The sequence below is a fragment of the Halomonas sp. MMSF_3323 genome, from assembly GCF_030733595.1.
In the GTDB taxonomy this organism is placed as follows: Bacteria; Pseudomonadota; Gammaproteobacteria; order Pseudomonadales; family Halomonadaceae; genus Halomonas; species Halomonas litopenaei.
Genome location: NZ_JASHIT010000006.1, coordinates 57,672 through 115,342, shown reverse-complemented (window position 1 = coordinate 115,342; position 57,671 = coordinate 57,672). Strand labels below are relative to the sequence as shown.

General features: G+C 63.3%; 31 protein-coding genes (2 of these 31 cut by a window edge). 17 read left to right on the top strand and 14 right to left on the bottom strand.

The genetic code is table 11. The features are described from left to right. From guaD to RBB39_RS04460, 3 genes are all read left to right on the top strand, one after another. Positions 1 to 734, top strand: partial view of a guanine deaminase gene (guaD, locus tag RBB39_RS04470; protein WP_253029032.1) — the 3' portion only. 562 nt of this gene lie to the left of the window's left edge; only the last 734 of its 1,296 coding nucleotides appear in the window; the start codon falls outside the window, past its left edge; its stop codon occupies positions 732 to 734. Between the two features lie 152 nt (positions 735 to 886). Continuing rightward, positions 887 to 1,933, top strand: coding sequence for a rhodanese-related sulfurtransferase (locus tag RBB39_RS04465; protein WP_083970574.1), 1,047 nt, complete (start codon positions 887 to 889; stop codon positions 1,931 to 1,933). 636 nt (positions 1,934 to 2,569) lie between these two features. Next, positions 2,570 to 3,532, top strand: a complete 963-nt coding sequence (locus tag RBB39_RS04460) for a cytochrome-c peroxidase (protein WP_045994340.1) — start codon at positions 2,570 to 2,572, stop codon at positions 3,530 to 3,532. 90 nt (positions 3,533 to 3,622) lie between these two features. Here the strand turns inward: RBB39_RS04460 and RBB39_RS04455 are convergent, their stop codons facing one another. The 6 genes from RBB39_RS04455 to RBB39_RS04430 all read right to left on the bottom strand — a co-directional run bounded on the left by RBB39_RS04455 (position 3,623) and on the right by RBB39_RS04430 (position 11,940). Then, positions 3,623 to 4,618: an adenosine deaminase gene (locus RBB39_RS04455; RefSeq protein WP_045994321.1), complete on the bottom strand. Its 996-nt coding sequence runs from the start codon at positions 4,616 to 4,618 to the stop codon at positions 3,623 to 3,625. 47 nt (positions 4,619 to 4,665) lie between these two features. Next, on the bottom strand, positions 4,666 to 6,468 hold the full coding sequence (gene cydC / locus RBB39_RS04450; RefSeq protein ID WP_045994322.1) for a thiol reductant ABC exporter subunit CydC: 1,803 nt from the start codon (positions 6,466 to 6,468) through the stop codon (positions 4,666 to 4,668). Beyond that, complete coding sequence (gene cydD / locus RBB39_RS04445) at positions 6,452 to 8,116, bottom strand: thiol reductant ABC exporter subunit CydD (protein ID WP_306168855.1); 1,665 nt, start codon at positions 8,114 to 8,116, stop codon at positions 6,452 to 6,454. The genes cydC and cydD overlap by 17 nt, the downstream gene beginning before the upstream one ends. A gap of 115 nt (positions 8,117 to 8,231) precedes the next feature. Beyond that, positions 8,232 to 9,230, bottom strand: a complete 999-nt coding sequence (gene cydB / locus RBB39_RS04440; protein ID WP_045994324.1) for a cytochrome d ubiquinol oxidase subunit II — start codon at positions 9,228 to 9,230, stop codon at positions 8,232 to 8,234. Between the two features lie 4 nt (positions 9,231 to 9,234). After that, positions 9,235 to 10,644 (bottom strand): cytochrome ubiquinol oxidase subunit I, encoded by a 1,410-nt coding sequence (locus RBB39_RS04435; RefSeq protein WP_108133772.1) that lies wholly within the window; start codon positions 10,642 to 10,644, stop codon positions 9,235 to 9,237. Between the two features lie 306 nt (positions 10,645 to 10,950). Further along, a complete protein-coding gene (locus tag RBB39_RS04430; RefSeq protein ID WP_045994326.1) occupies positions 10,951 to 11,940 on the bottom strand; it encodes a calcium/sodium antiporter in 990 nt (329 codons plus the stop codon). 170 nt (positions 11,941 to 12,110) lie between these two features. On the opposite strand from RBB39_RS04430, the gene RBB39_RS04425 reads away from it, so the two are divergent. The 9 genes from RBB39_RS04425 to RBB39_RS04385 all read left to right on the top strand — a co-directional run bounded on the left by RBB39_RS04425 (position 12,111) and on the right by RBB39_RS04385 (position 22,613). Then, positions 12,111 to 13,550, top strand: a complete 1,440-nt coding sequence (locus RBB39_RS04425; protein WP_071211148.1) for a paraquat-inducible protein A — start codon at positions 12,111 to 12,113, stop codon at positions 13,548 to 13,550. Beyond that, on the top strand, positions 13,547 to 15,235 hold the full coding sequence (gene pqiB / locus RBB39_RS04420; RefSeq protein WP_083970576.1) for an intermembrane transport protein PqiB: 1,689 nt from the start codon (positions 13,547 to 13,549) through the stop codon (positions 15,233 to 15,235). Before RBB39_RS04425 ends, pqiB begins: the two co-directional genes overlap by 4 nt. Before the next feature lie 82 nt (positions 15,236 to 15,317). After that, complete coding sequence (locus tag RBB39_RS04415) at positions 15,318 to 15,899, top strand: membrane integrity-associated transporter subunit PqiC (RefSeq protein WP_045994327.1); 582 nt, start codon at positions 15,318 to 15,320, stop codon at positions 15,897 to 15,899. 218 nt (positions 15,900 to 16,117) lie between these two features. Continuing rightward, positions 16,118 to 17,464 carry a DEAD/DEAH box helicase gene (locus tag RBB39_RS04410; RefSeq protein ID WP_045994328.1) on the top strand — a complete coding sequence of 449 codons (1,347 nt, stop codon included), beginning with the start codon at positions 16,118 to 16,120 and terminating at the stop codon, positions 17,462 to 17,464. A gap of 95 nt (positions 17,465 to 17,559) precedes the next feature. After that, positions 17,560 to 18,060 (top strand): hypothetical protein, encoded by a 501-nt coding sequence (locus tag RBB39_RS04405; protein ID WP_045994329.1) that lies wholly within the window; start codon positions 17,560 to 17,562, stop codon positions 18,058 to 18,060. 82 nt (positions 18,061 to 18,142) lie between these two features. Beyond that, positions 18,143 to 19,372, top strand: a complete 1,230-nt coding sequence (locus RBB39_RS04400; RefSeq protein ID WP_045994330.1) for an MFS transporter — start codon at positions 18,143 to 18,145, stop codon at positions 19,370 to 19,372. Between the two features lie 43 nt (positions 19,373 to 19,415). Next, on the top strand, positions 19,416 to 20,462 hold the full coding sequence (locus tag RBB39_RS04395) for an asparaginase (protein WP_045994331.1): 1,047 nt from the start codon (positions 19,416 to 19,418) through the stop codon (positions 20,460 to 20,462). Between the two features lie 98 nt (positions 20,463 to 20,560). After that, a complete protein-coding gene (locus RBB39_RS04390; protein ID WP_045994332.1) occupies positions 20,561 to 20,797 on the top strand; it encodes a DUF2789 domain-containing protein in 237 nt (78 codons plus the stop codon). Between the two features lie 310 nt (positions 20,798 to 21,107). Further along, the gene (locus RBB39_RS04385; protein WP_045990889.1) at positions 21,108 to 22,613 is read left to right on the top strand and encodes a diguanylate cyclase; all 1,506 of its coding nucleotides are present in this window, start codon (positions 21,108 to 21,110) and stop codon (positions 22,611 to 22,613) included. 63 nt (positions 22,614 to 22,676) lie between these two features. Here RBB39_RS04385 and RBB39_RS04380 read toward each other — a convergent pair whose 3' ends face one another. Further along, positions 22,677 to 23,087, bottom strand: a complete 411-nt coding sequence (locus RBB39_RS04380; RefSeq protein ID WP_045990888.1) for an SRPBCC family protein — start codon at positions 23,085 to 23,087, stop codon at positions 22,677 to 22,679. A 98-nt stretch (positions 23,088 to 23,185) separates the two neighbouring features. Further along, on the bottom strand, positions 23,186 to 24,502 hold the full coding sequence (gene yegQ / locus RBB39_RS04375; protein WP_045990887.1) for a tRNA 5-hydroxyuridine modification protein YegQ: 1,317 nt from the start codon (positions 24,500 to 24,502) through the stop codon (positions 23,186 to 23,188). A gap of 235 nt (positions 24,503 to 24,737) precedes the next feature. On the opposite strand from yegQ, the gene queC reads away from it, so the two are divergent. From queC to RBB39_RS04355, 4 genes are all read left to right on the top strand, one after another. After that, positions 24,738 to 25,469: a 7-cyano-7-deazaguanine synthase QueC gene (queC, locus tag RBB39_RS04370; protein WP_045990886.1), complete on the top strand. Its 732-nt coding sequence runs from the start codon at positions 24,738 to 24,740 to the stop codon at positions 25,467 to 25,469. Next, positions 25,462 to 26,115, top strand: a complete 654-nt coding sequence (gene queE, locus RBB39_RS04365) for a 7-carboxy-7-deazaguanine synthase (protein ID WP_045990885.1) — start codon at positions 25,462 to 25,464, stop codon at positions 26,113 to 26,115. The genes queC and queE overlap by 8 nt, the downstream gene beginning before the upstream one ends. After that, a complete protein-coding gene (locus RBB39_RS04360; protein ID WP_045990884.1) occupies positions 26,115 to 26,960 on the top strand; it encodes a 6-carboxytetrahydropterin synthase in 846 nt (281 codons plus the stop codon). Before queE ends, RBB39_RS04360 begins: the two co-directional genes overlap by 1 nt. 89 nt (positions 26,961 to 27,049) lie before the next feature. After that, the gene (locus tag RBB39_RS04355) at positions 27,050 to 27,355 is read left to right on the top strand and encodes a YkgJ family cysteine cluster protein (protein WP_083970154.1); all 306 of its coding nucleotides are present in this window, start codon (positions 27,050 to 27,052) and stop codon (positions 27,353 to 27,355) included. 237 nt (positions 27,356 to 27,592) lie between these two features. Here the strand turns inward: RBB39_RS04355 and RBB39_RS04350 are convergent, their stop codons facing one another. The 5 genes from RBB39_RS04350 to RBB39_RS04330 form a co-directional block, all read right to left on the bottom strand. After that, complete coding sequence (locus RBB39_RS04350; RefSeq protein ID WP_157032926.1) at positions 27,593 to 33,937, bottom strand: retention module-containing protein; 6,345 nt, start codon at positions 33,935 to 33,937, stop codon at positions 27,593 to 27,595. Positions 33,938 to 34,435: 498 nt separating this feature from the next. Continuing rightward, the gene (locus tag RBB39_RS04345; RefSeq protein ID WP_306168853.1) at positions 34,436 to 46,669 is read right to left on the bottom strand and encodes a retention module-containing protein; all 12,234 of its coding nucleotides are present in this window, start codon (positions 46,667 to 46,669) and stop codon (positions 34,436 to 34,438) included. A gap of 402 nt (positions 46,670 to 47,071) precedes the next feature. Beyond that, positions 47,072 to 50,983, bottom strand: a complete 3,912-nt coding sequence (locus RBB39_RS04340) for an AAA family ATPase (protein WP_045994932.1) — start codon at positions 50,981 to 50,983, stop codon at positions 47,072 to 47,074. A 32-nt stretch (positions 50,984 to 51,015) separates the two neighbouring features. Then, positions 51,016 to 51,648: a tRNA-(ms[2]io[6]A)-hydroxylase gene (locus RBB39_RS04335; protein WP_045994931.1), complete on the bottom strand. Its 633-nt coding sequence runs from the start codon at positions 51,646 to 51,648 to the stop codon at positions 51,016 to 51,018. Beyond that, positions 51,645 to 52,118 carry a DUF1289 domain-containing protein gene (locus RBB39_RS04330; RefSeq protein WP_045994930.1) on the bottom strand — a complete coding sequence of 158 codons (474 nt, stop codon included), beginning with the start codon at positions 52,116 to 52,118 and terminating at the stop codon, positions 51,645 to 51,647. Before RBB39_RS04330 ends, RBB39_RS04335 begins: the two co-directional genes overlap by 4 nt. Before the next feature lie 251 nt (positions 52,119 to 52,369). On the opposite strand from RBB39_RS04330, the gene acnB reads away from it, so the two are divergent. Beyond that, entirely contained in the window at positions 52,370 to 54,973 is a 2,604-nt protein-coding gene (gene acnB / locus RBB39_RS04325; RefSeq protein WP_045994929.1) for a bifunctional aconitate hydratase 2/2-methylisocitrate dehydratase, read from the top strand. Between the two features lie 193 nt (positions 54,974 to 55,166). Here acnB and RBB39_RS04320 read toward each other — a convergent pair whose 3' ends face one another. Next, positions 55,167 to 57,671, bottom strand: the 3' portion of a protein-coding gene (locus RBB39_RS04320; protein WP_306168852.1) for an Ig-like domain-containing protein. 2,451 nt of this gene lie beyond the right edge of the window; the window shows 2,505 of its 4,956 coding nt (coding positions 2,452-4,956); its start codon lies off the right edge, out of view; it ends in the stop codon at positions 55,167 to 55,169.

Genomic DNA, 57,671 nt, shown 5'->3' with positions numbered 1-57,671 from the left:
ACGGCACCGCGCGTCTCGGCTACAGCGTCACCCCGCGCTTCGCGCCTACCTCCACCCGCGCCCAGCTCGACGCCGCCGGAGGCCTTCTGCGCAATGATCCGAGCCTGTGGCTGCAGACCCACCTGTCGGAGAACCTGGGCGAGCTCGACTGGGTGGCCGAGCTGTTTCCGGGCAGCCGCGACTACCTGGCGGTCTACGAGGAATCCGGGCTGGTGGGGCCGCGCAGCACCTTTGCCCACGGCATCCACCTGGACGACGAGATGCGTACCCGACTGGCCGAGCGCGGCGCCAACATCGCCTTCTGTCCCAGCTCCAACCTGTTTCTCGGCAGCGGCCTGTTCGACCGGGCCGGCGCCCGGGCCCAGGGGCTGAATCTGACGCTTGCCAGCGACATCGGCGCCGGTACCGACCTGTCGGGACTTGCCACCCTCAAGGCGGCCTATCAGGTCGGCCAGCTCAGGGGCACGCCACTGACCGCCTGGGCAGGCTTTCATGACCTGACCCGAGGCAACGCCGTATCGCTGTCACTGGACGATCGGATCGGCAGCCTGACCCCCGGTCGCGACGCCGACTTCGTGGTCATCGACCTGTTCGCCTCGCCGCTGCTGGCTCGACGCATGGGGCGCACCCAGTCGCTGGCAGAGGAGCTGTTCACCCTGATGATGCTGGGGGACGACCGCGCCATCTACGAGACCTGGGCGGGGGGGCGCCTGCAGCACCGCCGCCAGACCTGAAGAACCCGACGACAGGCGCCGGCGACCGGCGCTTGCACTGGGTGATGGCTGGCCGGGAAATTCCTCGGCGAGTGCGCTAGAATGCGCGCCTTGAATACCACACGCTGCCAACGCTGCTCCGGATTTACGCTCCGGCTCGCACGAGGACAACCATGAGTCACGATACCTCACCCCCTGACACAGCCACCGAAACCGCCACTTCAGGTCCAGACACCCTGGTGGTGTGCGCGCTTTACAAGTTCGTCACCCTCGACGACTACGAGGCGCTGCGCGAGCCGCTGCTCGACACCCTGCTCGAGCATCAGGTGCGCGGCACCCTGCTGCTGGCCCGTGAAGGCATCAATGGCACCGTCGCCGGCACCCGCCAGGGTATCGACGCGGTGCTCGCCTGGCTGCGCGCCGACCCACGCCTGGCCGAGCTCGACACCAAGGAGTCACTGACCCGTCGTGCGCCCTTCATGCGCACCAAGGTCAAGCTCAAGCGCGAGATCGTGACCATGGGCGTCGAGGGCATCGACCCGCGCCATACCGTCGGCACCTACGTGGACCCCAAGGACTGGAACGCGCTGATCCAGGACCCCGAGGTGCTGCTGATCGACACCCGCAACGACTACGAAGTCGAGGTCGGCACCTTCGAGGGCGCGGTCAATCCGGCCACCAGCGCCTTTCGCGACTTCCCCGAGTACGTGAAGAAGACCCTGGACCCGAGTCGCCACAAGAAGGTGGCGATGTTCTGTACCGGCGGCATCCGTTGCGAGAAGTCCACCGCCTACCTCAAGGAGCAGGGATTCGAGGACGTCTACCACCTCAAGGGCGGCATCCTGAAGTACCTGGAGGACGTACCGAAGGACAAGACCCTGTGGCGTGGCGAGTGCTTCGTGTTCGACGACAGGGTGACCGTCGACCACGACCTCAAGCCCGGGCGCTATGACCAGTGCCACGCCTGCCGCATGCCGATCACCGAGCAGGACAAGCAGAGCGAGTACTACCAGAAAGGCGTCTGTTGCCCGCGCTGCTACGACCGTCTGAGCGACGAACAGAAGGCCCGCTTCGCCGAGCGTGAGCGCCAGATGCGCCTCGCCCAGGAGCGCGGCGAGGCCCACCTGGGCGCCGACGCGGTGGCGCGCATGGAAGAGCGTCGCGAGGCCAAGCGACGCGCCAGGGAAGCGGCGCGCGAGGCCAATCGCCAACAGGGCTGATGCACGGCTTCTGGTGTTGCACGACCGTTGATGCATGCCGGCTCATGCACGCCGGCCTTCCATCCACAACACCCGCCACAACACCTGCCAGACCAAACAAGAGGCGCCCTGGGATTTATACCAGAGACGGGCGCCTCTTTTGCGTGTCACCGAGGACTTCGCCGGTAGCGAAGGGCGCGCCGAAGCGCGCCAAACTGTGTTGAAAGAAACGGCGTCGGCCTGTTCAACCTCTTCCTCGCCTCGGTCGGCGATCACGCCGAAAACACCTTAGATTCCGACGTTTTCGCTTCGACATCATGCCTCAGCAACCTTCCACCCCGCCCGTTGCCTGAAAAGCGGCCGCCGCCCACACAGGATCACCTATTACTAACACCAGCGCGGGCAAGCCTCAGTGCCATCTGGTGACATGAAGCACGCCTTGAGCATCAGGGTTCGCCATCAACCTGTGCCGCTACTGATTCCCGCTGTCGGTCGCCGGACAGCGGCAGGCTCAGATCGCCCGCCTGGACGGCAAACCGTGACGTGACGCAACGAAGGGAATACATGATGCGACCTTGGCCCAACTACCTTCCCCCTGTTCTGGCCGGCACTTTCTTGGCCAGCACTTTTTTGACTGGCACCTTTCTCGCCTGCAGCATGGCCGTCGCCTCCCAGGCATCGGCGGCAACCACATCAGACACCGAATCCGCAGACCAACAAGACTATCGACAGTATTTCACCCCTCTGCCCTCGCTTCCCCCCATCCCCGCCGACAACAGCCTCACCGCTGAGAAGGTAGCGCTTGGCAAGATGCTGTTCTTCGAACCCCGGCTGTCGAAGAGCAGCAACATCAGCTGCGCTTCCTGTCACAACCCGGCCCTGGCCTGGACGGACCGGCTGCCGACGGCGGTCGGCCACGATGGCCAGGTGGGAGAACGCAACTCCCCCACCGTGCTCAACTCGGGTTTTCTTGGCTCACAGTTCTGGGATGGTCGCGAACCCGACCTGGAAGGCCAGGCACTAGGCCCCATCCAGAACAGCATCGAGATGGCCCACGACCTGGACGGCGCCCTTGCCCGCCTTTCCGCCGTCGACGGCTATTCCGATCACTTCCAGACGGCATTTCCCGATGACGAGGCTCCGCTGTCCTCCGGCAACCTGGCCGACGCCATCGCCAGCTTCGAGCGCACGCTGAATACGCCGAACGCTCCGCTCGATCGCTACCTGCTCGGTGACGAGGCTGCCCTGACCGATCAGCAGAAGGCAGGCATGAAAGACTTCGTGGACGTCGGGTGCATCAGCTGTCACCGCGGCGCCAACTTCAGCGACAGCCTGTTCCATCCGATTCAGGTGCCGGGATCGGATGACCCCGGGCGCTTCGCGGTCACCAACGAGGAAAGCGATCGCCAGGCCTTCAGGACGGCGTCACTGCGCAACGTCGCCCTGACCTACCCCTACTTTCACGACGGCTCGGCCAAGACGCTTGAAGACGTCGTGCCCATCATGGCCAAGCAGATGCTCAAGCGGGAGCTTGATGAAGCGACCGTCGAACGGTTGGTCAGCTTCCTGCATGCCCTGACAGGAGAGCAGCCGGTCGTGACAGTACCCGCTCTGCCCTAAGCCAACCCAGCCACCAATACCACCCCGCAACATGCCAGCGCCGCCTCCCCCGACAAGGGGCAAGGCGGCGCTTGACGTTCCGAACAAGTCCTAGACGGCGACCAGCCGCTGTCTCAGCGCCTGCCTCCTGTCCTCATCCATGAAGGCCGCCTCGATGGCGTTGCCGGCCAGCCACTTGAGGGTCTCGTTGGACCAGCCGAAGGCCCGCTGACAGGCGGCGAAGTTATCGCGCATGCCACCGCCGAAGTAAGCCGGGTCATCGGAGTTGATGGTTACCACCAGTCCAGCGTCGATCAGCGTCGGCAGACCATGATCCTCGAGCCGTTCCACCACTTTCAGGCGCACATTGGACAGCGGACACACCGTCAGCACGGTGCCTTCGTCGGCCAGCCGCTCCATCAGCTCGACGTCCTCGATCGCCCTTACGCCATGGTCGATGCGACACACCTGAAGCTCATCCAGCGCCTCGCGGATATAGCTCGGCGGCCCCTCCTCGCCTGCGTGGGCCACGCGCTCGAGGCCCAGCTCCCGCGCCCGGGCAAAGACCTCCTGAAACTTGCTCGGCGGATTGCCTCGCTCAGCGCTGTCCAGCCCCACGGCACTGAAGTGGTCATGCCAGGGCGTGCTGTCCTCGAGCAGCTGCATGGCATCGGCGGCGGGCTGATCACGCAGAAAGGCGAGGATCATGGCGGTGGAAATATCCAGCTCGGAGCGGGCCTTGGCGCAGGCGGCCGTCAGGCCTTCCATCACCTCGGACAGCGCCACGCCACGGGACAGGTGGGCCTGGGGGTCCACGTGCATCTCGATATGCACCACCCCCTCGGCGGCGGCGCGCCGGAAGTAGTCCATCGCCAGGTCCTCGAAGTCCCGGGCACGGACCAGCACGCTCATGCCCTGATAGTAGAGATCGAGAAAGGACTGCAGGTCGCTGAAGTCGTAAGCCTGCCGGGCCGCCTCGATATCGGCGTAAGGCAGGCTGACCCCGTTACGCTCGGCCAGCGCAAACATCAGCTCCGGCTCCAGCGTACCCTCGATGTGCAGATGCAGTTCCGCCTTGGGCAGGCGGGTCAGAAAGTCGTCGGTCATGGTGTCTGGCCCTGTGGCATCGAACCGTAGAAATCAGGTGTCATCTTTCACATGGTGACGCATTCGCCCCGGGCTTGCCATGGCGCACCGACCGCCATGTCGATGACCCTGGGGATGTGCTCCATGCCGGGTGACGGCGAGTCGGGATCATGATGGTGCACCAGCATGAGCACCGTGCGTCCGGCCAGCCAGGGGCCGATGCCATCGGCCACCCGCCGCGCGGTGGCCGCATCCAGCGAGGCAAAAGGCTCATCGAGCACCACCAGGGCGGGATCGGTCAGCCACAGACGCGCCAGACCCAGACGTCGCGCCTGGCCGCCGGAAAGCTGTCGCCCCCCTTCCCCCACGCGTGTCTCGAGCCCGCCGGGCAGACCCTGCGCCCAGTCGGCCAGGTCTACCGCAACAAGCGCCTGCCACAGCCGCTCCGGGCTCGCCTCGGGGGCGCCCAGCCGCAGATTCTCGGCAAGGCTTGCGTCGAACAGCTCCACCCGCTGGCTCAGACAGCCCACTTGGCTGCTCAACCACTGCGGGTCCAGGGCTTCCACCGCCTGGCCGTCCAGGGTCAAGCGACCCTGGTGGCCACGCAGCTCCCCGGCAAGCAGCGCCAACAGCGTCGACTTGCCACTGCCGGAGGGGCCACAAATCGCGGCCCTTTCCCCCGGCGCCAGCCGGAAGCTCAGGGGCGACAGCGCCTGATCGAGTGCCCGCGGATAACGAAAACTCAGCGACGTAGCACAGACCTCCAGCCCTCCAGACTCGGCGGTCCCGCTTCGAGGCGCAGCGTGCACTGCAACAGCTCGGGTGGTGTCTGAGACGTTTGCAGGCGCTGCACGCTGCTGGTCGATAGCATTGAGCCGCTCGGCGGCGGCGAGGCTCGCGCCGGCCTGGGTGAAGGCGGCGGGCAAGCTTGCCAACCCCTCGGCCAGGGCCAGCGAGGCCAACGGCAGCATCACCAGCACGGCGGCGCCCAACTGGCCGCTGCCGAAGGCGGCGAGGCCACCGATCAACACAAGCCACCAGGCGCCCCCCATCACCAACGTCGTCAGAACATTGCCAAACCCGGTGATCAGTGACAGTCGCCACTGGGCCGCCAGCAGCTCGTCCTCGAGGGCTTCAAGCTCGCCACGGCTGCGCGCCAACGCGCCGTAGGCCTCGAGTTCACTCAGACCGCCAAGGGTTTCGATCATTGCCGAGCGCAGTCGCTCCAGCCCGGCGACGCGGCGACGACAGGCCGCCAGACCCAGGCGGGCCTGTCCGAGGGTCAGCCAGCTCCAGCCGAACAGCAGCAAGACGCCCAGCACCAGCGCGGCCTGGGGCAACCACACCGCCACCAACGCTACCAGCGCCGCCCCCAGCACCAGCGCCATCGCCGCCGGCGCCAGCAGTCGCAGGTAAAGCGCGTCCAGGGTATCGATATCGGCGGTCAGACGGTTGAGCCAGTCGCCGGATCGCCTTGCCCCGAGGCTGGCGCCGTCCATCGCCACCAGGCCCGAGAAGCAGCGCGCCCTCAGGCGTGCCAGCAGTCGCAGGATGGTGTCGTGGTTGTAGAGGCGTTCGACGTAGCGTGACACGGTACGGGACACCGCAAACAGACGAATGCCCGCCCCGGGAGTGTAGACGTCCAGGGTCGCCGCCATACCCGCCGCCAAGGCCGCGCCGGTCAGGGCGCTGGCGGTGATGAACCAGCCCGACACCGCCAGCAGCCCCAGCGCCGACAGCGCGGTCAGCACCATCAGCACCACGCCAAGCACCAGGCGCCGACGAAACGACGCATGCACCTCGATCCACGGACGCAGACTGGCAATCGCCGCAGTGAATCCCGTATCCGTGCGCTCAGTCGACGACGCCATCGGCCACCTCTTGCTGTTCTCTTCCACTCGCGGTGACTCGCCCATCGAGCAGCTCCACACGCCGGTCCCCCATCGCCAGGATGGCCGGGTGATGGCTGGCGATGACCAGCGCCCGGCCCTGGCCGGCCAGACGCCGAAAGCCGCGAATCAGTACCGCTTCGGTCTCTCGATCCAGACTCGCCGTCGGCTCGTCCAGTAGCACCAGCGCGGCATCACTCAGGAACACCCGCGCCAGCGCCAGGCGCTGGGCCTGCCCGCCGGACAGGCCCAGGCCATTTTCGCCGATCCGGGTATCGAGTCCCTCGGGCAGAGCCGCGACCAGCGGCTCAAGGCCCGCCTGCTCGAGCGCAGTGCGCAGGTCGTCATCGCCAGCGTTCGGCGCCGTCAGGCGAAGATTGTCGGCGAGGCTGCCCTGGATCAGCAGCGGGCGCTGGTCCATCCAGGCGAAGGCGATGCCCGGTGCCGATTGGCGCGCCCCCTCGCCAGGCCCGACAAACCCCGCGAGCATCGCCAACAGGCTCGACTTGCCGGCACCCGATGGGCCGCTGATCACCACCACTTCACCGGCGTCCACCCGAAAGTCCAGCGGACCCAGCACGCGGCCACGCCCAGGGTGATCCAGGCAGGCGCCTTCGAGCCGCACAAGCTGGCCACCGGACAACACTGAAGAAGCGGGACTTTCCGTCGCGCCAGGCGCCGAGACGGGCGACACTCGCGACGGATCGATGGGTTCATCGAGCAGTTCCGTCAGGGCCTGGGCGGCGGCCAGCGCCGAGGCACGATCGTGGTAGTGCTGGGACAGTGTGCGCAGCGGCTGAAAGAACTCCGGGGCCAGCAGCAGGATGGTCAGGCCACTGGCCAGCGTCAGCGAATCGGCCACCTCCAGCGGCAGGTCCCCGAGCAGGCCAAAGCCGATGTAGATAGCCAGCGCCGCAATCGCCACCGAGGAGAAGAATTCGAGCACCGCCGATGACAGAAAGGCCAGTCGCAAGGGCTTCAGGGTGCGCCGGCGATAGTCGTCGGCGACCTGGGCAACCTCGTCGGTGACCCTGTCGCCGGCACCGAACAGTCGAATGGTGGCGATGCCCCGCACCCGATCGACGAAGTGCCCGGACAGTCGCGTCACCGCCGCGAACTGGTCGCGATTGAGCGATTCGGCGCCCATGCCCACCAGCGCCATGAACAAGGGAATCAGCGGCGCGGTGATCGCCAGCAGCAGCGCCGCCAGCCAGTTGTGCCAGGCGATGATGGCGAAGATGACCAGCGGCACCACCATCACCACCCGAAGTTGCACCCAGAAACGTGAGGTGTAGCCGTCCAGTGCCTCGACCTGCTCGACAAGGCGATGGGCCAGCCCGGCACTGTGATGGCGACCGGCACGCACCGGTCCCAGCGCAAACAGATGCTCGAGCAACTCGTGGCGTACCGCGCGGCGAAGGCGCTGGCTGGCTCGCTGGGCCAGACACTCCTGAGCAAAGCCAGCCCCGGCACGCAGCGCCAGAAACCCCAGTAGAGAGACAAGCCAGGGCCATAGCTGGCTCAGGGAACGCTCACCCTCGATCGCCAGTACCAGCACCTTGGCCAGCAGTACCCATTGGACCACACCCGCGAGTCCTGCCAGCACCGCGAAGGCCGCGGCCAGGGTCAGCGGACGACGCTGAGCCCCGGTGTGCTGGTCGAGCCACAGCCGCGCCCTGGTGGCCTCGCCGCGAGACGACTCAGAACGAGACGACTCAGGACGAGACGACTCAGCACCAGACGACTTAGTGATAGCCGCCCCCTCTTACCTTGCCGCGGAACACCCAGTAGGACCAGGCGGTGTAGCCCAGTACCACCGGGATCACGAACAGCACCCCGAGCAGCAGAAACAGCTGGCTCTCCGGAGCCGAGGCGGCATCCCACAGGGTGATGTCCGGCGGGATCAGGTAGGGCCACTTGCTGGCCACCAGCCCCAGGTAGGTGAAGAAGAACAGTCCCAGGGTAGCCACGAACGGCTGGCCCTCACGGCGACGGGCCACCGAACGCCACACCATGGCGGCGCACAGCAACGCCAGTGCCGGGAACACCCAGAACAGTGTCAGGTGGCCGAACCAGCGCTCACGCACGAAGTCGTCGACGAACGGCGTCCAGATACTGATCACGGCAAAGCCCGCCAGCACCAGTCCCAGCAGCCTGGGCGTGATGCGGTAGGCCCATTCCTGCACCTGCCCCTCGGACTTCAAAATCGTCCAGGTCGCCCCCAGCAGCGCATAGCCCGCCATCAGTGCAAGGCCAGTGATCACGGTGAAAGGCGTCAGCCAGTCGAAAGGACCGCCCACGTAGACATTGTGGGCGACCTCGAAGCCCTCGATGTAGGCGCCGACCACGACCCCCTGACAGAAGGTGGCGACCATCGAGCCCCAGCAGAAGGCGCGGTTCCACCAGTGACGATTACGAACCGACTTGAAGCGGAACTCGAAGGCGATGCCACGGAAGATCAGGCCGGCCAACATCAGGAAGACCCCAAGATAGAGCGCCGGCAGCAGGATGGTGTAGACCAGCGGAAAGGCCGCCAGAAGTCCCGCCCCGCCGAGCACCAGCCAGGTCTCGTTACCGTCCCATATCGGCGCTACCGAGTTCATCATCACATCCCGGGCGTGCTCGTCCGGGGCGAAGGGGTAGAGGATACCCACCCCGAGATCGAAGCCATCCATCAGGATGTACATCATCACGCCGAACCCGATGATCAGGGCCCAGATGGCAGAAAGGTTGATCAATTCCATGTCATCAACTCCCGAACTGGCGGCCGGCGTCGGCCTCGAGGGTGGCGTGGGCGGCGGACAGCGGTCGCTTGGCCGTCTCGACCTCGTCGTCGTGGGGCTCCTCGGCCAGCATGCCCTGGCGCACCACCCGGGTGAGGTAGTAGCCCCCGGTCAGGAACACCACCGCGTAGACCAGCACGTAGCCGATCAGGGTGGCGAGCACCATCCAGCCACTGAGCGACGGCGTCACCCCCTCGGCCTGGGTCATCATGCCGTACACCAGCCAGGGCGCGCGGCCCGCTTCGGTGACGAACCAGCCGCCCAGCACCGCGATAAAGGGCGCCACGCTCATCAGCCTCAGCGTCTGCAGGAAGGGGCGACTCTTGTACAGACGACCGCCACGGCGCAACCACAGGCCGGTGAAGGCCACCGCGATCATCAGCATGCCCATGCCGACCATGGCGCGGAATGACCAGAACACGAACCACACCGGTGGTTGCTCCTCTACCGGGACCTCCTTGAGCCCGGGTACCTCGCCGTCCAGGTCATGGGTCAGGATCAGGCTGGCCAGGCGCGGAATGCCGATCTCGAAGTGATTTTCCTGGGCCTCCTTGTCCGGCCAGGCGAACAGCAGCAGCGGCACCCCGGACTGGGTCTCCCAGTTTGCCTCCATCGCCGCCACCTTGGTCGGCTGATGCTCAAGCGTATTGAGACCGTGGGCGTCGCCAACCACCGCCTGTACCGGCGCCAGCACCAGCAACAGCCACATGCACATGGACAGGGCCTTGCGGTTGGCCTCGACGTCGCGACCGATCAGCAGATACCAGGCGCTGACGCCGGCCACCACGAAGCCGCCGGTCAGGAAGGAAGCCAGCGCCATGTGGGCAAAGCGATAAGGGAAGGAGGCATTGAACATGGCCTCGCCCCAACTGGTGACGCTGAAGTGGCCGTCGATCATTTCCACCCCGGCGGGGGTCTGCATCCAGCTATTGGTGGACAGGATCCAGAAGGCCGAGATGAAGGTGCCCACCGCGACCATGATGGCGGCGAACAGGTGAACCCCCTCGGCCACCTTGCCACGCCCAAACAGCAGCACCCCGAGGAAGCCGGCTTCCAGGAAGAAGGCGGTGACCACCTCATAACTCAGCATGGGGCCGAGGAAGTTGGACGTCGCCTGACTGAAGTTGCTCCAGTTGGTTCCGAACTGGAAGGCCATGACGATCCCAGAGACCACGCCCATGCCGAAGACCACGGCGAAGACCTTGACCCAGAAGGCGGCCAGTCGATCCCAGGCGGGATTGCCGGTCTTGTAGAAGAGTCCATGCAGGACAGCGACATAGGACGCCAGCCCTATGGTAAAGACGGGGAAGATGGCGTGGAAGGATACGACGAAGGCGAACTGTATACGTGACAGAAGCACGGGATCCAGTTCCATGAGCGACTCCTCGAGGCAGGGATGACCGACGGCACCGCCCTGCCTCGGGAACACAACCCGACCCTGGCAGGACAGCATCGAACCCGAGCGGAATCGAATCGATAGAGCGCAGCCTTGCTCGGCTAGCCTGGCAATCTATCTATGCACAATCATGCATCTTCGATCCCGCTTGCCCCCAGCATAGAGGTCCCGCAGGCCTCTGTCCCATGGCCAATTGTCGCACGCACCCATGGCCGATTACGTACCCATTTGTGCGCCCACCAGCCTTGCCTTTGCCGTGACAAGGGCACTTAGCCAGGTGTCAGGTCATGACTGCCCCAGCACCAGCGATACCAGATAGGCGGTGTAGGCCAGGTAGACGGCGACCAGGACGCCACCCTCGAACCGATTGATACGCCCCGCCCGGCCCTTCCAGCCCAACGCGAACACCGCCATCATCAGGGTCATGGCGGTCATCAACGACCAGTCTCGCATCAGCACCTCACGCTCGGCCTCGATCGGCGCGATGACGGCGGCCAGCCCCACCACCCCCAGGGTGTTGAACAGGTTGGAGCCGACCACGTTGCCCAGCACCAGATCATGCTCCTTGCGACGCAGGGCACTGATGGACGAGGCCAGTTCCGGCAGCGATGTGCCGATGGCGACCACGGTCAGCCCGATGATGACGTCGGACACCCCGAGACCCTGGGCGATATCCACCGCGCCCCACACCAGCAGCCGGGAACTGACGACCAGCAGGGCCAGGCCCAGCAGAGTAAGGAAGATGCCCTTGCCCAGCGACATGGGGTGAGCATCGAGTTCCTGCACGGTATCGGTGGCCAGGGCGTCCGCCCTGGCGGCGGCTTCCTCGCGCCGGCTCTGGATCACGCTTGCGACCATGAACACCAGCAGCGCCAGCAGCAGCAGCGCGCCCTCCAGCCGGGAGATAAGCCCGCCCCACATCATCAACGCCGACACCAGGGTGGCGGCACCGAGCACCGGCAACTCGCGCCGAATCACCGATGAATGCACCGCCAGCGGGGAGATCAGCGCCACCAGCCCCAGGATCAGGCCGATGTTGGCGATATTCGAGCCATAGGCGTTACCGAGTGCCAGCCCCGGGTTGCCCTGTGCCGCAGACAGCGCCGACACCGTCAATTCCGGTGCCGAGGTCCCGAAGCCGATGACCAGCATGCCCACCAGCAAGGGCGACAGTCCCAGCCGCGCAGCGGTGGCCGCGGCGCCTTCGACAAAGCGCTCGGCGCTCCACACCAGTACCACCAGGCCACCCAGAACCGCCAAAACGGGAAGCAACATGTCAACTCCTCACCCATGATATCGGTCGCATCTTTGTCTATGGTGTCACCCACGTCAACGTGCCACACTATTTAATTCGCAGGATCAGCTTGTTAAGCCATCAGCGCCTGATTCGCGACGAAATGCAGACGAACAGAACCCTCTTTCAAGACCGGAGTCCCCCCACCACTGTGACGACCCCCGTACGTGGCCCCCTGGAACGGATCCGCAACGCCTCCGTCACCCAGCATCCTCCCCCCGAGGTGCGCATCAGGTCGCGCCGGCGCCTGCGTGCCTGTCACGAGTGCGACTGGATCATGGCGCTGCCGCCGCTGCGTCCCGGTGAAGAAGCGGACTGTGTCCGCTGTGGTCACGACCTGGTCAAGCGTCACGCCTTCCCCGCCCAGCGCAGCCTGGCGCTGTCGCTGGCATCGCTGGTGGCATTGGCGCTGGCCCTGTCCTTTCCGTTTATCGGCTTCAGTACGCGTGGCGTCGGCAACGAAATAGAAGTGGCCCAGACCGCCACCCAGATGCTCGAGCATCACCAGCCCATCGTCGCCATGGTGGTGCTGATGTCGATCATCGTGTTGCCGGCGATCTATCTGCTGACGGTGGTGTGGCTGCAGATCAGCCTGATGCTGCCCCGCCGTCTGCCCTATAGCCGCACCCTGGCCCGCGGACTTTCCCATATCGCGCCTTGGCTGATGGCCGATGTCTTTATCGTCGGCACCATGGTGGCGCTGATCAAGGTGGCGGGACTTGCCGAAATTTCCCTCGGACCGTCGTTCTGGGCCTTTATCGCCTACGCCATCCTGCTGCTGGCGACGACCCTGTCACTGGACAAGGACTGGCTGTGGTTCTCGCTCAGCGGCGAGCCTCTGGCACCGGAGGGCACCCGCACCGGCGAGACCGCGGCTTCCCAGGGGCTCACCGGCTGCCCCACCTGCGGGCTGATCAACTGCCTGGACAGCGAGGGCCATGGCCGTTGCGTGCGCTGCAGCGAGAAGCTGCACGCCCGCCGGCCGCGCAGCCTGCAGACCACCTGGGCGCTGCTGTTCACCGCCGCAGTGCTCTATATCCCCGCCAATGTCTATCCCATCATGTACACCACCAGCCTCGGCAGCTCGGACCCGCAGACCATCATCGGCGGCGTCATCTACCTGGTCAGTCACGGGTCCTGGCCGGTGGCGCTGGTGATCTTCGTGGCCAGCGTCATCGTGCCCATCGGCAAGCTGCTGGCGCTGGTCTGGCTGTGCCTGGTGGCGCCGCGGGCACCGGGCATGCGCTCGGTGGTGCGAGCGCGGCTCTACCGATTGACCGAACTGATCGGACGCTGGTCGATGGTCGACGTCTTCGTGGTAGCCATCCTGGTGGCCCTGATCCGCGCCGGTGCGCTGATGTCGATCGATCCAGGCCCCGCTGCGCTGGCCTTCGGTGGCGTGGTGATCATCACCATGCTGGCGGCCATGAGTTTTGAGCCTCGCCTGCTGTGGGACGGCAGCGAGGATCCCTGCAACCCGATGGACTCCCCGGATAATGACGGGTTGCACGGCGACCACTCGGGCCTGGCGTCCGACGCCGCCCCTTCACCCCATCGCACTGCGCCGGATGAACAAGGAAGCACACCATGAGTGACGCCGATAAGCGCCACCCCGACAACCCGCCAGCGCCGTCCAGCAAGGACATGCACCGCGCCGCGCCGACCCAGCAGAAACGGCTGTCGCCGGTGTGGATCGTGCCCTTTGTGGCACTGCTGATCGGCGCCTGGCTGGTCTACGACAACTACGCCAGCCGCGGCCCCCAGATCGCTCTGCACCTGCCATCCGCCGACGGCATCGAGGCCGGCAAGACGTTGATCAAGACCCGTAACGTGGAGGTCGGCAAGGTCACCTCGGTAGCACTCAGCGACGATCTCTCCGGCGTCGAGATCACCGCTCAGATGGAACCCCAGGCCGAGAAGATGCTGGTCGAGGACACCCATTTCTGGGTGGTCAAGCCGCGCATCGGGCGCGAGGGTATCAGCGGACTCGGCACCGTTCTCTCCGGTGCCTATATCCAGCTCGAGCCGGGTCAGAGCGAGGTGGATGCCCGCGAATTCGACGTCAGCGACCAGCCTCCGGTGGCACCACCTGGCGCCCAGGGACTCCGCCTCAACCTGGTCAGCCAGGTCGGCAACTCGCTCAGCGTCGGCGACGCCGTCACCTTCCAGGGGGTCAGCGTCGGACGCGTCGAGGAGGCCGACTTCGATGTCTCCACCCAGAGCATGCACCACCGCATCTTCATCGAGAGCCCCTACGACACCCTGGTCACCGAGAACACCCGTTTCTGGGCTACCAGCGGCATCGACGTGCGCTTCGGTTCCGACGGCTTCCAGGTGCAGGTCGAGTCGCTGGAAGCGCTGCTCGGCGGCGGCGTCACCTTTGGCGTGCCCGACGATGTTCCCGCCGGCAAGGAGGCGGAAGAGGACGCCACCTACGAACTCTATGCCGATGAGGAGGCCGCCCGCCAGGGTACCTTCAATCGCTATCTCGAGTACGTGCTGCTCAACGAGGATACGGTACGCGGCCTGTCCCGCGGCGCCCCGGTGGAATTCCGTGGCGTGCGCATCGGTACCGTGGCGGCCGTCCCCTGGAACTTCACCTCGCCCCAGCCGGAAAACCGCGACAAGCTGGCCATCCCGGTGCTGATCCGCATCGAACCCCAGCGTCTGGGCATCGGCGCCAACGAACTGGATCTGCAGGAGTGGCGTGAGCGCTTCGACCGTCTGTTCGAGCGTGGCCTGCGCGCGACCCTCAAGAGCGGCAGCCTGTTGACCGGGGCGCTGTTCGTCGACCTCAAGATCGACGAAGAGCTGCAGGGCCAGTATCTGGCCGAGACCTTCGCCGACCGCCCGGTGTTCCCCACCGCCTCGGCTGGCCTTGCCCAGATCCAGGCCCAGGTCACCGCCCTGCTCGACAAGCTCAACCGCCTCGAGATCGAGCCTATCCTGTCGGGACTCGACCGCAACCTTCAGGTCTCAGAGGCGATGCTGACCCAGGCCCGCTCACTGGTGCAGAGCATGAACAGTCTGCTCGACAACCCCGAGACCCAGGGCTTGCCCGGCAACCTCAACCAGACCCTGGTCGAGCTGCGCCGCACCCTCGACGGGCTGTCGCCGGAATCCAGCGTCTACCAGGACCTGACCCGCACCCTCAACGAGGTCGAACGCCTGGTGCGTGACCTGCAGCCGGCCGCTCGCAAGATCAGCGACGATCCCCGCGCGCTGCTGTTCGACAGCATCCAGACCGAGGACCCGATCCCGCGGGCACCGCGCTGATCGCCTCCCGCCCGAGTCTGCGGACTCGGGCGGGATAGACGGAAGCATCGACAACACTGACCTCACCGGAAAGGAGTTCTCCATGAGGCCGATACATCGCCTGTGTGTTCCCCTGCTGGCGCTGTGGCTGGGCGGCTGCGCCAGCGGCACCGCCCCCATGAACCACTACGTGCTGCCCTCGGATGCAGGCAGCAGCGATGCCCGGGTCCCCAGCGCCGACGAAACGCCGTTGCTGGTGTCCACACCCAGGCTCGCCAACTACCTCGAGGCCGAAGGCATCGTCCTTCAGCTCGACGACATCTCGCTGAACGAGGCCAAGTCCCACCAATGGGCGGCACCGCTGGCACAGCAACTCGAACGCGGCCTGCGCGACCGCCTGGAGGCCAGGCTGCCTGGACGCCGGGTGCTGCTGTCCGGCGACAGTGGCAACGCCCTGACGCTGGAATTGAGCGTCGACCGCTTCCAGGGCCACTACGACGGCTACGCCGTGGCTTCTGGTCAGTGGCTGTTGCGTGACGGCCAGCGCAAGGTGGTGGACAGCGACAGCTTCGAGGCCACCGAGTCGCTGGACAGCGACGGCTATTCGGCACTGGTACGGGCGCTGGGGCGCACCTGGGATCAGGTGGCCGATGATATCGCCGCCCGGGTCCGTGTCGCCCCCTGAGCGTCTCGACAACGCCTCCCCGCCCCTCATCAAGGTTCTGCCGGCCCGACTTCTTTTCACCCCCGCCGATGCGCCGGGCCGGCAAATCTGGCATCATGCCCGCAACGGTGACGGGGGTCCCCCGCTAGAGCGGTCACCGAATTTTTCCCCACGCCTTGTCCGGGACCGACGCCATCAGAACGGTGGCGTCCAGCGAGTGCGTGCGTGCTGGAGTTTGCATGAGTTTTTCCGATCTCGGCCTGCGTGCCGAATTGCTTCGCGCCGTCACGGCGCAAGGCTATGACACCCCGACTCCGATTCAGCGTCAGGCCATCCCCGCGGTACTCAAGGGTGGTGACCTGCTGGCCAGTGCCCAGACCGGCACCGGCAAGACAGCGGGCTTTACCCTGCCGATGCTGCAGCGCCTGGCCGATGGCCCTCGCCCCTCCAAGCGCCAGGTCCGCGCCCTGGTGCTCACGCCCACCCGTGAACTCGCCGCCCAGGTCGGCGAGAGCGTGCGCGACTACGGTCAGCACCTGTCACTGCGTCACCACGTGATCTTCGGTGGCGTCGGCCAGCAGCCCCAGATCGACGCCCTGCGGCCCGGTCTCGATGTGCTGGTGGCAACGCCTGGCCGCCTGCTCGACCTGCACCAGCAGGGCCACGTGGATCTGTCGAGCGTCGAGATCCTGGTGCTCGACGAAGCCGACCGCATGCTCGACATGGGCTTTATCCACGACATCCGCCGTGTGCTGAAGCTGTTGCCCGAGAAGCGTCAGAATCTGCTGTTCTCGGCGACCTTCTCCAGCGAGATCCAGGCGCTGGCCGACAAGCTGCTCGACCGCCCGGAGATGATCGAGGTCGCACGCCGCAATACCACTGCCGAGACCGTCGACCAGGCCGTCTACCGAGTGGACCGGGAACGCAAGCGCGAGCTGCTGTCACACCTGATCACTAGCCAACGCTGGTTCCAGGTGCTGGTGTTCACTCGCACCAAGCACGGCGCCAACCGCCTGGCCGAGCACCTCGACAAGCGCGACATCTCTGCCATGGCGATCCACGGCAACAAGAGCCAGTCAGCCCGTACCCGCGCCTTGGCGGCGTTCAAGGCCGGCGAGCTGCAGGTTCTGGTGGCCACCGACATCGCCGCCCGTGGTCTCGACATCGACGAACTGCCCCACGTGGTCAACTTCGAGCTGCCCAACGTCGCCGAGGACTACGTCCACCGCATCGGTCGTACCGGCCGTGCCGGCAACGAAGGCCAGGCCATCTCGCTGGTGTGCGTCGATGAACATGGCTTGCTGAAGAACATCGAGCGCATGATCAAGCGTGACCTCGAGAAGCGCATCGAGCCGGGCTTCGAGCCTGACCCCAACGCCAAGCCGGAGCCCATCGAGAACGGCCGCAACAAGCGCGGTGGTGGTCAGCGCCGCAGCCAGGGTGGCAACAATAGCTCCCAGCGCGGCAACGGACGACGTGGTGACGGTGGCGGTGGCGGCGGCAATGCCCGCAACGGCAATGGCGAGCAGCCTGCACGTCGCAGGCGCAGGGGCTCCGGCCAGGGCAACCGCCAGGGACAGGCATAAGCTCGAGCATCGCCTCAGGCATAGCCCCGAGCGGCTAGACAAGAGCAATCCAGGGGGCGGCTTGCCGCCCCCTTCCATCTCAGCAGGACAGCGATATGGCATCTCCAGAACTGATCAAGGAATATCGCCGCTTCCGGGCCTTCCAGAAGCAGGCGCAACTCGACAACGAGCATCGCGGCGCCCAGACCAAGATCGACGAGGCGCGGGTCAGTGCCGCTCGCATGACCGAGGCCTACCGCAGCATGGCAGAGAAAGGCGCCGAGCAGGGGGCCTGCTATCGCACCCTCTACCTGCGCGACCATGACGGCGTGGCGCTGACCTGCGAAGGCTGGATGTTCGTGCGTCGCGTGCTGGCCGAAGGCGGTGCCACTCGCGTACGCGCCAGCCTGCTCGAGACCTTCCGCCTGGAGAATGGCCAGTGCGCCCCCGGCGACACCCCGGTCGAAAAGATCACCCTGGAGATCTACGACCAGCTGCTGGTCGACAAGGGCATGGCCACGGCCGTGCGCATCGATGGCGTAGACGGCGATCGCCACAGCCAGTTCCTGACCTTCAATGATCAGGTGCGTGGCGATCTGCGTCGCTTCCTGAAATAACCGTATCGGCCGCCGTCCGCGGGGCCTGCGCCTCCGGCGGCGCGCCTTCCCCGCTGCGGTGGTCCACCCGCTGGAGCCCCCGATGAAGGTCACGTCCCTGCCCTGGCGCTTTCTGGTGCTGATGGTACTGGTCGGCCTCAACCTGAGACCGGCACTCTCTTCGCTTGCCCCGCTGCTCGCCCGTGTGCAGCAGGATACCGGCCTGTCCCCCAGCGCCATCGGTGCCCTGACCACCCTGCCGGTGCTGTGCCTGGGGCTGTTCGCTCCGCTGGCGCCCCGCCTGTCGCGCCAGTACGGCCCGGAACGCGCCTTGTCGCTGGGTCTGGTGGTCATCACCAGCGGTCTGCTGCTGCGCTGGCAGGGAAGTCCCCTCGCGCTCTACGCCGGCACCCTGCTGGTGGGTGCCGGTATCGGTGTATCGGGCGCCCTGCTACCGGCGCTGGTCAAGCGCGAGCTGCCCCGGGGCGCCGACCTGATGACCGGGGTCTACACCATGGCCCTGTGTCTGGGTGGCGCCCTGGGTGCCGGTCTGGCGATTCCCCTGAGCGACCTGCTGGGTGGCTGGACACGCAGTCTGGCGGCCTGGTCGCTGCTGGCCATGGCGGCGCTGATCGCCTGGGAGCTTTACATGCCGCGCACCGCCGCTACCCCGCGGATGGCGGGTGACCCCGGCACCGGCATGACCCGTGGCCTGCTGCGCCAGCCCCTGGCCTGGCAGGTGGCGCTATTGATGGGCACCCAATCGTCGCTGGCCTACATCGTCTTCGGCTGGCTGCCGACGCTGTTGATGCAGCGCGGCATCGGCGAGGCAGAGGCCGGCCTGTTGATGGGCATGTCGGTGATGGTCCAGCTGATTTCTGCGCTGCTGGCACCCTGGCTGGCCCGCTTCGGTCGCGATCAGCGCCCGGCGCTGCTGCTGGTCCTCGCCAGCACCGCCAGCGGCCTGTGGATCCTGTTGATGGCCGACACCTCCCTGCGCTACCTCGGCGCACTGCTGCTGGGGCTCGGCCAGGGCGGCAACTTCTCCCTGGCGCTGACCCTGATCGTGCTGCGCAGCGCAGATTCGCGTCTGGCAGGCCGCCTGTCCGGACTGGCCCAGGGTGGCGGCTATGCCCTGGCCGCCCTGGGCCCCTTGAGCGTCGGCATCATGCTTGACCTGCAGGCACCGATCACCGCCATCGCCTGGCTGTTGATGGGGATCGCCGCCGCCGCCGCCAGTTTCGCCTGGTTCGCCGGTCGTCAGCGTCAGCTCTGCTTCGACGCCGACGATAACGTCATCACCCGCTGCGCGCCTCGCCGAGGCTCACGCTGATACTGTCACTCGTGTCTTCACTCCTTGTGCAGGAAGCCCACCCATGACCCACTCACCCCTGGACCCGGTGCTGGTGATCTACGCCGGCGGCACCATCGGCATGATCGAGACCCCCTCAGGCCTCGCCCCCGGCCCCGACATGGAAGCCCGGGTGCGCGACGCCCTGGCCACACTACCCGACGATCGCCGAACCGCTCTGCCACCCTTTACCTGGATCGAGGTCGACCAACCCATCGACTCCAGCGGCGCCCGTCCCGAGGACTGGGCCCGGCTGGCCGCGCTTGTCGCCGAGCAGGCCAATCGCCATCGCGGCGTGGTCGTGCTGCACGGCACCGACACCCTGGCCTGGACCGCCTCGAGCCTGGCCTACCAGCTTCAGGGCATCGATCGCCCGGTGGTGGTGACCGGCTCCATGGCGCCGCTGGCCCAGCAGCACAGTGACGCCCTGTACAATCTCGAGAGCGCGCTGCGCTACGCCGCCATGCCTGAATTGCAGGAAGTGGCGGTGAGCTTTGGTGACAAGCTGCTGCGGGGCAGCCGGGCTCGCAAGTGGCACACTCGCGAGCCGAATGCCTTCGAAAGCCCCAACCTTGACCTGCTGGGGAAGCGCCACGGCAACGACTTCCGGCTGCATCGCGAGCACAGCCTCGAGGCTACGCAGCGCGGCGCACCCCGCTACGAGCTCGGCGACTATCATGGCCTGGGGGAGCAGGTGGTGCGGGTGGTCCTGTGGCCGGGCATTCAACCCTGGCAGCTGGCGGCCTGGCTGGGTGATGACCGCGTCAAGGGCGCCCTGATCGAGGTGTGGGGCGGCGGCAATGTACCTGACGACCCCGAGCTTGGCGCCGTGCTGGCAGAGGCCAGCGGCCAGGGCAAGCTACTGGTCGCGATCAGCCAATGCCCACACGGCACCATCGACATCGGACACTACGCTGCCGGCAAGATGCTGGCCGACGCCGAGGTGGTATCCGGCGACGACATGACCCCTGAGTCGGCCTATACCAAACTGGTGCATCTGCTGTCGCTGCCCCTCTCGCTGGAACAGAGACGTCGGCTGTTTCGAACCCCGCTGGTCGGAGAACGAGGTTGACATCCCGCAGGTCACAGAGCAATTTTATGCTCTATTGACACTCAAGGGGCCATGATGGAGTAAGGTTAGGGAGTCCCCGTCATGACAAGGAGTTGCTCATGGAACACCCGGATCATCCCTTCAGCGAGTTGTTTGAACAGCTGGGCCTGGCTTCCGAGCCGGAAGCCATCAAACGATTCATCGATCGCAACTCGCCGATTCCGGAGGGGGTCGAACTGCCCGATGCGGCCTGCTGGAATGAGGGACAGTCGGAATTTCTGCGCGAAGCCATCGAGGCCGATGCCGACTGGGCCGAGGTAGTCGATCATCTGGACGCTTCACTGCGCAAACCCTAGGGCTTGTGTGAAAAGGGCTTGTGCGAAAAGTGCCTGCGCTTGGTAATACGGCGTTAAAAATCGGGTCAAGACGCTCATTTACACCTCGTAAACTGCGCTTTCTCACCGATTTTTGCCTTGTCTAACCATCGCTCGTCGACTTTTCGTATAAAGCCTGGCGCTCGTCTGAAAAGTAGCTGCGCTCGTCGACTCTTCGGACAAGTCCTTTACAAGCTGCGCGAGCCGCTGATGTCGGCGGCTCGCGCCACTATCAGGCCGATGGATCGGCCCTGACACCAATCGCACAACGACAATCGATGGCCTTTTCGACGTGACCTGTCTTCCCCCTGATATCGAAGCGCGGCTCGAGCCCGCCACGCGTCTTCCCTCTCTGCCTGCCGTGGTATCCGAGCTGCTGGTACTGGCGAGCAATCACGACGCACCGCTGACCGACTTCGCGACCCTGCTGTCCCGTGACCCGGCCCTGTGCCTGCAGCTGCTGCGGCTGGCCAACAGCCCCTACTATCGCCGCGGTTGCGATCCCGTCATCTGCTGCGAGCACGCGGTGACACGCCTCGGTATCGATGGCACCCTCACCGCGCTTTTGGGTTTCACCCTGGTGCGCGACGCGACCCGCGGCCCCCTGGCCGACTATTGGCGACGCACCCTCGCAGCCGCGCACTTGATTCCGGCCATCGCCAAGGTGGTGAATCCCCGCCAGCCGGGCGAGCTGTCGACGCGCGCCCTGCTTCGCGAGGTCGGGGTACTGCTGCTGTACGCGTTGGACCCGAACTACTTCGATCTGACCGCCCAGGCCGCCACCCGCGAACAGCGCCTGGCTCTGGAACACCGGCATCTTGGCTGCGACCGCGATCAGGCGTCGAGCTGGCTGGCACAGCGCTGGCAGCTGCCCACCAACCTGTTCCTTCAGCGCCCCGTCGAGCCGGAAGGCCAGCGTCACCACGAATGGCTCGACGGCCTTTGCCTGGAGCTCGCCGACGAACTGGCCGGATGCTGTCTGGACGACGACAGCGACGCCATCCCCGCCGTGCTTCATCGTTTTCAGCAACGCATGAACATGGACGGCAATGCCCAGGCACGTCTTGTCGATGAACTCGCGAGTCGCCTTGAGACCTTGCCGGATTTTCTCGCCACCACGCTGTCGGCAGAGGAGGATATCGAACGCCTGCTGGTCGCCGGCAAGCAGCGCCTGCATGGGCTGACCATGAGCCTGGCCGAGCGGTTGCACCATCGTGAGGACCAGCTAATTTCGCTCCAACGCGACAACGAGGCGCTGGATGTGCGCGCCAGCACCGATGCCCTCACCGGTCTTGCCAATCGCGCCGCGCTGGAACGGCGCCTCGAGGAGATGCTCGAGGACGCCCATGCGCGAGACAAGCCGCTGTCGGTGTTGTTTCTCGATCTGGATCACTTCAAGCCGCTCAACGACCGCTACGGCCACCGACTCGGCGACATCGTGCTGGTCAATGTCGCCGCTACCCTGCGTGACGCCATCCGTGAGTCGGACCTGGCGGCCCGCTACGGCGGAGAGGAGTTCGTCATCGCCCTGCGGAACACGCCGGAGCCAGGAGCTTTGCGGGTCGCGCAGCGGCTACAGCAGTGGCTTGCCGAGCAGCCGATGGCCCAGGTCGACCAGCGCCCCCTTTACGTCAGCGCCTCCATCGGCATCGCCCAATGGCAGCCCGGCATGGACAGCATCGACGCAGCGTCGCTGGTGGAAAAGGCGGACCTGCAGATGTACCAGGCCAAGCAGGCCGGCCGTGCCCGCATCAGTCAAGCTGAACAACTGCAGGAGCGCGCCGGGGAAACACCCTGAAGCAGCACTTGATCAGAACAAGATCTCTGCCAGACGCCGCAGCAGTAGACGCCAAGGCGCTCGCTAGAGACGCGCCTCGACCCGCTCCAGGATCTGGGCGCTGACCTTGGCGACCAGCGGGCGAGCCGCGCGATTGACCGCCTTGGCGACCAGCCGATTGCGGATCTGATAGTCGACGATCAGGCTGACCGCGGTACCTTCATCGACCGCTTCGAGTTCATAGCGGCCCTGATTGCGCACACCGTCGATCGACTCCCAGGCCAGTCGGCTGGGTGGCGACTTCTCGGTTACCTGCACCTCGAAGGTCCAGTCCATGCCGACCGCGTGGACATGCCAGCGATAGCGATCGTCCCCGAGCGGCTCGATCTCGGTGATCAGATCCGAATAGTCGGCGAAATCCTCGACCTTTTCGAGCAGGGCGAAGACGCGCTCGGGAGGCGCGGGAAGCGTGGCGCTGTGTTCGATGGTGGGCATGGCCAGACCGACTCCTTGCCTGAGGGATGCTCCAAGGTAAGGCTGCTACGGAGCCTAGCATCCCGGTTCCCCAGGCCCTTGTAAAGACGTGCCTATCATCAGGCTGACGGCAGGTCCCGCAGCAACAGAGCGAACTCGAACTCGTCGGGCGACAGCGCCTTCCCCGGCAGCTTGAGCCTTACCCGGTGACCGTCCCCGGGCGCCACCTTCAGCGAGCTGCCGTTGCCCGCCTCCATCGCCTCAAGGGTGAAACGACGGTTGCCGGAGGGCAGCATCAGCTCGAGGCAATCACCGACCTCGAAGCGGTTCTTGACCTCGATGTCCAGCCAACCTGATGGCGCTTGCTCCAGGATCTGGCCGACAAACTGCTGGTGAACGCCCACCGAGTGTCCACGCTCGTAATTCTGGTACTCGTCGTGGACGTGGCGTCGGTAGAAGCCTTCGGTGTACCCCCGGTTGGCCAGGTTTTCGAGCTCATCCATCAGCCCCATGTCGAAGGGCCTCCCGGCCACGGCGTCATCGATGGCACGACGATAGACCTGGGCGGTACGTGCTACATAGTAGGGCGACTTGGTCCGCCCTTCGATCTTCAGCGAACTGACCCCCATCTCGGCGAGCCTCGCCACGTGCTGGACGGCGCGAAGATCCTTGGAATTCATGATGTAGCTGCCGTGCTCGTCCTCGAACACCGGCATCAGTTCGCCTGGCCGCTGTGGGTCCTCGATCAGCGCCGAGTTCTCCTCCCGGCCCTGTGCCACGTCCTGCGCCGGGATCAGATCGCCACAGGCGTCAGTGCCGGCCGGGTGGGTCCGGTAGTTCCAGCGACAGGCGTTGGTACAGGTGCCCTGATTGGGGTCGCGCCGGTTGAAGTAGCCCGACAGCAGACAGCGTCCGGAATAGGCGATGCACAGGGCACCGTGAACGAAGGTCTCGATCTCCAGGGTCGGGCACTCGGCACGGATCTCGGCGATTTCCTCAAGCGACAGCTCTCGCGACAGGATCACCCGAGAGATACCCTGGGACTGCCAGAAGCGAGCCGCCGCGTGATTGACCACGTTGGCCTGCACCGACAGATGTATCACCTGGTCAGGCCAACGCTCTCGCACCATCATGATCAAGCCAGGGTCGGACATGATCAGCGCATCCGGCCCCGCCTCGACGATCGGTGCCATGTCCTTCAGGTAGGTCCTGAGCTTGGCATTGTGCGGAGCGATATTGGAGGCCACGTAGAAGCGCTTGCCACACGCATGGGCCTCAGCGATGCCTCGGGTCAGGTTGTCGAGGCCGAAGTCATTATTGCGTACACGCAGTGAGTAGCGCGGCTGACCGGCATAGACCGCATCGGCGCCATAGGCGAAGGCGAAGCGCATATGCCGGTAGGTGCCGGCCGGTGACAGTAGTTCAGGGGCATTCATCCAGGCGTCTCTCTCGTGGGCCGGGCTTTGGCCAGGGTTAAGCCGGGCAGACAGCAGTAAACCGCGCAGCCTGCCACAACCGCGAGCAACGGACGTTGACAAGGAGCAAGTCGCCGGCATCAACGCCGCACTGGTGTTGCCGTCCGGCTTTCGTTACCCTTGTCGCGCCGGACCGGACCCCGGCCGCTGGCGATTCTTGTCGCCACCCCAAATTCTCCGAATCGAGACCCCCTTCATGAGCACGACTTCCCGCTCCACCGTGGTGATCTACTCCGGTGGCATGGACTCTTTCACCGTACTTCATCGCGCCTTGCACGAAGGCCTCGAAGTTCACGCCCTGTCATTCGACTATGGCCAGCGCCACGCCCGCGAACTCGAGGTGGCCCGCCATGTCTGTCAGGAGTTGAAGCTCCCTCATCAGGTCGTCGACATCACCGCCATTCATGGCTTGATCGACAACTCTGCGCTGACCGACGCCAATCGCAAGATCCCTGGCGGTGACTACGCCGAAGACAACCTCGCCGCCACGGTGGTCCCCAATCGCAACATGGTGCTGCTGTCGCTGGCCATCGCCAAGGCGGTGAATATCGGCGCCAGTCGCGTCGACTACGGCGCCCACGGCGGTGACCACGTGCTCTATCCGGATTGTCGTCCCGAGTTTGTCGAGCAGATGAATGCGGTAGCCGCCATCGCCAATTTCTCGCCGGTAGAGATCCACGCACCCTATCTACGGTCCAGCAAGAGCGAGATCCTGGCCGACGGACTGTCCATGGGACTGAACTACCGCGACACCTGGACCTGTTACGAGGGCCGGCGCCTGGCCTGTGGCCGCTGCGGCAGCTGTCTGGAGCGGCTCGCCGCCTTCGCCGACCAGGGTGTCGAAGATCCGTTGGCCTACGCCGCCAATACCCGGCAGGAGCCGGCGATTGCACAGGCAGACCAGGGCGGAGCGCACCAGGATGTATAGCGTCAAGGAAGCCTTCTATACCCTTCAGGGAGAAGGCGTACAGGCCGGCCGCGCCAGCGTCTTCTGTCGCTTTGCCGGCTGCAATCTTTGGTCGGGTCGCGAGCAGGACCGCGCCAGCGCCCAGTGTCGCTTCTGCGACACCGACTTCGTCGGCACCGATGGTCAGAACGGCGGACGCTTTGCCACCGCCGGCGCCCTGGCCGAGCACATCACCCGCTTGTGGCCACACCCCCACGAGGGTGTCACGCCCTACGTCGTGTTCACCGGTGGCGAGCCCCTGCTGCAGCTGGATGCCGCCTTGATCGACGCGGTGCACGCTGCCGGCTTCGAGATTGGCGTGGAGACCAACGGTACTCTGGCCGCGCCGGACGGTATCGACTGGCTATGTGTCAGCCCCAAGGGCAATGCGCCGCTGGTGCAGACCCGCGGTGACGAGCTGAAGCTCGTCCATCCCCAGACCGACGCCCCGCCGGAACGTTTCGAGGGGCTCGACTTCGACCATTTTCTGCTGCAGCCGATGGACACCTCCGGGCTGATGGCCAGCGACGCTCGCAAGGAGCCGCTCTCAGCCACGGTAGAGCACTGCATGGCGCATCCACGCTGGCGGCTGTCGCTGCAGACCCACAAGATCGCGGGGATCGACTGATGGCACTCTTTGTACGACGACTGACACATCTCGACGTATCGCTGTGGTGTCCCGATCGTGGACTGATCGGCGCAAGCTGGCTGGTCGATGTCGAACTCGATGGAGAGCTCGGTGAAGACGGCATGTTGTTCGACTTCGGCGAGGTCAAACCCTGGATCAAGGCGCGTCTCGACGGTGGCGCCGATCACACCCTGCTGGTGCCTACCGAAGCCCCTGGCGTCAGCGTCAGCGAGTGTCGCGAAGGTATCTGCGTACGCACCACGACGCCCTACGCCATGGAGGTGCGCGGGCCCCGCCAGGCCTTTACCCTGCTACCCTGGCGCAGAATCACCCCCGAGGCCATGGCCGAGCACCTGTCACGCCAGTTGATGCGCCAACCGCCCGAGCGGGTATCCAGCATCGAACTGCACCTCGCCGATGAGACCATCGATGGCGCCGCCTACACTTACAGCCACGGCCTTCGCCGCCACGCCGGCAACTGCCAGCGTATCGCCCACGGCCACCGCTCGCGGCTGGAAATCGTTCAGCGCGGCGTGCGACAGCCGGAGCTCGAGCGCCGCTACGCCCGCTGGCTCGACGATACCTACCTGGTGGACGAACACGACCTGAAACAGCTCCTGGGCGACATGCTGCAGTGCGGCTACCGCTCGCCCCAGGGCCTGTTTCACCTGCGCCTGCCCCGCGAGCGCTGTCACATCCTGCCCGGCGCCACCACTGTGGAACGCATCGCCCAGTGGCTGGCGGCGACCGTCGCCCGGGACACCGGAGAGGACACCGCGGTGCGCGCCTATGAAGGCGTCGACAAGGGCGCCACGGCAAGAAGCCCCGGCGAACGGTCTCGATAACTTCTCGATAACTTCTCGAGATCGGCAAGAGTGACCGACCACCGAGACAACCAAGCGCATTTGAAGAATGCAATGAGCCAACCAACGTCATGAGCGAACTGATCGCCTCCTCCTCGCCGCACGAGGCCCACACAGCGACCGGCGAACAGGGCTGCCGCCCCGGCTGCGGCGCCTGCTGCATTGCGCCATCGATCAGCTCCCCGATTCCCGGCATGCCAGCGGGCAAGCCCGCCGGCATCCGCTGCGTGCAGCTCGACGACGACAACCTGTGCTGCCTGTTCGGCCGACCCGAGCGTCCGGCGGTGTGCGAGCGCTTCGACTACGATGCCGATATCTGTGGCAGCCATCGAGACCAGGCGCTGGCCAATATTGACGAACTCGAACGCCTGACCTGAATCGGGCTGACCTGAGTTGGGCTGAGTTACTCCGAGTAGCCGTCGCTCAGCGTCTTCTGCACCGGTTGTCTATGTTCAGGCAACCCTCATTTCCGCGCTCCCTACTGACGCCCTCTCCACTGCCTCCTCATCAGTGATCCACCAACAAGAAAAGGCCGGGCCACCCAAAGGTGGCCCGGCACTCTTTATGACACTCCGGGCTGTATAAACCCCAACCCAGGTGGTGACGGCACTAAACTATTCCACGTCGAGCTGCCCGTTATTGCGCAGCATCGTCAGGAAGGCCTCCGACGACTGACCCTCCATGCTGACACCGTCCAGGGTAATCTTCTGGTCGGCGTTGCTGTGCTGGACGTCGAGCCCGCCATCGCTCTTGATGTAGAGCACGGTGTCTCCGTTCTCCTCCTGGGCAAAGATAAAGCTGTCCAGCGCCGACTGATCGGGATCAGTACTCGTGGAGTCAAAGTCGTTGAGCAGATCCCCCAATGCCAGCTTATCGGCCTCTGGGTCCATGCTCAGAGCCGCATCCTTGACGTGGAAATCACTGACCGTATCGTGGGCGGGGTCCGTCGTACTACCGACATCACCCAGACTCCACTGGAAGGTGTCGGAACCGAGCCCACCAAGCAGAAGATCATCGCCAGCACCGCCAATCAGCACGTCGTCCCCGCTGCCCGCGAAGAGCTGATCGTTGCCTTTTCCACCATCGATGCGATCCTGACCACCGTCGTTACTGCTGTCACCCGACAGGGCTTCATAGTTGTCCTTGATAAAGGCCAATATCTCTTTCTGGGTCGGCTCTGTCCCGCTGTTCTGAGTGGTCAGGTAATCGACCAGCCCGGCGTAGCCACTACCGGCCTCACCACCGACACCCGCAGGGTCGATCTGATCACCAAACAGCACGTCATCACCCGCGCCACCATCCAGGCTGTCACCGCCAAGGTCCGCCGGCTGATCGAAGGACGACCCTCCGTCCAGCGCCGTTGCAAACTCCTCGGCAGAATTGACGATGGCCACCTCACCAGCCGGTACAAGCTGGTCGTCCGTGTAGCTGTAAAGATCGAGTGAGATGTCATGAATAAGCAGTGAGAAGAAGTTCCCTGCAGCGTTCTCTACTTCGAACTGCAGCCTGTATGTTCCTCCTTTCAACCCATTTGCCATAATCTGAGTCGAACTACTATTGATATTGCCCGACGGCAATATTGGCAGCGAGGTGGCGACAACATCCCAGCCGCCCTCCTCATTTTGCATTTCCAGTGACCAAGAGAATCTGTCGCTTGGATTCCCTTCCTTTTCGAAATCGTTGGGGGTGTCGGTCACGTAGTCAAATGACAAGGTATAAAACCGATTGGCACCAGCAGGTTCTTCCAGGACGATAGCATCACTGGTGGCGACAGTACTGCCATCGCCAGTGCCACTGTCTCGAACTCGCAGATAGGTGCCGACCGGGGTTCTATCAATGGCTATGTGGCCATTGGTTGTCTCCACCGACCAATTATCGATGGAAGCGAGTCTTCCCGTGTCACCCGTGTCAAAAGTGGCAAGCATTTCCGTACTGCCTACCGAAGCCCCGGATTCCAGAGGAATCGGCACCATCTCCAACTCACCATCTGCCGTGTTGTCGAAAATCTTCAGAAAATCGCGACCTACATCATCACCTATCCCGATCGCCTCCACCCGACTGATGGCGGCCAGAGGTTTGTATCCTTCAAGCGCATTGGTCACATCCTTATAGGTGGTAATATTCCCCGCATCACTGACACCAATTTGACCGTTGTAATTGTGAGAATTAGGCTGACCATCCGTCATAAAGTAGGCAACGTTATTGAAACCGCTCCGACTAACATCCGTCACCCACTCAGTAGCGGTAACAAAGGCTTGCTCGAAATTGGTGCCAGAAATAATCGCTCTACTATCCAGAAATTCATTGACGTCACCCATATCTTCAGGTGAGAAATCATTGAATGCGATCGAAGGCGAATACTTCCCGCCGAACGCCACGATCTGGACATGGATTGTCCCCTCAAAATCGGCAAGTTCGGTAAGCTTGGCACGTATCGCCTCGATCGCCACCTTGAAGCGTGAATTGCCGTTTTCCAACACGGCGCCCATACTCGGCGAAACATCAACAATAAAGGAAAGGTTGTAGTCCTTGGCAGGTTCAAGCACGGAATGCTTCCCGCCAGCGTCACCTAGAACCACATCATTACCACTCCCACCGGTGATGCTGTCATCGCCACCGCCTCCGACGAGTAACTGGTCATCATCCGGCAGTGACAGGGTCAGGGAGCCATCGGCAGTATCGCCGTCACCATCCGTTCCGGCCAGTGACAAGGACAGCGCAGGATCTTTCTCCGCCTCGGAATAGGCGAAGTCGCCGACCGAAAATGGCCTTGTGCCGTCCAAGCCACGAAACTCGATCGCTTCAAAGGCCTCGCCGGTTGTAAGCACCAGCTGGGCATCGGCGGGAATGTTTCTCACATTGAGGGTGCCATCGGCGTTTTCCTCAATCGTCACCAACGAGGTGATATCCTTGCCGGCACCATTCACGAGGCGAACATCACTTTTCGCAAGTTCCAGCACGTGGCCGCTGACGGCAACCGGATGGCCACTGGTATCGGTACCATCTGGAGCCGAGGCAATCGCTTTGATCCCGACATCCGTCAACGTCCCGTTTTCCGCATTGATAAACTGGCTGAAGTGCGTAATGCCTCGGTGGTTATCCCAGCTTGGTGCGGTGTCAGAAAAACGCAGGTTATCAACGAAATCCAGGCGCACAGCTTCGTCTAGTCCCGTCAGGTCGTCGTGACCCGCGGCTAGTTGCGTATCCCCATCAGTTCGCAACCAGGAGGCCCAGGGTCCTCTATAGGTCCAGGCGGACGCCACGACATCGGCTGCTCCATCGGCACCATCAAAGGCGATAAAACGATGGCCCGACCCGGACCCATCGGTGCCATACTCACGCACTACGTGCTTGCTGCCTTCACTGATTTCCTTGCTGGCATCATCAAATGCCCTGACCCCCTCATCGATGACCTCTACCTCGTAGGTAGAGCCATCCGCCGACAGGCTCACCTTGAAGGCCACGCCGCCACTCGCGGCCTTCGCCTCCAACGTCTTGCCGTCGTCACTCAATTGGTAAGTCAGAACCTCGCCGTTCGACGTGAGCAGCGTCCCGCCATTGACACTCGTGACCTCGGTACCGTTCATTACGTCGCTGAATGTCACTTTACCAATGTCATCGGCACCCGCCTCGAAGCGAACCTCACCCGTCTGGCCAGATTTTAACTGCGCTTGCTCCGCCTCCCAGACAACAGGCGAATCATCGTCAATCTGCACCGACAGCTTGCCCTGGACCTCGCTGCCATCGGCATCGGTCACGGTGTAGCCGATGTCAAACGTCAGGTCGTTCTCGTCATCGCCCGCCGCATGCTCCAGCGCCTGGTGCAACGTTACGGTGTAATCGCCCGTGGCCTCATCGTCCAGGGTGATGGTGATCACAGGTTCTTTTTCGGAGTTGCTATCGGTCACCGTCCCGGTGAGCGTGTGCCCATCAGGGCTGCGCTCAAAGCTCACCTCACGACCGTCCGCTGTCTTGAGGTCGTCGGGCAGACCAGCCAGGTTCCACTGGAAGGCGTTGCTATCGGCGGCGCCATCGTCGCCAAGGCGGTAGCCCAGCTCGCCTTTCACGACGGTGGCCTCTCCTGCCACATCACCACTACCCCCGGCGTTGCCACCGGAAAGCCCGTCTTCGTCGACCGTCGCCGTCGGGCTCTGGGTAGTCGGGTTGTCGCCATCTCCGGGAACGCTGGGCGTGGAGTCTTGCGCCAGGGTCACGCTCAGGGTCCCCACGCTGGTGTCCCCATCACCATCGGTAAGGGTATAACGAATCTCCACCGGGCCCTCGGCGCCGGCATTCGGGGTAAAGGTCACCTCACCGGTGTTCTTGTCGATACTGACGCTGCCCTTGGAAGACGCACCGTCCGCCACCACTTCGGTGGCGTTCGTCAGCCTCCCTCCATCAGCACCCACGGCGTCGTTGGCCAGCACCTTGACCGTCACCGGCTGGTTTTCCTGAGCGGCGCTCTGGGTCACGCTGTCGTCGACTGCCACCGGGCTGTCATCATCGATCAGCACCGACAGCTTGCCCTGGACCTCGCTGCCATCGGCATCCTTCACGGTGTAGCCGATGTCAAACGTCAGGTCGTTCTCGTCATCGCCTGCCGCATGCTCAAGCGCCTGGTGCAGCGTCACCTTGTACTTGCCCTCGGCCTCATCGGCCATGGTGATGGTGATCACCGGTTCTTTTTCGGAGTTGCTATCGGTCACCGTTCCGGTGAGCGTGTGCCCATCGGTGCTTCGTTCAAAGCTCACCTCACGACCGTCCACCGTCTTGAGGTCGTCGGGCAGACCAGCCAGGTTCCACTGGAAGGCGTTGCTGTCGGCGGCGCCATCGTCGCCAAAGCGGTAGCCCAGCTCGCCTTTCACGACGGTGGCCTCTCCTGCCACATCACCACTACCCCCGGCGTTGCCACCGGCCAGTCCGTCTTCGTCGACGGTCGCCTTCGGGCTCTGGGTAGTCGGGTTGTCGCCATCTCCGGGAACGCTGGGCGTGGAGTCTTGCGCCACCTTCACCGTCAATGTCGAAGACGACTTGTCTCCGTCACCATCGGTGATGGTGTAGTCGATCACGGCGTCGCCTTCGAAGGCCCCTGCCGGAGTAAAGGTGATCTCACCGTTGGACGCGATGGCCACCGTACCGACGCCTTCCCCACCCCGGACCGAGGCCTTGGTCAGGATTGCGCCATCATCGCCCTTGGTGTCGCTTGTGCCGTCATTATTGGTCAACACGTTGTAGGTTTTCGCCGTGTTTTCCGCCGTCTCGGTGGTGTCGGCGACCGCCGCTGGTGAGGTATCGAGGATGTTGATCTCCAGGTTGGCGCTCGTGCTATCGCCCTCGTTGTCGGTCACCGTCAGCGCAAAGCTGTCCAGCACCGTGGCGTCATCGCTGTGATCAGCCCTCTCGCCATTCTCGGTGTAGGAGTAGGTGATCTTGCCGCTAGCCGCATCGTAGTCGGTCACCGTGACGCTGCCGTGCTTGCCTTCCACCACAACGCTCTTGGGTGCCCCCGGACCAGTGCTCGCCCCAGTGATATCGACAGTCTTGCCGCTCTGGTCGGTCAGGCTCACCTGCTTGATGCCGGCATCTGCCGCCACCGTCATGCTGCCAGTGACCGTGGCTCCGCTACCTTCCACCACGCTGTGATCGCCGGCCACCACCTCTGGACCGTTCGGATCACTGCCGTCCGGCTCGTTGCCATCAGGCTCGTTGCCGCCCGGCTCGTTGCCGTCGGGAATCTCGATCGTCGGCACGTCGTCGTCGCTGCCGTTGATGGTGATCGTCAGCGTCGCGCTGCTGGTATCACCGTCGGCATCGGTGAGGGTGTAGCTGAAGGTTTCTTTCAGCGTCTGGTTGTCCTTCAACGCCTGAACGTCGGCGTTGTCAGGATCCACGCGGTAGCTCCAGCTACCGTCGTCATTGTGGATGAAGCTGCCATAGCTGGCGGAGGCGTTGCCGGTGAAACCATCAAAGGTCATGCTGTCGGCGCCGGCGCTGTCATTGTCGAGCACATTACCGCTGATGGCCGTCACCGCCTCTTCACCCAGTGCCGCGCTGTCATCGTTGGCGTCGGGGGCGGTATCGATGATATTGATGTCCAGACTCTCGCTGACAGTTTCACCGGTAGAATCGGTCACCACGATGTCAAAACGATCAAACACGCTACCGTCACCAGCCGCGTGGTTGGCAGCCAGTCCATTCTCGGTGTACTGGTAGGTAACGATTCCGCTTTCCGGATTAAAACCGGTAATGGTTAACGTACCGTGCTCCCCTTCAAGCACCAGTGGACTCTCGTCGGAAGTACCTGCGATGTCTCGCCTACCAACACTGATCGATGCGACTCCAGCCGGCGCAGACACAGTAAAACGGCCGGCCACAAACGCCTGACTGCCCTCGACGGCACTGTGGAACCCGGCAGTTGCCCCTCCATCACCGTCTTCAAACTCTATTGACGGAGCGCCCGAGTCGGCATCGCTATCATCCATGTCATCAGCTATACTACCCACCTCCCCGTGCCCAGCCGATTCGACAATGAAAGGATCACCGAAGGAATAGGACTGTGAGCCAGAGGTTTCGGTAATTCTCATCAAACGTACAAAGTCAAACCCATCATGGCTTACCCCCTCCCCACCACCCGCACTGGGCTCCTCGAGCGCTTCGAGAATGTCGGTGGAACCCTCAGCGATCAATTCCAACAGTTTCGAAACATCCTCCCGGCCCAAAAAGTCGACGGAGCTTGCATCGCCCTGTCCCTGCTCTTCGGGCAACGAAACCTGTTGGGCTCCTACGAGGAGGGCCGCGGGTCTACCATCATCGAACTGAAGAGCCACACGCGAATCCTCGGCAGTGACAATGATATCGCCGGCGTTCAGGCTATCTCCTTCTTCCAGAGCGATAACTTCACCATCCGGGCGTTTAGCCCAGGCCTTACCTTGCAGAGAAGTGACGACGACGTTTGTCACAGGCACATGGACCTCGCAATATTCGCATATAAAAGTAATAATATAATCACAAACTAATACGAATAATGCTATCCATGTAACAGGAGGATACACAGTGTACCAATGGACAATAGGACATTAGACATCGAAATGTATCGCCCTGATTTTTCCTTTTTTCTTTGCAGTTGCGGTATTTTCTGCTCTCCGCTGTAAACGGATATGCTTGTTATTGCAGATTTTGTAGGACATTCCTTTCTGTTGTGCCCGATCTAGAACAGCGTGTCACTAGATACTCCGTTGCAAGAGACCGCCGGCTGGAGAACATACAGGAAAGGCGAATCTTTAATAGGCAATTAAAGGCGAAAGGAAAAGGGGCAAAGAACGAAGAAAAAAGGAATCGAGCAGAAATAAAAGTTTCCTTTTGACATCCTGTTCGCAATCCAAGAACAAGAAAATGCCGGGCCACCCAAAGGTGGCCCGGCTCTCTCTTATGGCAACTCTGGTCATGATGACCCAGGCCTACTCCACGTCGAGCTGCCCGTAATTACGCAGCATCGTCAGGAAGGCCTCCGACGACTGACCGTCCATGCTGACACCGCTCAGGGTGATCTTCTGATCGGCGTTGCTGTGCTGATCATCGAGCCCGCCATCGCTCTTGATGTAGAGCACGGTGCCACCGTCTTCCTCTTGGGCGAAGACAAAACTATCCAACGCCGACTGGTCAGGGTCAGTGCTCGAGGAGTCAAAGTCGTTGAGCAGATCCTCCAGGGACAGCTTGTCGGCATTCGGATCCATGCTCTGTGTCTGGTCCTCGACGTGGAAATCACTGACCACGTCGAGGGCCGGGTCGGTGGCACTGCCGGCGTCTCCCAGATTCCATTTGAAGGTGTCGGACCCCAGTCCACCCAGCAGGAAGTCGTCACCGGCGCCGCCAATCAAGATGTCATCGTTGGCGCTGGCAAACAATTGATCGTCGCCCTGGCCGCCTTCCAGAATGTCCTGGCCGCCATCGGCACGGGTCTTATCGATCAACTTGTCGTAGTTGGCCTTGATGAAGTCGAGCGTCTCTTCCTGGGTCGGCTCCGCACCGTTCTGGCGGGTCAGATAGTCGACCAGACCGTCGTAGCCACTACCGGCCTCACCACCGACGCCTGCGGGTTCGATCTGATCGCCGAACAGGATGTCGTCCCCAGCGCCCCCGATCAGATGGTCGTTACCCACCTCCTGCGGCACATCGGAAGACGAGCCACCATCGAGCGCGGTCTCGAACTCCTCGGCGGAATTGACGATGACTTCTTCACCGGCTGGCACCAGTTCATCGTCGGCATAGCTGTAGAGACTCTGAGTAATGTCATCTACTTCGAGTACGTATTGCGCGCTCGCGACGTTCTCTACAACAAATACCAACCTGTAAGTGCCACCCTTCAAGCTATTGGCGATGACCTGCTCGGTTCCACCGGTAGAACTTCTATCGTTGCCGTTTGCCACGAGGTCCCACTCGCCCTCTTCCGCCTGCTTCTCCAGCCGCCAGCTAATGTTGTCGAATCGATCGTCGCTCGCCGTCGTCGGAATCTGTGTGTGGTAAGAGAAGCTCAGACTGTAAAACTGGTTGCCCTCGGTTGGCTCCGGGATAGTGAAGGCTGCGCTGGTCGCGGAGACACTGTTGTCAGTTCCCCTATCGTCGATACGCAGCGAATTCCCATTGTTCCTGTCAATCGTGAGGACCCCCGTACCATCGGGGTCGTTTAGCGTCCACTTATCCAGTTGCCCCAGAACACTTTGATCATCTTTATCAAAGGTCGCCAGAAACTCCTTGGCGCCGACCAATTTTCCCTCGGCGTAAGGAAGAGGGACCAACTGCAGCCCATCCTCCGAGGTATTGTCAAACAGCCTGAGCAGCTGACTTGTCACACCGTCACCGATACCAATAGCCTCGACTTGACTAATCTCGGCAAGCTTCGCGTACGCCTTCAGACCTTCGGCAATATCAGCCTCATTGATTTCACTGTTCGAAGAATTTACTGCACTATTCTGATTCGGGCTTCCATCGCTCAAGAAATAAGCAACATTATTAAAGCCATTATCGCTCTTGCCCTTCACCCATTCACCAGAAGCTTCGAAGGCCGCTTGGTAGTTGGTTTCCCCCTTGGCAGTCAGGCCATCCAGAAACGCGTGGACGTCTCCCAGGTCGGCAGGAGACAGTGCCAAAAATTCGGCCTTGTCGTCTTCACTTACTGTGTCGGAAAAACCAAGGATCTGCACATTAATGATACCTTCAAATGTGGCTAACTCGTCGATCTTGGCTTTAAGAGCCTCAACCGCCACCTCAAACCGTGTCTTTCCGGTATCGTCAAGCTCGGCTGTCATGCTGCCCGACGTATCCAGGATAAAGGACAGGTTATAGTTCTGCGCCGGCTCCACCACGGTGTACTTGCCACCGGTGTCGCCGATCAGGACGTCATTGCCACCACCACCCTGGACGGTATCGTCGCTGTTGGTTCCAACCACCAGGGCGTCGTTGTCGGTGGCGGTCACGGTAATGGTCAGGCTGGCGTCACTGGCATCGCCGTCCCCATCGGTCAGCGTATAGGTAAAGCTCTCATCGACGGTCTGGCCCTTGTCGAGCGCCGCGACCTCGGCATTGTCACTATCAAGCGCGTAGCTATAGCCGCCCTGGGCGTCGAGGGTCAGGGTGCCGTACTGCCCCTTGATCACCAGCTTGCCGTCGGCATTCAACGAGGACACCGTGGTAGAACCCACGCTGACGGCGGTGACGCTGGCCCCGTCAGCACCGGGGGCATCGGCCTGATCACCGCTGGATGCCCCCGGACCACCGATCACGTTGCCGGAGACCGGCGCCATGTTCTCGATGATGGCGTTGGTGTCGCTCGTCGCCACCGGGGCATCGTCATCGATGACCACTGACAGGGCACCATCGGCCTGGCTGCCATCGGCGTCGACGATGGTATAGGTGGCATCGAACACCAGATCGTTTTCGTCGTTGCCGGCCGCATGAGCGAGCGCCTGGTGCAGCGTCACCTGATAGGCTCCACTGCTCTGATCGGTCAAGGCGATGGTGATCACGTCTTCGCTGCCGCCACTGCCATCGCTCGCCGTGCCGGTCAGGGTGTGGCCATCGCTGCTCAACTGGAAACTTACCGCTCGACCATCTGCCGTCTTCAGATCGCCCGGCAGGCTCGCGACGTTCCAGGTAAAGGCCCCGCTCGCCGCAGCGCCATCGTTGCCAAAGCTGTAGCCCAGTTTACCGGTCGTGACCGTGTCCTCACCCGCCACATCGCCGCTGCCGCCAGCGTTGCCACCGGCCAGGCCATCCTCGTCGAGGGTGGCCGTCGGGTTCAGGCTGCTCGGATCGCCATCGCTTTCCGGCGTGGACGGGATGGATGCCTCCCTGTTTTCCAGCGTCAGCGTGCCGCTGGCGGCATCCCCGTCGTTGTCGGTCGCACTCAGGGCGATGTCGATGCTGCCGGCCTCGGTCAAGGCCGAGTTCGACGTGCGCGTCAGATAGAAGGCACTGGCATTGCTGACGCCATACAAGTTGATGGCCTCGAACGGCTCATCGGTGTTTAGATGCACGTATCCGCCACTGGGGACGCCACTGATCCTCAGACTACCGTCAGCCAGCACCGTCACGTTGCCACCCGACGGCAATCTCACATCGTCTGGCGAAAGCGCAAGCACCCTGCCTTGCTGCTCGAAGGGTATCCCTGAACCGCCCCCATCACCGTCATAGACGATAGCCTGCAAGATATGGGAAGAGGTTGCCTGACTGAAAGGACCGCCGGCCGCGCCGGGGTTGATACCGTAGCTGAAGCGAACGACCTCTTGATGCTCCCCCCAGGACAGGCCTTGGCCGCCATAGGCGGCTGAATCGACAAAATCGAAGCGCATCACCTCGTTGGCACCGGTCTTCTGCGTTCCCGCATCATTGCGGTTGAACCCGCCAACAAAGAGCCGATCCGCACTACTGGCACTGTTGAAATTCGCGCCAATCGCACTGTTGGCATTGGTGTTATAGCCGGTAAACAACACGACCGGGGCATCGTCATCAGCGGAGTTGGTAAAGGTACGAGCGCTGTTTCCTCCCCCGAAGGTCTTGGCATCCCGTTGAACGAAACCAGATTGTACCTGGCCAGCGTTGATGCGCTCGAAGCTGGTGACATCATACTGTGACCCATCGCCGGACAGGCCCACCTCAAAGGCCACTGTGTCACCACCGACCGCTTGCAGGGTCGAGCCGTCGGCACTCAACTTCCAGAATAGCGGCCGAGTCACCAGGAAAAGCGCGTTACCATCCTGATCAAACACTCGCTGTCCATTGAGCGAGGCGTCGAAGCCGATATCGCGAAGACCGTCTGCGCCGGCCTCTTCGAAGTTGATATGGCCGCTGGAGCCCGTCACCAGGAGCCCGGTGTCTGCCACAAAATCAGAGGGAGTATCATCGATGATGGCGACATCCAGTTCGCCAGACGCCGTATTGCCCCGGACATCAACCACCTCAACAGCGAAGGTATCCGCGAATTCCGTATCCGTGGCCCCGCTCTGACTGTCGTTGTCGACCTTACGCTCCAGCAGATACTCGTAGCTGAGCGTACCTCCGCTCGCATCACCGCTGTATCCCGTCAAGGTCAGAGTGCCGTACGGGGTATCCAGGGCGACGGGATCGCCGGACAAGGCTTGCAGGTCGGCAAGCGTCAGGCTTCGACCTCCGATGCTCAGCGTCTCGAGTCCATCCGGCGTATCGACATCGAAGCTGCCGGCGCGTGTCAGTTCGCTGCTATTGCGCTGACTACCATCGGCCAGGTTGGCCTCGCTGACGACCAGTTCGGAAGCGAAAGGGTCGAGTCCGGCCAACTGAGCCCTGCCCGGCAGCGTAAGCTCCAGAGTCCCCTCGGCGGTGTCACCATCCCCGTCGGTTCCCTGCAGCGCCAGGGACAAAGCGTCGTCAGCATCGAAGGTCCCGTTCAGCCAGGTGTACTCGAAATCCCCCAGGGTAAAACCGACTCGCGTATTGGTATTCGTGGCGCGGATTTCGATCGCCTCGAACGCACTCTCGGTCTCGAGGACGAGTCGAGCGCCATCGGGAACCCCAGACACCGAAAGAGTTCCATCAGAATTCTCCACGATCGTCACGGACGCGGTAATGTCGTTTCCGGCGCCATCCAGAAAACGAAGCTCATCAGGGTCCAGGGCAAGCACATCGCCGCTGACCTCGTGCGGATGACCGCTGGTGTTGTCGTCGTCAGGCGCCAAGGCAATGGCGGTTACCTTGAACGATGCGGGTGTTGTCCGCCCATCCAGGTTGGCGAGGTCGACTACCTGTTCAAAACGAGTAACGCCCCGGTGTTGCTCCCAACTAGGCTCCTCGTCGGAAAAGCTCAGATTATCGACGAAGTCGAAACGTGCCACTTCGTTGTACGTGGTCCTGTCGTCACCGCCTGGTGCCAATTGGGTGCCGCCATCCGTTCTTAACCAGGACTCGCCCGGAAAATTGAAAGACCAGGCGGACACCACCACATCGGGGCCGCCATCGCTACCGTCAAACGCCACAAACCGATGGCCTTGAGTAGAGGTATTGTGCCCTTCATAGAAGACTTCTGTTCTGCCATCGCTGATAGCCTGGCCTGAGTCCGCCAGCGTCATGATGGCATCATCAAGGACATTCACCTCGTAGCTGGAGCCATCCGCCGCCAGAGCTATTTCGAAGGCCACGTCGCCACCGGCAGTCGTCGCCTCAAGCGTCTTTCCTCCATCGTTCAGCTGGTAGGTGAGACGTTCGCCATTTGAGGTCACCAGGGTCGCGCCGTTCAGGCTCAGCACAGCGCTGCCATCCAACGCCGAGGAAAACTGCACGGCGCCGATACCGTCGGCTCCCGCTGCATCTGCGAAGTTGATATCGCCAACGGTGCCTGAAGACAACACGCCATCGACGGTATCGAAGGCCACCGGCGTATCGTCATCGATCACTACCGTCAACTTGCCAATCGCCTTGCTACCATCGCCATCGGTGATGGTATAGCCGACGTCAAATGACACATCATTCTCGTCTTCGCGCTCGGCGTGCTCGAGCGCCTGATGCAGCGTCACCTGGTAATCGCCGGCGGCCTCATCTGTCAGCTTTATGGTGATGACTGACTCGGCGCCGCTGGCGCCGGCTACGCTGCCGGCCACGGTATGTCCACCGTCGACAAGTGAGAACGCGACCTTGCGCCCGTCTGCTGTATAGAGCTCGGGCAGATCCTTCAGATTCCATTGGAAAGCCTTGGTGCTGGCCGCACCATCGTCACCAAAGCGGTAACCCAGATCTCCGGTGGCGACAGTGAACTGTCCGTCCACATCGCCAGTACCCCCCTTGTTGCCACCGGACAAACCATCCTCATCGACGATCGCCACGGGGCTCTGGGTGGTCGGATCGGTGTCGGTCGACGGTGTGGTTGGCGTGGTGTCGGGCTCCACCGTCACGGTCAGCGTCGAGGACGCGGTGTCACCGTCGCCGTCGGTGAGGATGTAGTCGATGACCGCCTTGCCTTCGAAGCCCGCCGCCGGGGTGAAGGTGACGTTGCCGTCGCTGGTGAAGCTCACTGAACCCACACTGGCCCCGCCCTGCACCCTGGCCTCGGTCAGGATCGCGCCATCGGCACCCTGGGTGTCGCTGGTGCCGTCATCATTATTCAGCACGTTGTAGGATTTCGACGTACCTTTATCGGTGCTGGTGGTGTCGGCCACCGCACTCGGGCCATCGTCACCGATGTCGATAGTGAGATTGGCCGGGTCGGAGGTATCGCCATCGCTGTCCACCACCCGCACGCCGAAGGTCTCGGGCACGCTATCGTCCAGACCCGTTTTGTCCTTGTCGTCCTGACTCGCGCTGCTTGTCAGGGTGTACGACCAGTTGCCGTCGGTGTTCACCGTCAGGCTGCCGTAATCGCCGGTGACCGTGGTGCCATCGGTATTGATCGGGACCCAGTCGCCGTCCTTGTCCTTCACCTCGTAGCGCACCAGGTCATCGTTGCCGGTGCTGCTCTTGAACTGGCCGTCGGTGGTCTCGCTGTTGCTGGCGGCGTTACTGCCCGGGGACTGACCTGCACCGCCATCCAGTCCTGCTTCCTGCACGCTGTAGGCGCCATCGGCGGTCGTCGGATCGCCGTCCGGGCCGCTCGGGTCGATGGTCGGTGTGGAGTCCGCCGCCACCGTCACGGTCAGGGTCGAGGACGCGGTATCACCGTCGCCGTCGGTGAGGGTGTAGTCGATGACCGCCTTGCCTTCGAAGCCCGCCGCCGGGGTGAAGGTGACATTGCCATCGCTGGTAAAGCTCACGCTGCCCTGGCTCGGATTGCGCAGAGTGGCGGTGGTCAGGGAGGCACCATCGGCACCCTGGGTGTCGCTGGTGCCGTCATCATTATTCAGCACGTTGTAGCTGACCGCCGTGTCCTCGGCGGTGCTGGTGGTGTCAGCCACCGCACTCGGGCCATCGTCACCGATGTCGATAGTGAGATTGGCCGGGTCGGAGGTATCGCCATCGCTGTCCACTACCCGCACACCGAAGGTCTCGGCCAGGCTATCGTCCAGGCCGGTCTGATTGGTGCCACTGTGGGTGACGTTGTCGGTCAAGGTGTACGACCAGCTGCCGTCGGTGTTCACCGTCAGACTGCCGTAGTCACCGGCGACCGTGGTGTCATCGGCATTGACCGGGACCCAGTCGCCGTCCTTGTCCTTCACCTCGTAGCGCACCAGGTCATCGTTGCCGGTGCTGCTCTTGAACTGGCCGTCGGTGGTCTCGCTGTTGCTGGCGGCGTTACTGCCCGGGGACTGACCTGCACCACCATCAAGCCCCGCTTCCTGCACGCTATAGGCGCCATCGTCAGTCGCCGGATCACCGTCCGGGCCGCTCGGGTCGATGGTCGGTGTGGAGTCGGCCGCCACCGTCACGGTCAGCGTCGAGGCCGCGGTATCACCGTCGCCATCGGTGAGGGTGTAGTCGATCACCGCCTTGCCTTCGAAGCCCGCCGCCGGGGTAAAGGTGATCTCGCCATTGGACGCGAAGCTCACCGAACCCACACTGGCCCCGCCCTGCACGCTGGCCGCGGTCAGGGTCGCGCCATCGGCGCCCTGGGTATCGCTGGTGTCATCACTGTTGTTGAGCACGTTGTAGCTGACCGCCGAGTCCTCGGCGGTGCTGGTAGTGTCGGCCACCGCACTCGGGCCATCGTCACCGATGTCGATAGTGAGATTGGCCGGGGCGGAGGTATCGCCATCGCTGTCCACCACCCGCACGCCGAAGGTCTCGGCCAGGCTATCGTCCAGACCCGTTTTGTCCTTGTCATCCTGACTCGCGCTGCTTGTCAGGGTGTACGACCAGCTGCCGTCGGTGTTCACCGTCAGGGTGCCGTAGTCACCGGCGACCGTGGTGTCATCGGCATTGACCGGGACCCAGTCGCCGTCCTTGTCCTTCACCTCGTAGCGCACCAGGTCATCGTTGCCGGTGCTGCTCTTGAACTGGCCGTCGGTGGTCTCGCTGTTGCTGGCGGCGTTACTGCCGGGGGACTGACCTGCACCACCATCAAGCCCCGCTTCCTGCACGCTATAGGCGCCATCGTCAGTCGCCGGATCACCGTCCGGGCCGCTCGGGTCGATGGTCGGTGTGGAGTCGGCCGCCACCGTCACGGTCAGGGTCGAGGACGCGGTATCACCGTCGCCGTCGGTGAGGGTGTAGTCGATGACCGCCTTACCTTCGAAGCCATCCGCAGGGGTAAAGGTGATCTCGCCATTGGACGCGAAGCTCACCGAACCCACACTGGCCCCGCCCTGCACGCTGGCCGCGGTCAGGGTCGCGCCATCGGCGCCCTGGGTATCGCTGGTGTCATCACTGTTGCTGAGCACGTTGTAGCTGACCGCCGTGTCCTCAGCGGTGCTGGTGGTGTCGGCCACCGCACTCGGGCCATCGTCACCGATGTCGATAGTGAGATTGGCCGGGTCGGAGGTATCGCCATCGCTGTCCACCACCCGCACACCGAAGGTCTCGGCCAGGCTGTCGTCCAGACCCGTTTTGTCCTTGTCGTCCTGACTCGCGCTGCTTGTCAGGGTGTACGACCAGCTGCCGTCGGTGTTCACCGTCAGGGTGCCGTACTCGCCGCTGACCGTGGTGCCATCGGCATTGATCGGGACCCAGTCGCCGTCCTTGTCCTTTGCCTCGTAGCGCACCAGGTCATCGTTGCCGGTGCTGCTCTTGAACTGGCCGTCGGTGGTCTCGCTGTTGCTGGCGGCGTTACTGCCCGGGGACTGACCTGCACCGCCATCCAGTCCTGCTTCCTGCACGCTGTAGGCGCCATCGGCGGTCGTCGGATCGCCGTCCGGGCCGCTCGGGTCGATGGTCGGTGTGGAGTCGGCCGCCACCGTCACGGTCAGCGTCGAGGACGCGGTATCACCGTCGCCATCGGTGAGGGTGTAGTCGATGACCGCCTTGCCTTCGAAGCCATCCGCAGGGGTAAAGGTGATCTCGCCATTGGACGCGAAGCTCACCGAACCCACACTGGCCCCGCCCTGCACGCTGGCCGCGGTCAGGGTCGCGCCATCGGCACCCTGGGTGTCGCTGGTGCCGTCGTCATTATTCAGCACGTTGTAGCTGACCGGGGTGTCCTCGGCGGTGCTGGTGGTGTCGGCCACCGCACTCGGGCCATCGTCACCGATGGCGATAGTGAGATCGGCCGGGTCGGAGGTATCGCCATCGCTGTCCACCACCCGCACGCCGAAGGTCTCGGGCACGCTGTCATCCAGACCCGTTTTGTCCTTGGCGTCCTGACTTGCGCTGCTTGTCAGGGTGTACGACCAGCTGCCGTCGGTGTTCACCGTCAGGGTGCCGTAGTCACCGGTGACCGTGGTGCCATCGGCATTGATCGGGACCCAGTCGCCGTCCTTGTCCTTCACCTCGTAGCGCACCAGGTCATCGTTGCCGGTGCTGCTCTTGAACTGGCCGTCGGTGGTCTCGCTGTTGCTGGCGGCGTTACTGCCCGGGGACTGACCTGCACCGCCATCCAGTCCTGCTTCCTGCACGCTATAGGCGCCATCGGCGGTCGTCGGATCACCGTCCGGGCCGCTCGGGTCGATGGTCGGCGTGGAGTCGGCCGCCACCGTCACGGTCAGGGTCGAGGACGCGGTATCACCGTCACCGTCGGTGAGGGTGTAGTCGATCACCGCCTGGCCTTCGAAGCCCGCCGCCGGGGTGAAGGTGACGTTGCCATCGCTGGTGAAGCTCACGCTGCCCTGGCTCGGATTGCGCAGAGCGGCGGTGGTCAGGGTGGCACCATCGGCACCCTGGGTGTCGCTGGTGTCATCACTGTTGTTGAGCACGTTGTAGCTGACCGCCGTGTCCTCGGCGGTGCTGGTGGTGTCAGCCACCGCACTCGGGCCATCGTCACCGATGGCGATGCTCAGGGTGCCATCAGCGGAGGTATCGCCATCGCTGTCCACCACCCGCACACCGAAGGTCTCGGGCACGCTGTCATCCAGACCCGTTCTGTCCTTGTCGTCCTGACTCGCGCTGCTTGTCAGGGTGTACGACCAGTTGCCGTCGGTGTTCACCGTCAGGGTGCCGTAATCACCGGCGACCGTGGTGCCATCGGCATTGATCTCGACCCAGTTGCCGTCGCTGTCCTTTACCTCATAGCGCGCCAGGTCATCGTTGCCGGTGCTGCTCTTGAACTGGCCGTCGGTGGTCTCGCTGTTGCTGGCGGCGTTACTGCCCGGGGACTGATCTGCACCGCCATCCAGTCCTGCTTCCTGCACGCTGTAGGCGCCATCGGCGGTCGTCGGATCGCCGTCCGGGCCGCTCGGGTCGATGGTCGGCGTGGAGTCGGCCGCCACCGTCACGGTCAGGGTCGAGGACGCGGTATCACCGTCACCGTCGGTGAGGGTGTAGTCGATGACCGCCTTGCCTTCGAAGCCATCCGCAGGGGTAAAGGTGATCTCGCCATTGGACGCGAAGCTCACCGAACCCACACTGGCCCCGCCCTGCACGCTGGCCGCGGTCAAGGTGGCACCATCGGCACCCTGGGTGTCGCTGGTGCCGTCGTCATTATTCAGCACGTTGTAGCTGACCGGGGTGTCTTCGCCGGTGCTGGTGGTGTCGGCCACGGCCTCGGGCTTGGTATCGAGGATGTTGATGTCCAGACTGTCGGAACGGCTTTCACCGGCAGTGTCGGTGACCACTACCTCAAAGCGATCGACAACACTGTCATCGCCGGCCCTGTGATCCGCGCCTTGCGAGTTCTCGGTATAGCGATAATCAACGGCACCGTTGTCAAATCCGATGATTTCGAGCTTGCCCTGCTCGGTTTCTATCACCACCGGATTGTCGGCGGTAGCCTTTGTAATATCCGACCCGGCGATGGTCGCAGTGCCGATTCCTGCGCTGGCTGTCAGCAGCATCTCGCCTGAGACCGTCTCGCCACTGCCCTCCACTACGCTGTTGTCGCCGGCCGTGACGTCACCATCGCTGTCCTGGATCACCACATTGGGATCACCATCCGTGCTGCCGTCGATCAGCACGGTCAAGGTCGCAGTACTGATATCGCCATCGGCGTCCTTGACGGTGTAGCTGAAGGTCTCCATCAGATGCTCGCCATCATCAAGGGCCTGCACCGCCGCAATCACCGTATTGACGGAGTAGCTCCAGGTGCCGTCACCGTGATCGGTGAAGGTGCCATATCTTGCTGAAGTGTCGTCGAAACCTACGAAACTCAGTCCATCGGACCTGGCAAGGTCGTTATCCAGCAGGTCACCGGAAATCGGCGCACTGCTATCTTCGCCGACCCGGGCAGCGTCATCTTCAGCCAACGGCACGGTATCGAGGATATTGATGTCGAGGCTGTCACCGGCTTGCGACCCCCGGTTGTCGGTCACCACCACCTCGAAGCGATCAAACACGCTGTCGTCACCGGCAGAGTGGTCGGCTGGCTGACCGTCTTCGGTATAGACGTAGTCGATCGTCCCGGTATCAGGATCGAAGCCGGTGATCGCAAGGGTACCGTGCTGCCCATCGATCAGGACTGGCGTTGCGGCCGAAGCGCCCGATACATCGACGCCCGAGACAGCAACACGCGCCACACCGGCAGGAGCCGTCACTGTCACGCTGCCGGTGACAGATTGGCCACTTCCTTCAACGACGCTGTTGTCTCCGGCCGAAACGGAGCCCTCTCCCGCTTCGATCGGCGGTAGATCGGGCTCACCTTCCGCCAGGAAAACCTCTTCGTCGTCGGCGACGGGAGTCCCACCGCCCTCTACCGGCTCCAGCGACTCCACTGCTCCCGCCCCACCAAAGGAGTAGCTCTGGGGATCAACAGACTCGGAGATGCGCAACAGGCGCACGAAATCGAAGCCCTCTTCCGCGCCACCGCCACTTTCCCCCAGGCCAGGTGCCTCTATCGCCTCGAGCAGATCGGGTACCTCCGACTCGAGCAGACGCAACAGCTCCGCTACTTGCTGCTGGTCCAGAACCTCGACCGAGGAAGCGTCGCCCTGCCCCATATCCTCGGGCAACGAAACCTGCTGCGCATCGACCAGCGTGACACCGGGCCTGCCGTCCGCAAACTGCAGCGTCACGAGGGCGCCGTCCGCCGTGATGACGATATCGCCGACGTCCAGACGATCCCCTTCTTCCAGAGCGATGACGTCGCCATTCGGCCGTTTGACCCAGGCGTTTCCTTGCAATGAGCTGACAGTAGCGATGGTAACAGGCACGGGGACCTCGAGTTTTTCGTAACGGAGCGTAAGACAATGGCTAGTAAACTGGTACGAATAATACTACTTACGTTACACGTCGTTACACACTGTACCAATGGCCAATAGTCGCTACGATCAAGTAATGCACCTTCCGAGATACTGCTTTCCTCCTAGTCACCATAGAAAGTCATGCTTTTTGCTGCCACTTTTGTACGTTTTATCGTCTGTTTCATGCTGATTTCGGAACAGCGTGGTGCGAAATTGGCCCTTGCCAGGAGCGCTGGCGACGAGAACACGCAGACTGGGGACGCCTTTTGAGCTGACAGCTCGAGGCGCCTGGGAGGTAGAAACAGAAACGCCCGACTGGCCAGTCGGGCGTCGTCTTGTCGGTGAGACGTCAGTGAAGGGGTAGCTAGCGCATCAAGCGTCGGTGGTCTGCGATACCCGACGATCGAGCAGGCTTCGCCAGCGCATCAACACCGGCGCATCACTCAGGCTGACCTGGGACAGCAGGCGGCGAAACTCGCTTCGAACCGCATCGTCGTCGGGATCGACACACGTCAGCCAGACTTCCAGGGCCCCGAGCAATTGATGAAGGTTGCCGTCCCGCTCCGCCTGGGTGCGCGCCTGCTCGGCGAGGGTCCGTACCGCTTCGGCGTCGCGACCCAGGCGGTGGCGTACCAGCGCCAACTGGGTGGCAAGCTCCGGGACAAACAGCGTCGTACGCTCTCGGGCCATCAACAGACACTGATCCAGATAGTCTTCGGCCTGCTCCAGCTCCCCCATGGCAAGACAGGCGTCCACGTACCACAGGTTCGGACGCTGACTCGGGTCCCGGCCGGTCACTTCCGCCAGTTCCTCGTGGGCCGCCTGAAGCTGCTGCAGGCCTTCACGACTCCCCGCCAACGCCTGCTGCCATCCCAGTACCGCACGGGAGGCGACCTGCCATAGGTGCAGATCGGAGCTGCCGGTGAGCTCATACGCTCGCTGGGCCCGATTGGCCGCCTCGTGAACATGCCCAAGCTGGCGGTACAACGCGGAGGCGTACATCAGGGCCATCGCCAGACTGCCGGGATGATGGATCTCTTCCGCCAGGCGGATGGCCGATTCCACATGGCGTTCCGCCCGCTGGTAGTCGCCACGCAGACACAGCGCCCATCCCTGGAAGCAGGCAGCCGCCACCTGCGGGTGGTCAGAGAACGGCAACCACTCGATCATCATCGGCTTGTTCAGCGGATCCAGCTCTTCCAGATGGTCATAGGCCTGGCGAATTCTGCCAGCCCAGTACTCACAGCTTGCCCCGGCGTAGTCGGCCAGGCGCTGGTAGCGCGGGTCCTCAAGACGCAAGGCGAGATCGTTCAGCCGAGAGGCCAGCAGGAAGGCGTCGGCGTGGGCGTTGCGCTGACTGCAGCCAACCCATAGTCCCCACTTGACCAGGAACGCCTGCTCGAGATCGTCCTCATCCTCGAGATCGGTGGTGCACTCAGCCAGCAGCTCGCGTGCCTTGACGAAGCTCTCGTGGGCGGTAGGCGAACCATGCCCCTCCAGGGCGAAAGCGGCCTGACCACGCACCGTCAGCAGGCTGATTTCACGCTCAGCCTGAGGCTCGACCTGGCGCAGACTGGCGAGGCCGGCGTCGGCCATCTTCAGCGCCGTGCGATTGGCACTGACCTTGAGCGCCTCCCGGGCGGCAAGCTCGAAGTAGCGCGCGCCTCGAGCGTAGTGACCGCTGCGCCGCAGGTGCATGGCGAAGTCACCGGGATGACGACTGATCCACACCGGGAAACGTTCTTCGATCAACTGAACCACGCGGCGATGCATGTCGACCCGCACGTCACGCGGACAGGAAAGATAGGCTGCCTCATGCAGCAGCTGGTGGGTGAACTGAAATTCTCGCGCCCCCACGTCACCATCGGACGGCTCGATGATCTCGAGTCGACGCATTTCTTCCAGCGCCCGGCTCAGCCGTTCCGGCTCCCAACCGCTGCACTCGGCCAGAAAGTCGAAGCGGAAGTGGCGACCCAGCACTGCAGCGATGTGCGCCACTTCGCGATCGCCATCCAGTTGATCGATGCGACTGGTCAACAGGCCAAGCAGGCCGTGGGGCAGTTCGTCGAGCTGGACGCTACGCCCTTCCCGCCGGTCCATGTCGAGACGACGACAGATCTCCTGCAGGTAGAGCGGGACGCCATCGCAGCGCTCGATGATCTGGCCTCGCAGGCGCGGCGACAGATGCAGCCGATAGCGCCGAGCCAGCTGGGTCAACAGCCGCGATGACTGCATGGCATCGAGCCTGCCAAGCGCAATCTGCTGATCCCAGTGCAGTCGGGTGGGCAAGGATTCACGACCATGATGGCTGGCGATCAACAACAGCGGACAGTTGATCGGCAGCCGCGCCTGGAGGCCGGCCAGCACCTTGAACGATGGCTCGTCGACCCACTGCAGGTCGTCGATCATCAGTACCAGCGGACGTTCCTGTGACAGCTCATGAATCAGCCCATGCAGAAGCGCCACCACCGCTTCCACCGCCTCGCTGCTCTGCGCCAGCAGCGAGACTTCGTGAGGTTCGCGAATACCCATGGCCTCTTCGAGCCAACGAATATCGTCGTCATCCAGCTCGCTTAGCCCCAGGCGCTCGACCAACGCGGCCAGGCCCTCGCTGTCGATCTCGCCCCCCAGATGCCAGCGCACCAGGTGGCGCGCCACACCATAGGATTCCTGCACCGACATGCGGGTGTTGGGCTGCCAGCAGATGGTGGCGTCGCGACTCTGCTCAAGGTGACGAAACCCCACCAGCAGTGCCGACTTGCCAAGCCCCGATGGCCCCTTCACCAGCACGCTCTGACGCAGACCGATACCGGCCCGCGCCAGGGCGTCGCGCAGCATGCGCAGCGCGTTCTCGCGCCCCACCAGGCTTGGTGGCGTCGCGTCACGGCCGCCCTCATTGGTGCCCAGCACCAGGGCACGCAGGCGAACTCGGCCGTCGCTTGCCACCAACCGGGAAAACAACCTCGGTTGCAGGTCCAGCGCCGGCGGCATGTGCTGGCTGGCCTCCTGAGAAATGACGAGTTCGCTGCCCTCGGCGGCGCTCATCAGGTCGAGTGCCCGCTGGGTCACCTGACCCAGTGGATCCACCAGGTGGCGCGACGGCAGATAGACCACCTGGCCACTGTTCAGGCCCGCCGCCAGGGTCATGTGGGGCAGGCTCCCTTCACCGGTCCAGTGTCGCTGCGACTCTTCCGCCAACAGACGTCGACAGTGTTCGTACAGGGCCACCAGTTCGGCCAGCTGATGCGCCGGCCCATGGGTACCGAAACAGGCAAGCCCCAGCCCGCCCGTGGCCCCGGGCAACCAGAAGCCACCCAGATGGTGGCACTGCTTCTCGAGCCAGCGCATCAGTTCGATCTGCAATGCCAGACAGGCCCGCGTCTCGGCCCGGCTACCCATGTCGCCGTCCAGTGTCAGGCGAATCGCCATGACCGACAGCTGTCGGTGCTCGACCTCTTCTTCACCGAGCGGCGGACTGTCCATCGCCAGGGTCCGCGAGAAGGCGCCCTTGGGCGACAAGGACGGGTTTTCGGGCTGTCCGTCGGACCAGTAACAAGCCAACTGCAGGAAACTGGGGTCTGGCTGTTGCCCGGACAGCGCCAGCAACTGCAAAAAGGCGTTGTACTGCTCATGCGCCGCCGCCATCTGGCCTTGCTCGGCCAGTTGGCGCACCAGCTTTTCATGAAAGGGAGCGTAGCCGGAAAATCGGCTGACCAGCTCCTGCAACAGCGCATCGGGGATACTGCCCTCCTGGTCGAGCACGTCCTCGGCGAAGCGAATGACCCGCTGGCGCCACTCGTTGCGCACCTGAATCAGCCAACGCTGGAAATCGGGACAGGCCGGCAGCTGCAGCTCCTCCACCAGGTCGCCTCGATACAACCCCAGCAATTCTTCCAGGGTGTCGATGTCACGACTACCCTCCAGCAGCCGCTGCAGGTCATGAACATCGAACCCCCATTGCGCCGGCAGTTGAAAGGCGATGGTCTGGCGCGACACCGTCAACACCTTGTCGGCCTCATCCCCCAGCGACTGGCGCAGACAGTGAAGGGCATGTCTCAGGTTGGTGCGACCGGAGGACAACCCCTGGTCGGGCCACAGCAGTTCGGCCAGGGTCGCGCGGTTGACCGGCTGCTGATGCAGCAGCAGGTAGACCAGCAGCGCCTTGACCTTGTCGTAGCTGAATTGAACGAGGACATCGTCTCCCAGGTTGAGGGAAAAGTGCCCAAAGAGTGCCAGGTGGTCCTGGTCCGTTATCTGGGAAGCATCGTGTTGGGCGTCCCGCATGATGGTGTCCCTGCGTGGCGGTGCTATCGGCCTCAGGCCGGCACACCGCTGTGAAATCGAAAGGCGACGTCCGGGGTCGTCACAAGTTGCTCTTCGCGGGCCTTGAAGACCGCAATGCGCGCTTCTATCGGCGCGTCTGAAAGCTGGCTCGCCAGTGTGATGTAGTCCTCGAAGTGGCGTCCTTCCGACTTAACCAGACCTCGGTAGAACTTGGCAAGTTCGTCGTCGAGATGTGGAATAAGTCGCGCAAAGCGTTCACAACTGCGCGCCTCGATCAAGGCACCGACGATCAGCACATCCACCAGACGCTCCGGCTCATCGCGCCTGACCAGTTCCCTCAGTCCTTCAGCATAGCGCGATGCGCTGAGATGGCGGTACTCAATCCCCCTGGCGCGCATGATTTTCACGACCTGCTCGAAGTGCAGAAGTTCTTCACGGGCCAATTGCGACATCTTGGTCAGCAGGTCGACGTGATCCACGTAGCGATACATCAGACTCATGGCCGTGGACGCCGCTTTCTTCTCGCACTGGGCGTGATCGATCAACAACAGGGTTTCATTGTCCAGCGCCCACTCGACCCATGCATTCGGCGTCGCACACGGCAGGAAATCGAGAAGCTCCTCAGGCAGCGAGGTGTCGTGGTCGGGGCTGATGGTGACATTCATGAAAGCGGTTTCCATTGCTGGGCCCCATCGGGCCCGGACTCGAGATGAAGTGTCCGACGTTGTTCGGCGGCCTGCTGAAGGGCCTGGCTGATGGCGGCGTACAACTGCTGAGGCTGGTCCGGCACACCTGGGCGCAGCACGATACCGTAGGCTGCCAGGTCGCCGATACGATCACGCCCCACCCTCAGCAGCTCTATCACACGCGACGCCGCCGGCTGGGACGAACGAAAACGCACGCGATGGCGTCGCATCTGGCGCTCCAGCAGGTCTTCGTCGATCACCTCGACGAAATTCGCGGCAACCTCGATACGCAGAGCGTCCAGTTCTCCGATCCGCCTCTCACGCTCCTCACCATCCAGCGAGAACCAGCGCAGAATTTCCTGATCATGGCGCTGACAGCCGCGGCAGACGTTATCGCCCACCGTGGTCGAACACAGCCCGACGCAGGGCGACACCACAACTTGGGTCATCGTCGGACACCTCATCGTGCTAAAAATTGAATCGGCACATGGTAACGCCTGCCTCGAGCGGACACACCCCTACCCCAGTCGAATAGGCACGAACCGGCCTCGGCGACCAAAGTTCAAAGCCCGTCATGACGGGCTCTCTTAACATTGTCGACAGTTTATTCTAGAATCCCGGCCACCGTTGACAGCGTGTCCCTCACGTTCGAGCGAGACGCGTTCGAGCGTGACCACCACAAACCAATGAGGGCCCCCACGTGCTTGAAGCCTATCGCCAACATGTCGAAGAGCGTGCCCAGGAAGGCATTCCCCCCAAGCCGCTGAACGCCGAACAGGTCGCCGAACTGGTCGAACTGCTCAAGGCGCCGCCCGCCGGAGAAGAAGAGACTGTCCTCGATCTGCTGACCAACCGCGTTCCGCCCGGGGTGGACGAGGCCGCCTACGTCAAGGCCGGTTTCCTGACCGCCCTGGCCAAGGGCGAAGCCGAATCTCCGCTCATCGACAAGGTGCATGCCGTCAAGCTGCTGGGCACCATGCAGGGTGGTTACAACATCGCGACCCTGGTCGAACTGCTCGATGATGCCGAGCTTGCCAAGGAAGCCGGCGAGCAGCTCAAGCACACCCTGCTGATGTTCGACGCCTTCCACGACGTCGCCGACCGCGCCAAGGCCGGCAACGAGGTGGCCAAGGACGTGATGCAGTCCTGGGCCGACGCCGAATGGTTCCTGTCCAAGCCGGCACTGGCCGACAAGATCACCCTGACCGTGTTCAAGGTGCCCGGCGAGACCAACACCGACGACCTGTCCCCGGCCCCCGACGCCTGGTCACGTCCGGATATTCCGCTGCATGCCAACGCCATGCTCAAGAACGAGCGTGACGGCATCGAGCCCGAGGTCCCCGGCACCAAGGGCCCCATGGCGCAGATCGAAGCGGTCAAGGCCAAGGGCTTCCCGGTCGCCTACGTCGGCGATGTCGTGGGTACCGGTTCCTCGCGCAAGTCCGCCACCAACTCGGTGCTGTGGTTCTTCGGCGACGACATCCCCAACGTGCCCAACAAGCGTGCCGGTGGCTTCTGCTTCGGCGGCAAGATCGCCCCGATCTTCTTCAACACCATGGAAGACGCCGGCGCCCTGCCGGTCGAGATGGATGTGTCGAAGATGGAAATGGGCGACGTCATCGACGTCTACCCTTATGAAGGCAAGGTCTGCCGTCACGACACCGACGAAGTGATCTCCACCTTCGAGCTGAAGACTCAGGTCATCCTCGACGAAGTCCGCGCAGGCGGTCGTATCCCGCTGATCATCGGTCGCGGTCTCACCGACAACGCCCGCAAGACGCTGGGTCTGGAGCAGTCCGACGTCTTCCGTCTGCCCGAGCAGCCCAAGGACACCGGCAAGGGCTTCACCCTGGCCCAGAAGATGGTCGGCAAGGCCTGCGGCCTGGAAGGCGTGCGTCCCGGCATGTACTGCGAGCCGAAGATGACCACCGTCGGCTCTCAGGACACCACCGGTCCGATGACCCGTGACGAGCTCAAGGACCTGGCCTGCCTGGGCTTCCAGGCGGATCTGGTGATGCAGTCGTTCTGCCACACCAGTGCCTACCCGAAGCCGGTGGACGTGGAAACCCACCACACCCTGCCGGACTTCATCATGAACCGTGGCGGCGTATCGCTGCGCCCGGGCGACGGCATCATCCACTCCTGGCTGAACCGCATGCTGCTGCCGGACACCGTCGGCACCGGCGGTGACTCCCACACGCGTTTCCCGATGGGCATCTCCTTCCCGGCGGGCTCTGGCCTGGTGGCCTTCGCCGCTGCCACCGGTGTCATGCCGCTGGACATGCCGGAGTCCATCCTGGTGCGCTTCAAGGGCAAGCGTCAGCCTGGTGTCACCCTGCGTGACCTGGTCCATGCCATTCCCTACTACGCCATCCAGAAGGGGCTTCTGACCGTCGAGAAGTCCGGCAAGAAGAACGCCTTCTCTGGCCGCGTGCTGGAGATCGAGGGCCTCGAGGATCTTACCGTCGAGCAGGCCTTCGAGCTGTCCGATGCCAGTGCCGAGCGCTCCGCGGCGGGCTGCACCATCACCCTGTCCGAAGACTCTGTCTCCGAGTACCTGAAGTCGAACATCACCCTGCTCAAGTGGATGATCGCCAATGGCTACGGTGACAAGCGCACCATCGAGCGTCGCATCCTGGCCATGGAAGAGTGGCTGGCCGACCCCAGCCTGATGCGCGCCGACGCCGACGCCGAGTATGCCGAGGTCATCGAGATCGACCTGGAGCAGCTCAAGGAGCCGGTGCTGTGTGCCCCCAACGATCCGGACGACGCCCGTCTGCTGTCCGAGGTGGCAGGTCAGAGCATCGACGAGGTGTTCATCGGTTCGTGCATGACCAACATCGGCCACTTCCGTGCCGCCGGCAAGCTGCTCGAGAAGCAGCCCGCCGGCAGCCTGAAGACCAAGCTGTGGCTCGCCCCGCCGACCAAGATGGACCAGCACCAGCTGACCGAGGAAGGCTACTACGGCATCTACGGCCGCGCCGGCGCGCGCATGGAAATGCCGGGTTGCTCGCTGTGCATGGGTAACCAGGCCCGCGTCGCCGCCAAGAGCACGGTGGTGTCCACCTCCACCCGTAACTTCCCCAACCGTCTGGGTGATGGCGCCGACGTCTTCCTGGCCTCCGCCGAACTGGCCGCCGTGGCCGCCGTGGAAGGTCGCCTGCCGAGCGTCGATGAGTACCGCCGCTACATGGGCGAGTTCGACGCCATGGCCGGCGAGATCTATCGCTACATGAACTTCCACGAAATCGAGGAGTACCAGAAGGCCGCCTCGAACGTGATTCCGGTGGCTCAGGAAGCCTGAATCATCTGACGGTCAACGGCTCGAGTCTGTCGCCAGACCGACTCGAGCCTTGAATCACAAGGAAGCGCCCCGGGGAGCGAGTTGCGTTCAACTCCCCGGGGCGCTTTTTCATGCCTTGCCAGCAAAGGCCGTGTCACTGGGCGGGCGGCTGACCGCCCACCCCACCTTCCCTCGCCTGCTTTACTCGCCTGCTTTACTCGACCCTCAACTGACCATCGTCGAGCAGGTTCTGCAGGAAGGCGTCACCGTCTGCGCCCATCTGCACGCCCTGAAGCACAACGACCTGATCGGCGTTGCCACCTCCAGCCGCCAGGTTGCCTTCGCTGCTGATGGACAACAGGGTATCGTCCCCGTCCTGACTGGCCTGAAGGTAGTCCGCCAGATTGTCCTCGTCGGCGCCCTGAAGAAGATCGGCAAGATCGAGCCGGTCGGCCTCGGCCTCAACGCCATACTCACCGACGGTGAAGTCGGCCACGGTGTCCTGCGCCGGTGCCGTTGTGCTGCCCGCGTCACCAAACTCCCAGGCGAAGACATCGGCCCCGGCACCGCCGACCAACAGATCATCATCGACACCGCCGATCAGCAGGTCGCCGCCGCCGCCACCGTTCAGGATGTCTTCACCGGCACCGCCGGACAGGCTGTCGTTGCCACCGTCAGACCGATCCGCGATAGCCAGGGTCTCGACGTTGTCCCTGACGTAGTCGATGATCTGCTGATCCGTCGGCTCCGCCCCACCATTCACGCTCCACCTCAGGAACTCGACAAGGCCGAGATAGCCCAAGCCATCGTGTTCTCCCGCCTGGAAACTCTCGCCACTGTCGCCATCCACCCAGGACAGTCCATCGCTGTTGACGGTATCGCCGAACAGGACATCGTCTCCCTCGTTGCCTGCCAGGACATCATCGCCCAGCGCGGCCAACTCGGCCTGGCTGCCTCCGCCAAACAGGGCCGCTTCCAGTTCTTCGGCGGTATTGACCACCTCCACCTGCCCGGTCTCGAGAATGTCTCCATCGTCGAGCAGGCGCTGCTCCAGTCGGATCTGATCGATATCGAGACTGTCGTTGGTGCGGTTGCCGCTGTCGACCAGGAACCGGAGACGATACTCCCCCGTCTCGAGAAAGCCGGTATCGACCGTCGTCCAGTTCGGGGCGTAGGTCAGTGAACTGCTGGCGTACTCCTGCCATTGGCCACCTTCGCGCACCTCGACCACATAACCCATCGAATCGTTCGACTGACTGAACACACTGGTGCTGTAGCGAAACAGCAGCGAGGTGTACAGCTGGTCATCGGGATCGTCATCGACGAAGAAAGAGGTACTGACCACTTCCGCCGCCTGGTCGTCATTGGCGTTGTCCCTGATCCGCAACTTGCCCCCGAACTGGGCCGCCACCGTGTTGGCGTCGGAGACCTTGGTCCAGGTCTCTACCCTCAGCGCGTCCGTCGAACCGCGCGTGAAATTGGCAAGCCTGACACCATCGACCACGGTGCCCTGGTAAGACAGCGCCCCGGTGCCCGACACATCCGTATTGTCGAAAAACTCGAGAACATCTTCCCTGGTCGCGTCACCGATGCCGACCGCTCGCACGCTACTGAGCGCGGCCAGCTCGGTATAGGCGTCGGCGGCCTCCTTGATGGCGGTGGCGTCGATCGCTGTGGCGCTCACCGTGCGTCCGGCATCATCCGTGTAGTGTGTGGGCCCACCATCGGTCAGGATGAAGCTCAGGTCCTCGAAATCGGCGAATTGGGGATCGGCGTCCTGCGCCGCCAGCCACCCAGATGCAGTGCGAATGCCGGCTTCCAGATTGGTGCCGCCCTCCGCCCTGAAACCGTCGATGAAGCTCACCACATTGGCGATATCGTCAGCGCTGCTGAGGTCGATGACGATATGATCGACGGCATTGGTGCCGAAATCGACGATCTGCAGATTGATCTGGCCGTCATGGGCCACCAGGTCGGTCAACAGGTTCTTGAGCGCCGCCTGAACCAGCTCGAGTCGACTCAGGCCTGGTGTCCCCGACGGCACCACCATGCTGCCGGTGGTATCGACAATCAGCGAAATATTGTAGTTGGTGGCCGGCGTCAGCACCGCCTCCAGGCCACCTCGATCACCGATCAGCACGTCGCCGCCGGCCCCTGTCGCTTCGTTATCGTCGTCGTTGTCCCCCACCACCAGTTCGTCCGCAGGACCTTCGACGCTGACCGTCGCTTCGGCCTCGGCGCTATCCCCATCGTTGTCGGTCAGGGTGTAATCGATCACCGCCTGCCCGCCAAAGGTCGGGTTGGGGACGAAGGTCAGCGATCCGTCGGTGTTCACGCTTACCGTACCGACGCTGTCTCCTCCACGCACCGCAGCCGCCGTCACGCTTGCCCCATCGGCACCCACTTGATCGTTGTCGAGCACCTCGATGACCACCGGCGCGCCGCCGCTCGCGCTTGCCGCGTCGTCCGCCGCCAGCGGCGAATCGTCGTCGACCACGACATTCAAGCTGCCCTGGGCTTCGTCGCCGTCACTATCGCTGACGACGTAGTTCAGGGTCAGATCAATGTCATCCTCGGAGCCAGGGTCGCTGTGGTCCAGCGGACCGGCCAGGGTGACCTGATAGGCACCCGTGAGCAGATTGGTCAGTACCGCCGTCAAGACGACGCTGCCGCCTGCGCTACCCACCAACTGGCGACCATCGCCGCTGAGCGAGAACAT

Coding starts and splice junctions, on each gene's coding strand:
- RBB39_RS04355 (WP_083970154.1), top strand. CDS start 27,050: ATGAGCGAACTGATCGCCTCCTCCTCGCCGCACGAGGCCCACACAGCG.
- RBB39_RS04405 (WP_045994329.1), top strand. CDS start 17,560: ATGGCATCTCCAGAACTGATCAAGGAATATCGCCGCTTCCGGGCCTTC.
- RBB39_RS04340 (WP_045994932.1), bottom strand. CDS start 50,983: ATGCGGGACGCCCAACACGATGCTTCCCAGATAACGGACCAGGACCAC.
- queC (WP_045990886.1), top strand. CDS start 24,738: ATGAGCACGACTTCCCGCTCCACCGTGGTGATCTACTCCGGTGGCATG.
- RBB39_RS04360 (WP_045990884.1), top strand. CDS start 26,115: ATGGCACTCTTTGTACGACGACTGACACATCTCGACGTATCGCTGTGG.
- RBB39_RS04455 (WP_045994321.1), bottom strand. CDS start 4,618: ATGACCGACGACTTTCTGACCCGCCTGCCCAAGGCGGAACTGCATCTG.
- RBB39_RS04430 (WP_045994326.1), bottom strand. CDS start 11,940: ATGTTGCTTCCCGTTTTGGCGGTTCTGGGTGGCCTGGTGGTACTGGTG.
- RBB39_RS04465 (WP_083970574.1), top strand. CDS start 887: ATGAGTCACGATACCTCACCCCCTGACACAGCCACCGAAACCGCCACT.
- pqiB (WP_083970576.1), top strand. CDS start 13,547: ATGAGTGACGCCGATAAGCGCCACCCCGACAACCCGCCAGCGCCGTCC.
- RBB39_RS04410 (WP_045994328.1), top strand. CDS start 16,118: ATGAGTTTTTCCGATCTCGGCCTGCGTGCCGAATTGCTTCGCGCCGTC.
- RBB39_RS04400 (WP_045994330.1), top strand. CDS start 18,143: ATGAAGGTCACGTCCCTGCCCTGGCGCTTTCTGGTGCTGATGGTACTG.
- RBB39_RS04460 (WP_045994340.1), top strand. CDS start 2,570: ATGGCCGTCGCCTCCCAGGCATCGGCGGCAACCACATCAGACACCGAA.
- RBB39_RS04395 (WP_045994331.1), top strand. CDS start 19,416: ATGACCCACTCACCCCTGGACCCGGTGCTGGTGATCTACGCCGGCGGC.
- yegQ (WP_045990887.1), bottom strand. CDS start 24,502: ATGAATGCCCCTGAACTACTGTCACCGGCCGGCACCTACCGGCATATG.
- queE (WP_045990885.1), top strand. CDS start 25,462: ATGTATAGCGTCAAGGAAGCCTTCTATACCCTTCAGGGAGAAGGCGTA.
- RBB39_RS04435 (WP_108133772.1), bottom strand. CDS start 10,644: ATGGAACTGGATCCCGTGCTTCTGTCACGTATACAGTTCGCCTTCGTC.
- RBB39_RS04335 (WP_045994931.1), bottom strand. CDS start 51,648: ATGAATGTCACCATCAGCCCCGACCACGACACCTCGCTGCCTGAGGAG.
- RBB39_RS04415 (WP_045994327.1), top strand. CDS start 15,318: ATGAGGCCGATACATCGCCTGTGTGTTCCCCTGCTGGCGCTGTGGCTG.
- RBB39_RS04380 (WP_045990888.1), bottom strand. CDS start 23,087: ATGCCCACCATCGAACACAGCGCCACGCTTCCCGCGCCTCCCGAGCGC.
- cydC (WP_045994322.1), bottom strand. CDS start 6,468: ATGGCGTCGTCGACTGAGCGCACGGATACGGGATTCACTGCGGCGATT.
- RBB39_RS04390 (WP_045994332.1), top strand. CDS start 20,561: ATGGAACACCCGGATCATCCCTTCAGCGAGTTGTTTGAACAGCTGGGC.
- cydB (WP_045994324.1), bottom strand. CDS start 9,230: ATGGAATTGATCAACCTTTCTGCCATCTGGGCCCTGATCATCGGGTTC.
- RBB39_RS04330 (WP_045994930.1), bottom strand. CDS start 52,118: ATGACCCAAGTTGTGGTGTCGCCCTGCGTCGGGCTGTGTTCGACCACG.